The organism is Polyangium jinanense (assembly GCF_028435265.1).
GTDB classification, from domain to species: Bacteria; Myxococcota_A; Polyangia; order Polyangiales; family Polyangiaceae; genus Polyangium; species Polyangium jinanense.
The window spans coordinates 1-56955 of record NZ_JAGTJK010000063.1 but is presented as its reverse complement, the minus strand read 5'-3'; the positions used below and the strand labels follow the sequence as shown (position 1 = coordinate 56955).

The following is a 56955-nucleotide window of genomic DNA, read 5'->3' as shown; positions in this document are numbered from 1 at the left end:
GACTCGTTCGCTGCTCTGCGAGGTCGCGAAGCGAGCTCGCCTCGGGGGGTGAATCGGCCGGGCTTCGCCTGGCCGAGAGGGGGACGCGAGGCGTCCCCCTCGGGACTAACGACCCCGTCCGCCGGCCGCACCGAGCAGCGCGAGCGCGCGCTGGAGGTCGGCCGGCGTCACGAGGCCGACGACGTGCTCGCCCTCGTCGAGCACGAGCACCGCTTCCGCGTCCCCATTCACCAGCGCGTCGAGCGTGGCCGCGGCGTCGTCGCGCGTGTGCACGCGTGGCACGTCCGTCCGCATGGCCTTGCCCACGGTCGCGTCGGGCGCGCGGTGAAGCTCGGGTCGCGCGAGGTCCCACGCCGTCACCACGCCGAGCACGTGATCCGGATCGAGCTCGGCATGCTCGTGCTCGCCGTCGACCACGAGCGCGCCCGCGAGGTTCTGCCGGAAGAGCCGCCGCGCGACCTCGCCCGCGCGTTCGTCCGCGTGCGCCTCGCCGAGCCGGTGGTTCATCACCTCGGCCACGGGCAAACCTTCGAGGACCTGCCTCCACTGGCTACGCCCTTGCTCGCCCGCCGCGCCCATGTACACGAACACCGCGATGAGCACGAGCAGCACGTTGAACGAGAGCAAGCCGAAGAGGCCGAAGAGAACGGCCATGCCCTTGCCGATCGTCGCGGCCACGCTCGTCGCGCGCCGGGGGCCGAGCCGCGTGGACAAGAGGCCGCGGAGCACGCGGCCGCCGTCCATGGGGAAGGCCGGCAGGAGGTTGAACGCGCCGAGCACCAGGTTTGCGAGCGCAAGCGCGAGGAAGGCGACGCGCACTTCGGCGAGGAGCGGCAAGAGCGAGACGAGCCAGCAGACGACTGCGATGCCGAAGCTCGACAGCGGGCCGGCGAAGGCCATCCACGCCTCGCGCTCCGGCCGCACGTCGCGCTCCATCCGCGAGACGCCGCCGAGCATCATGAGCGTGATGGATCGGACGCGGACGCCGTTCGAAAGCGCGACGAGGCAGTGCGCGAGCTCGTGCAGCAGGATGGAGACGAAGAGCCCGATCGCGAGGATCACGCCCCACACGAGCGGCGGCAGGTGGAGCTCGCTTCGCGGGAGGCCCACGGCCTCGGCGATCGCCCTGAACTGGGAAGACGTGACGAACGCGACGTACGGGAGAAACAGGACGAGCGTGATGTGCAGCTTCACCGGGATGCCGCGAATGCGGAAGATCGTCCAGCCTCGGTCCAACATGGTGCTTCCTCCGGTGGCAGCGCGCGCGCCGGGCCGAGCTGCTCGCCCCGACAGGGGCAACACGCGTGCCCCGAGGTCGCTCGACGCGCGGCAAGCTTCGGGGCGGGTTACGCGGCCTCGTCGACCACGTCGCTGTCGATGTGGAAGCCTTCGCCATCGGGCGTGCTGATGAAGCGCAGCGCGCCCGATGCTTCGAGCGCGTCACAGAGCTCCTCGGCTTCGAGCTGCGAGATGCCGAATCGCTCGCAGAGCGCGTCGCGCATCGCCGTCTTGCCGGGAAGGTAGTCGGCGCCGACGAACGTGCCGAAGCGCGCGCGCAGCGCTCGCCCCGCGCTCGCAGGCCCGAGCACGAAGGTCTCCTCGGGCTCTTCCTGGTGTTGCATCGAAAGGCTCCCCCCGGGGTTCATGGAGACGCGCTGCCGAGGCACAAGGCCCCCTCCCGCGCGAGCGATCAACGGGGGTTCGTCGGAGCGGATCGGACGAGCGGGTGTTCGAGCTGCAGGGCGAGGTCCAGGCCGAGCCAGAGTCCACGGACGGCGCCGCTGAGGCCGTCCGCGGTCTCGAAGCGCGTGGGCCGGAGGATGGCGCCCGGGCTCAGGTGAAGGCCGAGCCAAGCCGGGCCGAACGCGCGCACGTCGACGCCGAGGAGGCCGCCCGCGCGGCCGGACCACGCGTCACGCGCGCTCGGGATGCCGTCCGTCGCACGCACGTCGCTGAGGTGCAAGAAGCCGAGCGCGGCGTCGGCGCCGAGCATCAGGCGGACCGACGAGGCGAGGTAGACGCGGTAGTCGACCGCGAGCCCGACCTCGAACCAGCGCGTCGAGCCAGCGCTCGTGGGGCCCGTGAGCCAGCGGGCGGTGGCGCGTTCGCTCACGCCGGCGCCGCGGAAGCCGAGCGAGGCGCCTGCGCCCCACAAGGTGCCGGACGAACCGGGCAGGAAGGCGAAGCTCGGCGCGGCCGACCAGACAATCGCAGGCGCGCGCCGCGCGGCGAGCTCGAGCTCCTTCGGCGTGGGCGTGCGCGGGGCCGGGGCCTTGCGCGGGCGGATGGGGCGCGCCTGCGCGCGGACGAGCTCGTTCGCGGCGATGGCCACGAGGCGCGCGGCGACGTCGGGGTTGAGGCCGCCGATCAGGATGAACCGTCGCCCGGCGGCGCGCTCGGCGAGCCTCGCTTCGATGAGGACCTCGGACGGACTCGGGAGATCGATCCAGACGTGGGCCACGTCGTCGCCGAGCGGGCCGCTCGGACCGGGCGCGAGCGTGCCCGTGTCGTCGAGCTCGATCTCCAGCAAGCGCCGCACGCGAGCTTCGCCGCCGAGCGCCTCGGCTGCGGCGCGCGCGAGCGAGAGGCGCACCTCGACGCGGCGCGGGGCCGTCGCGGCCGGAGCGGCGGCGGGCGTGGTCGTGGCGGGCGCAGGCCCTTCGGCGCGCGCGGCGCTCGGGCCGAGGGCGAACGTCACGAGGGCGGCGAGGGCCGCGCGCGGGGTAAGCGAGCGCCACGCGCGACGTGCTTCAGGGCGCGCTTGCGTCGCCGGCTCCCGCGTCCGGTGCAGCTTGGGGCTCCTCCTGCGCGGGCTCCTCGCCCGAGAGAATTCGCTCCACGTCCTCCTTGCACCGGCCATCGGGGTACTTGTTCAAATACTCCGTGCCCATGCGCTGCGCCTCATCCTTCCGACCGGCGCGGTGCTCGGCGCGCATCTGCTTGCAGAGGGCATCCTCTGCGAGGACACCTTTGAGGCTCCGCGCACGCTCGAAGTACTTTTGTGCTTGATCGGCCTGTCCCATCTTCTCGTACATGCCGCCGAGCGTGTAGGCCGCGATCTCCGCGTAAGGATCGTTCGGGAAGTGCTCGACGACGCGCTGGAGCGCGAGCAGCGCGGCGGAAGGATCTCCGCCTTTGGCGCGGGCGATGTCGCCGATCACCACGAGTTCCGCGGCGCTCCTCGACGATGCGATGGCGCCTTCGATGCCGCCGGGCTGCTGGCGCAGGAGCTCGAGGGCCTGGGCGAGCTCGCCTGCGTTGTACTTGGCGCGCCAATCGGGCGCGGCGATCGCGACCGCCTCCGTCTCGGCGCGCAGCGGCAGCGGCAGCGCGAGCGGACGCGAAGAGATGTCGATGTCGCGCGGCATCGGCGCGGTCGCGCGGCGCGGGCGCGGGACGGGGTTCGTCGGATCGTCGTGCGGGGCCTCGGCGAGCGCGATCATCGGCACGGCTTCGAGGCCGTCGCCACCCGAGAGCTCGCGCGAGCCGGCGGGCCAGGAGACGCGTGCCGATCCGCTCGCCACGCGCACGTCGATGTCCGCCTCGTTTCGCCGGACGAACACCACGCTGCCCGCGCGGGCGAAGAGGGTCGCGCTCTCGGCGACGAGCGCGATCTCCGAGGCCTTGGGCGCGCCGGCCGTGTCCATCGACGCCTCGCCGCGCAGGAGGCGCAGCGTGACGGCCTCGCCCTCGCCGCGCTCGACCTCCACGGTGGCGCCGGGCGAGAGGGTCAACGTGCCGCCGCCGGGCAGCGGATAACTCGCCTGCCGGGTGCCTGCGGCGAGCACGCTCGGCGACGTGTTGTTCTCGGCCGCGATCGCGCGGACCTCCGTCGGACCAAAGTCCTTGCTCGTGCTCGTCCCGACATAGAGACCCGTGCAGAAGGCGGCGACCGCTGCGGCAGCGACGGCGATCAGCGTGCCCGTCATGCGGGAGCGATCGGGCTCGCGGCGCCCGGGCAGATCGTGCTCGAGCCGCTCCCAGACGCGATCGATCCGCGCCGGATCAGCGTGGTCCCGCAGGTCTTGCGGGCGCAGGGGAGGCACCACGCGGCGGGTCATTGGTCAACCTCTTTGCTCACCGGTTCTTCCTTGCCGGTCGGGTCGACGAAGTGTTCGTCGAGGAAACGCTGCGCGCGCGTGATACGACGTTTCACGGTGGCAAGCGAGCACCGCGTGAGCCCCGCGACCGCTTCGAGCTCGTGCCCCTCGATGCAGCGGAGCGTCCAGGCGATGCGCTCGTCCGAGGGGAGCGTCCGCAGGAGCGCGTAGATCTGGGCGAGCTGCGCGCGCACGTGCGGCGAGGCCTCGGGGCTCGCGAGGGCGTCGAGGTCCACGGGCTCGCTCGCGCGACCGAGCCCGAGGAGGTTCAGGAGCTTGCCGCGGCGCATGCGCGAGCGCACCGCGTGCACGACGATCGATCCGAGCCAGCCGCGGAACGCCGAGCGATCCGTGAGATCCCGCAGGCGCTCGAAGGCGCGGAGGAATGCGTCGTGGACGATGTCCTCCACGTCGCGCGGCGAGCCCTCGATCCGCGTGGCGAGGTTGATCGCGAAGGCCGCGTGACGCCGGTAGAGGATCTCGAGGGCCTGCACGTCGCCCTCCGCGCCGAGGCCGACGAGCTGCGCGTCGGGCAGGTCGGCGAGCGCGGAGCGGCTGCCTTTGGGGACACGCGAGGTCTCGGGCGGACGCTTGGCCTCGGCGCGATCGTCGGGGGCCGGCGTCGCGGCCACCCCGTCGCCCTCGTTTGTGGGGCGGGGGGATGGCTCGACGAGCCGCAACCGACCGCGCTGAAGCCTGGGCGCCATTTTCGATAATCCTACGTGTCTAAGGACGCTCAGGGTGTGGCAGGTGGCTCACGGCGGCCACAAAGATTTTTTTGGGAGCTCGCGTGAGCCGTTCCGGTGACCTCAGGCGTCGAGGGAAGTGCCGCAGGTCGGACGTCTGCGGGAGCTCTTTAGCTAGTACGGAGGATCACAACATGATCAAGCACATCATCCTCGCCCTCTCGGTCTCCCTCCTCGCGGTCGCTTGCGGCGGCGGCACGCCGGAGCCGGCGGCGCCCGAGGGGGCCCCCGCGGACAAGCCGGCCGAGGGTGCTCCGGCGGACAAGCCGGCCGAGGGTGCCGCTCCGGCCGCTCCGGCGGACCAGGCTGCTCCGGCGCCCGCCGGTGGCGACCAGGCCGCCCCGAAGTGAAACGACTTACACCCCGGCGATCCGCTTTTTGCGGGTCGCCGGGGTGTCCTTTTTTGTGTGCCTGAAAGACGGCCGCGTGGACGCAGCGCGGGAAAGCCTCGTCGGGTAGGATCGAAGCTCGCTCGCTTCGATTTTCTTCGACAGGTGGATCCATGCAGAGCTCGCGGCGCTTCGTGCAGAGGTCGTTCGTCGGGGTGATGTTGCTCGGCGCGCTCGGCGCGCTCTTCCCCTTCGCCGGATGCGGCCGCACGAGCATCACGCCTGCGGAAGGGCAGAGCACCGGCGGCGACGGCGCGTGCGGCGACGGGACGTGTGATCCCGAGGAGACGTGCGCGAGCTGCGCCGAGGACTGCGGGTTCTGTGCGGGGTGCGGCGACGGCGCGTGCACCGGGATCGAGGCCTGCGAGAACTGCCCCGTCGACTGCGGCGTCTGCGCGAGCTGCGGCAACGGGACGTGCGGCGACGGGGAAAGCTGCGCGACGTGCGTGCTCGACTGCGGCGCGTGCCAGAGCTGCGGCAACAAGACGTGTGATCCGAGCGAGAGCTGCGCGACGTGCCCCCTCGATTGCGGCCTCTGCCAGACGTGCGGCAACGGCGCGTGTGATCCGAGCGAGACGTGCGCGTCGTGCCCCGGCGACTGCGGCGCGTGTTCGAGCTGCGGCGACGGGTTTTGCACGGCGCCCGAGGACTGCCTTTCCTGCGCCCCCGACTGCGACGCGTGCCCGAGCTGCGGCGACGGCGACTGCGACGCGGGCACCGAGAGCTGCTTCACGTGCCCCGGCGACTGCGGAAAGTGCCCGGGCTGCGGCGACGGGATCTGCACCGGGACCGAGACGTGCGCTTCGTGCCAGACGGACTGCGGCGTGTGCTCGGTGTGCCCGAACGGCAAGTGCGAGGCGTTCGAGACGTGCTCGATCTGCCCCCAGGACTGCGGGACGTGCCAGGCGAAGGGATGCCTCGAGGTGGTCAGTTGCGCCCTCGGGTGCATCGATCTCGGCGCAAATCCCCCGAAATTCAGCGTGACGTGCGTGGCGAACTGCGTGGCCCAGGGCTGCGCCGACGTGCAGTTCTTCGTGGATCAAGTGCTCACGTGCGCCGTCGACGTGCTTCCCGTCTGTGGCGGAGACTTCGGGTGCATCCAGACCGAATGTGGTGAGGAATTCGCGGCCTGCATCGGCGCGAAGTGCAACTGACGCCCGTCCCCGGGTGAACGACGGTCCTCCGCTGCCCAGGGCTTGCTCGATCGACGGGCAAGCCGTGTAGCATCGAAGCGTGGCCGAGAACGACGAGCGCCCCGACGAGCCGAAGGCCGAGGACAAACCCGCCCCGCAGGCAAGGCCCGCCATGATGTCCGTGGACGCGGGTTGGGACGTGGCAGACAAGGGCAAGCCCGCTGCGCCCCCGAAGCCCGCCCCGCCCGCGCAAGCCGCGCAGCCGCCGCAAGGCGTGTCCGCGCCGAAGCCCGCGCCGCCCGGCAAGATCGTGCCCGCGGGGGGGCCGCTGCCGCCGAAGCCCACGACAACCGTGGTGCGCGCAGCATCGGAGCCTGCCGTCGCGCCCGCGCCGCTGCCGCCGATGTCGCCGCCGCCGCTACCGCCGATGGCGCCGCCGCCGGTCCCCGGACGTCCCGCGCCGCCACGTCGCGCGACCACGGTGGCGACGGGAGCCGCGCCCGCCGCCGCGCCTGCGGCTGCGCCCGCCGCGCCCGCCGCGCCTGCTGCGTCACCCGCTGCAGCGCCCGCCGAGGCGGCTCCCAACGAGCCGATCACGCTGGGCGTCGAGCTCACGCGGCGCGCCGAGCGCATCACGAGCGCCGATCCGGTGGCCGCAGCGCGCGCCCTCGTCGAGCGGGGTCTCGTCGAGCAGCGCGTCGAGCACGATCGAATCGCGGCGCGGCGCTCGTTCGCGGCAGCACGCGCGATCACGCGTTCGCTTGGTCCGGTGCTGTCGCGGCTCCGGCACCTGTTCGAGCCCGAGGATCGGCTGGAGCGGATCTCGGTGGTCGACGACGAACTCGTGGTCGCCGAGAGCGACGCCGAGCGCGCGGATCTGCTCTTCGAGCGCGCGCGGGCCACGGCCGAGCTCGGGCGCTGGCCCGAGGCGCGCGCGGCCTACGGGAAGGCGCTCGAGCTCGTGCCCGCGCATCCGCACGCGCTGCGTGGCCTCGAGGCCGTGCTCCGTCGCGAGCTCGAGCGCGGCAAGGGGCGTGATCTCGCCGAGTCGCTCGCGAAGCACCTCGAACGCATGGCCGACGCATATGCCCCCGAGGCCGGTAAGCCCGATGGGGACGCGAGGCTCGCCGCGTGGCTCCACGTCGAGCGCGCGGCGGTGCTCGACGACATGCTCCAGCAACCGGCGCTCGCGACCGCGGCCCTCGAACGGGCCGTGAGCTTCGAGCCCGCGCCCGGGCCGGTTCGCGCGGCGCTCGCGCGGCATCACGTGCGCCACGACGATCCGCGCGCGTTCTGCGAATCGCTCTCCGCCGAGGCCGAGCACGAGCTCGACGACGATCGCGCCTCGCGGCTGCTCTACACGGCGGCGCGAATCCAGTATGAGCGGCTCAAGGATCCGCACGAGGCAATCGCGCTGCTCGGGCGCGCCACGGCGCGTGCGCCCGCGGGGACGCCGACCTCGCGGCGGATCCTCGCCGAGCTGAGCCGGCTGCAGGAGCAAGAAGGGGCGCTCGATCAGGCGTCGATCACGCGCAAGCGCGAGCTCGCGATGCTGACGGGGCAGGAGGCGATCGCGCACGCGCACGTGCGGCTGTCGGAGATTTACGACGCGCTCGGGCAAGCAGAGAACGCGGCCGTGCATGCCGAGCAGGCGCTCCTGCATGATCCCGTGGACGAGTCGACGCGGGAGCGGCTCGACCGCGCGCTGCAGCGCCTCGGCCGTCACGAGCGCCGCGTCGAGGTCTGGGCCGCCGAGGGCAACGCCGAGCGGCCCGCGCACCATCGCGTCGCCTCGCTCATGCGCGCGGCCGACATCTGCGAGCGGCACCTGCGCAAGCGCGAGGACGCCATCGTCTACCTGAAGGCCGCGTGGACCGTGAACCCCGGCGACGCCGCGGTCTTCGACGGGCTCACCGCGCTCCTCGAGAAGCCCGCGCGCGAGCCGGACGCGGGCGTGCGCGCGCGCATCGATCTCTACGCGCAGTCCGCGCAGGCCCAGGTCGAGGCGCCGCGCAAGATCGCGCTGCTCGAAAAACTCGTGAGCATCTGGGAGGACGAGCTCGGACAGCCCGAGCGCGCGATGGAGGTGCTCGACCAGATCCTCGCGCTCGATCCCGTGCGGCGTACCGCGTTCCTCGCGATGCAACGGAACGCGCAGCGCGCCAGCGATTACCGCAGGCTCTGGCAGGCGCTCGTGGCCGAGTCCGAGCTGACCGAGGATTCGGCGCTCAAGCGCAGGCTCCTGCTCCGCGCCGCGGACGTGGTCGGCGAGCGCGTGGGCGATCGGGATCGAGCGCTCGAGCTCGTGGATCGAGCGCTCGCCGTGAAGGCGACGGATCCGGACGCGCTGCGCGCGCGCTTCCGCCTGCTCACCCGCGCGGGCCGGAACGAGGAGGCGAAACAAGCGCTCCTCGGGCTCATTCGGAACGATCCCGCGGCGGCGTTCGGCCTCTGGATCGAGGTCGCGCGCTTCGACGAGCTTCGCCTGAAGCGCCCGCAGGACGCGGTGAAGGCGTACGAGGAAGCCGCGCGCCTACGCCCGGATCACCCGATGCCGGGGCTCGAAATCATGCGCCTGCTCCGCGCCACGGGGGATCATCGCCGCCTCGTCGCCTCGCTGAAGAAGCTCGCCGAGGGCGCCTCCGGGCCCATCGCACGCGCGAGCTTTCTGTTCCTCGCCGCCGAGGTCGAGGAGCTCTTGCTCGGCGATGATCAAGCCGCGCTCGCGACCCTCTCCGCCGCCGACGCGCTCTCCGCCTCTCCGGAGGGCGCCTTCGATCCAGCCGTCGTCGAGGCGATGGAGCGCATCCTCGTGCGGCGTCGCGCGACCGACGAGCTCGCCTCCCTCTACGCGGGTTGGCTCGCGCGCCACCCGCCTCCGTCCGTCGATTACGCGCTCCGCATCGCCTTCGCCGACGTGCTCTGCCGCAAGGATCGGCGCGAGGCCGTCGGGCTGCTCGAAGGGCTCATCGCCGTCGTGCCCGATCACGTCCCGGCGCTGCGCATGCTCGAACATCTGCACCGGAGCGCGCAGGCCGTCGCGCTCGCCGACGTGCTCCGCGGGCAGGCCGCCGCCGCGCGATCGGTCGTCGCGCGCACGGGCGCGCTCGCGCACCTCGTCACGCTGGAGGAGCGCATCCCGAGCGAAACGCTCCTCGACGCGCTCGGCCGTGTCGTCGCCGAGCGCCCGGCCGACAGCAGCGTGCACGACGCGATCATCCGCATCGCCGGTCGCCTCGTCGAAGGCGCCGTCTCGCCCGCCTCCACGGGCCCCGCGGGCGCGCTCCTCCTCGCGTCGATCACGGCCCGCAAATCCCTCGCGCGCGAGCCCGTCGCCCGCGGCTTCTTCCAGCTCGAAGAGGCGATCCTCATCGAGGGCAAGGCCCGCGGCGACGCCTCGCTCGCCCGCGCCTCGCTCGCTGGCTACCGCGACACGCTCACGCTCTTCCCCGACAGCTTGCTTGCCGCGCGGGGCCTCGATCGACTCGCCGGCGAGCTCGGCGATCGCTCGGCGCTCATCACGGCGAACCGCTCGCTCGCCCGCATCGTCGAGGGCGCTGCTCGCCGCGCTGGACACCTCGTCCGCGCCGCGCAGCTCACCGCCGAGGAGCCCGGCCTCATGGGCGAGGCGCTCGAGCTCTACGAGAACGCGCTTCGCGAGGATCCCGACTGCGACGCGGCTGCCCGCGCGCTCGCCCGCGGCCTCGCGCCCGATCCTGCGCGCCTCGCAGATCGCCTCGGCGCCGCCCTCGAACGCGCTGCCTCCTCCGCGCAGATCGTCCTCCTCGGCACCGAGATCGGCCGCGCCGTCCTTCGCCATCACGAGACCGGCGGCGCCTCGCCTGATCCGAGCATCGGCGTCGCGGCCATGCGCCGCGTCCTCGTCGAGACGCCCGACGACGTCCCCGCGCTCATGCTCACCGCGCGCCTCTACACCGCGCAGCGCCTCCCGGCCGAGGCTCGCGACGCCTGGCAACGCATCGTCTCGATCGCGGCCGTCCCCGAGGCGCGCACGGCTGCGTACTTCGAGCTCGCGGCCCTCTACGAAGGCCCGCTCGCCGACCTCCCGCGCGCCGAGCAGTGCGTGCAGGCCGTCCTCGCGATGGAACCCTCGCACGCCTTCGCGCTCGATCGCCTCTACCAGATCGCCGCCAAGCGCGGGGATCACGCGCTCGCCGTGCATGCGCTCACGCGCCTCGCCGACGCATCGCCCGACGCGCGCACCCGTGTCGACGTTTGCCTTCGCCTCGCCGAAGCGCAACGCGAGGCCGGCGATCGTGCCGGCATCGTGCGCGCGCTCTGCGACGCCGTCGCGCATGGCCCGACCGACATGCGCCCCTGGACCGCCCTCGCGCGCCTCTACCGCGTCGAGACGCCCGACGGCGCCGCCCAGTATGTCGCGGCGATCGGCCAGGTCCTCGAGATCGCCTCGGCGCGCCGCCTGCCCATCGATCCTCGATGGCTCACCACGATCGGCCTCCTCGAGGTCACCGTCCTCGTGCGCCCGCGCGACGGCGTCGCGCACCTCCAGCAGGCCGTCGGGCTCCCGAGCGCCGGCCCCGAGGCTCGCGCCGCGCTCGGCCGTGGCCTCGACGCGGCCAACCGCAACGGCGAGGCCGTCCAGGTCTTGCGTGACGTCCTCGCGACCGACATCGACGCCCTCGCGAAAACCGGCGAGCTCTCCGCGGCCCTCGCCGCGCTCGAATCTGCGCTTGCCAAGGATGGCCGCGCCGAAGAGCGCCTCACCGTCGAGGAGGCGCGCGCTTGCCTCGGCGACGTCAAACCCGAGCGCATCACGCGCCTCCGCGCGCGCCGCATGCCCCCGGACGCGCTCCACCCCGGCGTCTTCGCGGGCCCCGAGCTCCACCGCCTCCTCCTCGCCGAGGCGCAGAGCCCCATGCTCCTCGCTTCTGCGGCCATCGCCCCCATCGCGCACAAGGCCCTGCGCTTCGAGCTCTCGAGCCTCGGTGTCTCCTCGCGCGACCGCATCGGCTCGCGTGACAACAGCTTCACGTACCGCCTCGCCGATCGCATCGCCAAGAGCCTCGGCGTCGAGGGCTTCGAGCTCTACCTCTCGCAGACCTGGCAGGGCATGCCGCGCGTGTATCCCGGCGATCCTCCGGCCATCGTCGGCCCTGTCGCGTTCGCCGAGCTCCCCGAGCCCGAGCAAGCCTTTGCCCTCGGCCGCCTCTTCGTGCGCATCGCGCTCGGCCCCACCTGGCTCGACGAGCTCGCCCTCGAATCGTGCGACGCTCTCCTCATCGCGGCCCTGCGCACCGTTGATCCCGCCTTCGGCGCGCGTGAGATCGGCCCCGTGCGCGAGCAAGCCGCCCAGGCCTTCGGCGTGCACGTGCAGCGCGCCATCGGCCGCAGGCAACGCAAGCTCCTCGAAGAGATCCTTCCCTCGGCGGCGCCCGGCTACGACATCCGCCTCCTCGCGGCCGGCGTTCGTCGCAGCGAAAACCGCCTCGGTTATCTGCTCTCCGGCGACCTCGTCGCCGCGATCGATCACCTCTGCCGCATCGATCGGGACGTTGCGCGCGCGGCCGAGGATCCTCGCATCGTCGTGCTGCACCCGGTCACGGGCGACCTCCTCCGCTACGCGCTCAGCTCGCCCTCGTATGCCGAGCGCCGCCGCGCGGGCACGGTCTGGACGAACGCGTAACGTTCTCGATCAGCGCCGACGCCAGAGCTCCGACGCGTCGCCGTCCGAGCTCGGCGGCGGCGTGCTCGGCATGCTCGGCGTGCGCGGCTCGGCGGGCAGCGTCGAGATGCGCGCGGGCGTCACGCCGCTTGCCGGCGGGTTCGTCTTCGTCTCGGTCCTCCATGCCGACAGCAATTCTTGCTTCGACGAGGACGCGGGCGGCGGCGGCACCGACGACATGTCCCCGCGATCCCCGAACAGCGCGTTCTTCAGCGCCGATCGACCCATCGCGGGCGGCGTGAGCCTCCGCGCGAGCCCTTGCGCGCGCTCCGTGAGCTGCGTCGTTCGTTCGAGCTTGACGGCCATCTCGCACGTCGGCGCGCCTGCGAGCATGCACCGGTTCTCGTCGACGAGCACCGGCTGCTCCAGGTTCGCGCCGAGCCCGCGCACGACGCCTTTGATCAGCGCGCAGCCCTTCAGGTGCGACTGGTACACCAGGACCACCTCGCCATCGCGACCCCAGCGCGCGGTCACCGGTGAATGTGGCGCGAGGTCGCCGCTTCGTTGCGCCATCCGCTCGATGAGTTCTTCGCTGTGCACGAGCACGTCGAGCACCCGCCAGCGCGGATCGACGAGGTTGCCGTAGACCCTCAAGAGCTCCGACGCGAGCTTGTCGCCGAAGCTCTCGAGCACGAGGGCGGGCGACATCCCTGTCAGCCGCGACATGCTCGTCGCGAGCGCGTGCAGTTCTTCGCCCGGGTACGTCTGGGAGGGCAGGTACACCCGTTCGGCGACGCCGGCTTCGTTCCGGATCGTTCGCCAGAGCTCCTCGCCGAGCCGCTCGCGTACGTAATTTTGGAACCCGAGGAGAATGACGCCCAGCACCACGTCCCCCTGCCTCGCGCGTTACGGTCGCGCGAGGCCTGAATAGGTCAAGTATGCAAGATCAGCGCCGTAACCGTCTCGAACGTTCCTTGCAGTGTTCTTCCCGATCCCGGCTTCTTCGTCAGCTGCCCGTGGGGCGAAGGCCCACGTTTTTGCGCCCATTTCTGCAACCGATGGATTGCGACTTTGCAATGCAAGGGCGCGCTACTTGTCCCAGTTGACCTTGTCCCAGTTGCGCTTTTTGCTCTTTTTTGATGACTCGGTGCCCGTCGTCGGCGCGCCCGATCCGGCGTTCGCCTTCGTCGAGCTCGTGCTCGCGCCGGCCCCGGATTCGGTCGAGGGCTCGTCGTGCCCGCGGAACACCGCGATGCCGACGAACAGGAGGATCAAACACACGAGCGCCCCGATGAGCGCCGGGATCAGCGGGATTTTTCGCGGCTCCGAGGGCGCCGCGGGGGCCATCCCGATCAGGCTCTTCGCCATCGGCGGCGGCGTGTGCGCGGGCGATGCGGGCGCGGGCGTCGGCTCCGAGGCGCGCTGCGGCGGGGCCGCTGGCGCGCCCGTCGGCGTCGACGGGAGCGATGCGCGTGACGGGTTTGTCGCCGGCGGCGGCGTCGGCTCCGACAAACCCAGGCTCGCCACGCTCGCCATCACCGTCGGCCCGTACAGGATCGACGCGTTTGCCTGCGCGGCCGTCGCCGATCGTGGCCCCGTCCCAGTCGGGTTGCTCGGCGGCGACACCGACGTCACTGCACTCACTGCGGTCGGCGCCGAGATCGCGCCGGGCATCACGATACCGATCCCGGCCGCGGTCGGCGCGTCTGCACCCATCGGCGGCGGCGGCACCGTCGGTGCTTCGCCGAGATCGACGTTCGTCGGCGCGGCGGCGGGCGTCGTGATCAGCGCCGTCGGCAGCTCCCCTGCGGCGAGCTTTTCTAGCGCGTACGGCGGCGGCTCTCCGCGCAGAAGCGCGCGCACGTCGCGTTGCATCGTCGCGGCGTCCGGGTATCGCCGATCGGTCCGGAACGCGAGCGCGCGATCGACCACCATGCACACCTGCGGCGACACGTCCTTCACGAGCGTCGCGAGCGGCGGCGCTGGCTCCGTCGACATCTTCACGAGGATCTCGGCCTCGGTCGTTCCCTCGTGGATGCGCCGCTTCGCGAGCAGCCGGAACATCGTCGAGCCGAGCGCGAACAGGTCCGCGCGCCCGTCGATCTCGACGCCGCGGATCTGCTCGGGCGGCATGTACGGCAAGGTCCCGAGCATCGAGCCGATCTTCGTCTGCACCGCGTGCTGGGAGTTTCGGAGCCTCGCGATGCCGAAGTCGAGCACCTTCACGTGCCCGGTGTTCAGCACGAACACGTTGTCGAGCTTGATGTCGCGGTGAACGATGTTCTGCGCGTGCGCGGCGCCGAGCACCGACAGCACCTCGTCGACGTACTTGAGCATCTCGTCGACGGGAATCGAGCCGAGCCGCTTGAAGCGCGCGGCGAGCGACTCGCCTTCGAGCAGCTCCATCACGATGAAGGGCAGCCCGTCCTCGGTCGTGCCCATGTACAGCACCTCGACCGCGCCCGGGTGACGGAAGCTCGAAAGCACGCGCGCTTCCTGCTCGAAGCGGGCCCGCAAGTCCTTCTGCCGCGCCACCTCCGGGTGGAGGATCTTCACCGCGTCGCGCCGGCCGATCTGCTGCGCGCCGACGTACACGGCGGCCATCCCGCCGACGCCGATGAGGCTCTCGAGCCGCCACGTGTCGCGCAGCGTCGTCCCGATTCGCCGCTCCCAGAGCTCTCGATCCTCCATGCCAGCGCCTCCGATATGACCGTTTCCCGGCGACCTGGTCAAGCGGGGCTTTCGCGTGGGGGTGGTCTCCGCGCTTCCCGCTCGCGCCGAGCGCAGGGAGGCCCGCAAAGCTCCAGCCGCAACCGAAAAACCACGATCCTACGGCAGACGCCGCGAGAATCCAACCATTCGTGAACGGAACCGGGTAGGATACGTCCCAACCGGCTTGCTTGACGCTGGCTGAAATGCTTGGAGGTGTGGACGTGCGGATGCAATCGAATTCGCGGGGGCTCGTGGCGCTGGTGGCGCTCGCTGGGCTCGCCTTGATGGCACCTGTTGCAGGGTGTGGTGGGGACGAAAGTCCGATCACGCCGACCGGCTCGGGTGGGGCGGGCGGCACGGGCGGAGAGGGCGGAGGCGGCGGCGCCACGTGCGGCAACGGCGTCCTCGAGGGCAACGAGGCGTGCGACGACGGCAATAAGGCCGCCGGCGACGGCTGTGAACTCGATTGTTCCTTTACCTGCGACAACACGAACCCCGACACGGGCGACGCGAAATGCGACGACGGCAACCCCTGCAACGGCGCCGAGACCTGTAGCGACAAGCACACCTGCGATCCCGGGCCGAACGCGGCCGACGGCACGACCTGCGGCGCGAGCAAGATCTGCAATGCGGGCGTCTGCGTCGACGACATCTGCGGCGACGGCTTCGTCAGCCCGAGCGAGGAGTGCGACGACGGCAACACCGCGGACGGCGACGGCTGCGACACCTGCAAATTCAGTTGCGTATCGGACGACCCGACGCGCGACTGCTCGGGCCTCGACCCGTGCGTTGCCACCGCGTGCGACGAGGCCACGCATACCTGCGGCAATCCCGTCGGCGACGGCCAGGTCTGCGCGATGGCCTCCGTTTGCGTGAATGGCGCCTGCGCCCCCATCGTGTGCGGCGACGGCATCGTCCATCCCGGTGAAGAGTGCGACGACGGCAACGTCGTCGACGGTGACGGCTGCCAGGCCGATTGCACGCTTCCTTCGGCGTCGGTCTGCGGCAATGGCGTCCGCGAGACCGGCGAGCAATGCGACGACAGCAACACGAAAAACCTCGACGGCTGCGATTCCGCGTGCAAATTCGAGCAGGTCCAGCGCGCGACCTGGCTCAAGATGCAGTTCGCCGTCGACGCGGCCTTCTGCCCCGCGAACCACCTCGGCGGCGCCATCGCTGCCGCTGCGCAGGGGCAGCTCCAGACCTCGCTCGACCAGGGCGTCCAGAACGGCTCGATCAACATCCTGCTCAAGACGCTCGGCCTCGGCGACCTCAGCGGCACCGAAGACCCGGCGATCGAGATCGGCGTCATCAAGGGCAATCCCGTCATCCCGATGGGCGCCATGTACAATGGCACGGCTGATCTCGATTGGTGGTACACGATCGACCCGACCTCGATCAACGCGAATCGCGAACCGCTCGACAAGCTCACGGGTTTCATCAGCGCGAGCACACTCACTGCGGGCCCGGGCAACCTCACGATCGGCATCAATTTCGCGGGCGCGCCTGCGGCGCTCAAGATGAGCAGCGCGCGGCTCACGATGTCCGTCGGCGCTGTGAGCACACCCCTCGCGTCGACCGGCAATACGCCGGGCCACCTCGCCTCGGAAAACCTCGACCCGGCGCTCCAGACGTTTGCGAGCACGGGGCAACCGGACGACAGCGGCGCTGGCAAGCTCTGCGGCAACGTCAGCGCCACCTCGCTCGACCAGGTCCCGGTCCCGGCCGACCTCGCCGCGGGCGGATCCATCGCGTGCGGCCAGGGATATACGACGCAGAACTCCTTGCTCGACGTCATCGTCGGCGGATGCACCGTCTTCAACATCGTCACGGTCATCACCCCGAGCCAGCCTGATCAGACCGACCCGAACGCGCCGGTCGCGGGCGCTGGCGGACCCTACACGCTCACGACGAACGCCATGACGAAGCAGGTCAACGGCTGCCGCGACAAGGACAACCAGACCGTCGACTTCAATACCTGCCTCAACGCCGCGGCGTACTCGTCGTTCTTCAAGTTCGCGACCGGCCGCGTGATCGCGAAATAAGGAAGCTCCCCTCTTCCCCCCTTCCGCGGTTTCGACTAACCGACCTCCCATGGAGCTCGGGACCGCGGTTCGTCACGACGTCACTCGCCTCACGGAAGAGGATTTTTACCTCTTCGCCGAGGGCACGCACACCCGCCTCTACGACAAGCTCGGCGCCCATCCGATGGTCGTGGACGGCGCCGCGGGCACCTGCTTCGGCGTCTGGGCCCCGGACGCCGAGCGTGTCTCCGTCGTCGGCGATTTCAATGGCTGGGATCGTGATTCCCACCCCCTCGCGCGCCGTGGCGGCTCTGGCATCTGGGAAGGGTTCGTCCCGGGCGTCGGCAAGGGCACGGTCTACAAGTACTTCATCGCCTCCCGCTTCCACGGCTACGTCGTCGAGAAGGCCGATCCCTTCGGCTTTTTGCACGAGATCCCGCCGAAGACCGCGTCCATCGTCTGGGACCTCGCCTCGCTCGACAAGGAGCCCAAAAAGCCCCGCCAGAAGCGCACGAGCCCCGACAAACCCGTTTCGATCTACGAGGTCCACCTCGGCTCCTTCCGCCGCGCCGTCGAGGACGGGAACCGCCCGCTCACCTACCGCGAGCTCGCCGCCGAGCTGCCCGAGTATGCCGCGCGCATGGGCTTCACCCATGTCGAGCTCCTCCCCGTCATGGAGCACCCGTTCGGCGGCTCGTGGGGATATCAGATCACCGGCTATTACGCGCCCACCTCGCGTTTCGGCGTCCCCGATGATTTCCGGTACCTCGTCGATGCGCTCCACGACGCCGGCCTCGGCGTCATCCTCGACTGGGTCCCCTCGCATTTCCCCTCCGACGAGCACGGCCTCGGCTATTTCGACGGCACCTACCTTTTCGAGCACGCCGACCCGCGCAAGGGCTATCACCCCGACTGGAAGAGCCTCATCTTCAACTATGGCCGCAACGAGGTGATGAGCTTCCTCCTCTCGAACGCCCATTTCTGGCTCGATCGGTACCGCGCCGACAGCCTGCGCGTCGACGCCGTCGCCTCGATGCTCTACCTCGATTACTCCCGCAAGCACGGCGAGTGGATCCCGAATCGCTATGGCGGCCGCGAGAACCTCGAGGCGATCGATTTCCTTCGCCGCCTCAACGAATCGATATCCCGCGCCTTCCCGGACGTCCAGACCATCGCCGAGGAGTCTACCTCCTGGCCCATGGTCTCCCGCCCCGCGTACGTCGGCGGCCTCGGGTTCGGCTACAAATGGGACATGGGGTGGATGAACGACACGCTCAAGTACATGCAGAGCGACCCCGTCTATCGCAAGTTCGTCCACAACCAGCTCACGTTCCGCATGATGTATGCGTTCAGCGAGAGCTTCGTCCTGCCGCTCTCGCACGACGAGGTCGTCCACGGCAAGGGCTCGCTGCTCGGCAAGATGCCTGGTGACGAGTGGCAGAAATTCGCGAACCTGCGCATTCTCTTCGCGTACATGTGGGCCCAGCCGGGGAAAAAGTTGCTCTTCATGGGCGGCGAGATCGCCCAGCGGCGCGAGTGGAACCACGAATCGAGCCTCGACTGGCACCTGCTCGACGAGGGGCCCTACCATGCCGGCATGAAGCGGTTCGTCCAGGCGATGAACCGCCTCTACCGCGACTATCCCGCCCTGCACGAGCTCGACACGAGCCCCGAGGGCTTCCAGTGGATCGATTGCAACGACGCCGACAACAGCGTCGTCGTCTTCTACCGCCGTGCCCGCTCCACCGACGCCCTCGTCCTCGTCGCCCTGAACTTCACGCCCATGCCGCGCCAGCGTTATCGTGTCGGCCTGCCGCGCGGCGGCCGCTGGAAGGAGCTCGTCTCCAGCGACGCCCTGGAGTTCGGCGGCAGCGGCATGGGCGGCGGCGGCGACGTCGTCGCGGAAAACATCGAATGGCATAGCCGGAAAACCTCCGTCGAGATCACGCTCCCGCCGCTCGGCGCCGTCTTTTTCGTGCACGAGGGCCTCGCTGTCTCCGAGCGCCCGCTCGGCGCCGTCCACCTCGGCGAGGACCGCGCCCGCTTCCGCGTGTGGGCTCCGAACGCGGACAAGGTCGAGCTCGTCCTCCAGGGCAAACTCGAGCGCAGGATCCCCCTCGAACCCGAGGCGAGCGGCTATCACCAGGCCCTCGTCGACGGCGTCGCTCCCGGCGCGCGTTACCATTACGACCTTGGCGGCGGCAAGCTCCGCCCCGATCCAGCTTCACGCCTCCAGCCCGAAGGCGTCCACGGCCCGAGCGAGGTCGTGCGGAGTTTTTCCGACCACACCCCTGGCTGGACCGGCCGCCCGCTCGACGAATACGTCATTTACGAGCTCCACGTCGGCACCTTCACCCCCGAGGGCACGTTCGACGCCGCCATCTCGCGCCTCTCGCACCTCCGCGAGCTCGGCATCACGGCCGTCGAGCTCATGCCCGTCGCCGCGTTCCCCGGCGAGCGCAACTGGGGCTACGACGGCGCGTATCCCTTCGCCGTCCAGGCCTCCTACGGCGGCCCCGAGGGCCTGCGCCGCTTCGTCGACGCTTGCCATGCCGAGGGCATCGCCGTCATCCTCGACGTCGTCTACAACCACCTCGGCCCCGAGGGCACCTACCTCGCCGATTTCGGCCCCTACTTCGCCTCGTATTACCGAACGCGCTGGGGCGACGCCCTCAATTTCGACGGCCCGCATTCGGACGAGGTCCGCAAGTTCTTCATCGAGAGCGCGCTCCATTTCGTCACGCAGATGGGCATCGACGCCCTCCGCCTCGACGCCGTCAATGCGATCGTCGACAACTCGCCCCTCTCGTTCTTCGAGGAGCTCGGCGAGGCCGTCCATCGCCGCGCCTCCGAGCTCGGCCGCCTCGTCCACCTCATTGCCGAGAGCGACGACAACGACCCGCGCCTCGTCACGCCCTCGTCCCAGGGTGGCCACGGCCTCGATGGCCTCTGGAACGACGACGTCCATTACGCGCTCCTTGCCCTCCTCACGAACGAACGCATCGGCTACCTCCAGGACTTCGGCCTCGTCGAGCAGCTCGCCAAGACGTTTCGCGAGAACTTTGCGTTCGCCGGAGAATACTCCAAATACCGCCAGCGCCGCCGCGGCCGCCCGGCGGCGAGCGTCGACCCGCGGCGCCTCGTCACGTTTGTCCAGAACCACGACCAGGTCGGCAATCGCCCGCGTGGCGAGCGCCTCTCCGCGCGGGTCTCCTTCGACAAGCAGAAGCTCGCGGCCGCCGTCGTCCTGCTCTCGCCGTTCCTGCCCCTGCTCTTCATGGGCGAGGAATACGGCGAGATCGCGCCGTTCCCGTATTTCACGAGCCACGGCGATCCCACGCTCGTCGAGAATGTCCGCAAGGGCCGGGCTGCGGAGATGGCCAAGCTCGGATATTCCGAAAAACCGTTCGATCCGCAGGACGAGGCCACGTTCCGCCGCGCCAAGCTCGATTTCAAGCTTCGCACCACGGGGGATCACGGAAGGCTCCTCGCGTGGTACAAAGAGCTCATCCGGGCGCGGCGTGAGCTTTTCGCCTTCGCCGCGGAGGGCGGACGGCAGGCCGTCGCCTTCGAGGACGAGCGCCTCCTTTACGTGCGGCGCTGGAACCGTGACTCCGAGGTATTCGTGATTTACCATTTCGGCGACCACCCCGTCACCGTCACCTTGCCCGTGCCTTCGGGCACCTTCCGCCGCTCGCTCGCCTCGTCCGAGGCCCGCTTCGGCGGCAAGGGAGACGTCTCTGCGCCGGAGGAGATCACGTCGACCGGCCTCGTCCGCGTCACCCTCGGCCCGTCCGAGGCCGCGCTTTACGTGAGGGCTCGATGAAGGCTCCCGAGCGGTACGTCTGCGTCCACGGCCATTTTTATCAACCCCCGCGGGAAAACCCCTGGCTCGAAGCGATCGAGCAGCAGGACTCGGCCGCGCCCTGGCACGACTGGAACGCGCGCATCACGGCCGAGTGTTACGCGCCAAACGCCGCCGCGCGTGTCCTCGACGGCGAGGACCGCATCACGCGCATCGTCAACAACTACTCGCGCATCAGCTTCAATTTCGGCCCCACGCTCCTCGGCTGGATGGAGCACCACGCGAAGGAGACCTACCGGGCCATTCTCGCAGCGGACGAGGCGAGCGCGCGCCGCTTCGGTGGTCACGGCTCGGCCATGGCCCAGGCCTACAACCACCTCATCATGCCGCTCGCGAACCAGCGGGACAAACTCACGCAGGTTCGCTGGGGCATCGCCGATTTCGCAGCGCGGTTCCGCCGCAAACCCGAGGGCATGTGGCTCCCCGAGACGGCCGTCGACACCGAGACGCTCGAGGTCCTCGCGGCCGAAGGCATCGCCTTCACCGTCCTCGCGCCTCGCCAGGCCGCGCGTGTCCGCCGCATCGGCGGCAAGGAATGGATCGACGTCCGCGGCGGCCGCGTCGACCCCTCGATGGTCTATCGCGTCGAGCTCCCTTCCGGCCGCTCCATGGCCGTCTTCTTTTACGACGGCCCCGTCTCCCAGGCCGTCGCCTTCGAGCGCCTCCTCGCGAATGGCGAGCATTTCGCTGGACGGCTCGCCTCCGCCTTCGACAGCAAGCGCACCTTCCCGCAGATGGTCCACATCGCCACGGACGGCGAGACCTACGGCCACCACCACCGCTATGGCGAAATGGCCCTCGCCTGGGCCCTCGGCCACATCGAGGCGCATGGTTTGGCCAAATTGACCAATTACGGCGAGTTCCTGGAACGCCACCCGCCGACGCACGAGGCCGAGATCCTGGAGCGCACCTCCTGGAGCTGCGCCCACGGCGTCGAGCGCTGGCGCGCCGATTGCGGCTGCCGTTCCGGCTCCCCGCACGGATGGAACCAGTCCTGGCGCAAGCCCCTCCGTGATGCCCTCGACGCCCTCCGCGACGAGGTCGCGGGCCCCTTCGAGCGCGCGGCCGAGCGCCTCTTCCACGACCCCTGGGCCGCCCGTGACGCTTACATCGAGATCGTCCTCGAGCGCTCCCCGGCCACCCTCGCGCGCTTCTTCTCCGCGCACGCGACGCACGCGCTCTCGGCCGAAGAGCAAAGCGAGGCCCTCGCGCTCCTCGAGCTCCAGCGCAACGCGATGCTCATGTACACGAGCTGCGGCTGGTTCTTCGACGACCTCTCGGGCATCGAGACCGTGCAATGCCTCCAGTATGCCGGCCGTGTCGTCGAGCTCGGCGAGGCACTCTTCGGCAAGAGCCTCGAAGGCCCGTTTCTGGAAAAACTCGAAAAGGCCCGCTCGAACCTCCCCGAAATGGGCGACGGCCGCCGCGTCTGGGATCGCTTCGTCACCCGGGCGCGCGTCGATCTCCCGGCCGTCACCGCCCATTTCGCAACGAGCCTCGTCCAGGACGCCCCCCCGAGCACCTATTGTTACGACGTCCACGTCGAGGACCTCGAGACCCACGAGCGTAATGGCGCCAAGCTCCTCCTTGGCCGCACCCGCGTCACGAGCCGCCTCACGCTCGCCTCCGAATGCCACGACTTCAGCGTCCTCCACCTCGGCGATCACCGCGTCGCCGGAGGCGTCTTGCGTGATCCCGAGGGCGACGAGCACGTCGAGCGCCGCGCCGAGCTCGTCCGCACCTTCGAATCGGGCGACATGGAGGGCACGATGCGCCTTTTCTATCGCCGCTGCGACCGCACGATCGACTCGCTCGACTCCGTCTTCCGCGACGATCAGCGCCGCATCGTCGAGCGCCTCCTCGCCTCCACGCTCGCCGAGGTCGAGGCGGCCCAGCGCGCCCTTTTCGAGCGATATGCGCCGCTCCTCCGCCGCCTCGCCCCCTTACGCAGTCCCACGCCGCGCTCCTTGCTCGTCGCGGGCGAGCTCGTCCTCGGCGCCGACCTTTTGCGCGCCGCCGAGCGCACCCCGCCCGACGTCCTCTCCATGCGTCGCCTCCTCGCGCAGGCCAAGGAGCAAGACCTCCACGTCGACCGAGCCGCCGTGACCTTCACCCTCGGCCAGAGCCTCTCCGCGCTCGCCGAGCGCCTGCGCGAACGCGTTGTCGACGATCGGGGGCTCCGCTCCGGCGAGCGGAGCTCCGCCCCCGAACCCCCGCTGGATCCGCTCCTCCTCGCGGATCTCGACATGGCCGTCGAATTCGCGCATCGCGCCGGGTTTTCCGTCGACCTCTGGAAAACACAAAACGTGTTTTACCGACTCGCACATACCATCTACCCCGAGATGCGCACCCGCGCCGACGAGGGCGACGCCGCGGCGCATTCGATGTGCCTCGCGTTCCAGAGCCTCGCCGAGCGGCTCCGCGTCCGCTTGCCCGAGGGCGCCGCGCTGCCGCGCCTCCGCTCCCTGCGCGGGGAAGAAATCGAGGAGATCCCGTGAGCGCCCGCGGCGCGACGTCGAAATCGAAAAAAAAGCCGGCGAAAAAGGCCACGAGAACGCCCCTGAAGACGCGGGCTCGGATCTCGCGCGCCGAGCCCGACGACGCCGTCGAGCCGGTTTCCTGGTGGCAAGACTTCTACCGCGTCGTCCGCCGCATCCCCCGCGGCCGCGTCACCACCTATGGCGTGATCGCCGCCCTCGCCGGGCACCCGCGTTCCGCACGCCACGTCGGATTCGCCCTCGCCGCGCTGAAGGACCCCGACGGCGGCAGCACCGTCCCGTGGCAGCGGGTCCTCGGCAGCCGTCCTCGCAATCGCGCGGCCGTCACGATCAAGGACCCTGTCGGCGGCGCCCTCCAGCGCGCGCTCCTCGAATCCGAGGGCGTCACGTTCGATGCGCGCGGAAATGTCTCCCTCGATCGTTTCGGCTGGGCCGGCCCCGGCGCAAAAAAGCCCGCTGCCGCGCCTCGCAAACGCACGCGCGCCTGAGCCGCTCGTCCCCGGCCCGAATCTTGCGATCCTGCGTCGCCTGGATGCAGCCATTGCGTCCCCATCCCGCGTGGCCTCTGCGCCACCGCGACCTTCGATGCATCGAGGCAGGCACAACATGACCCACGCGAAACATCCTTCTCCTCTCTCCGTTGCGCTTTTCACGCGAATCCTGCGGGCCGCGGGGCTCACCGCGGGCGCGACCCTCGCCGTCGCGGCGGCTGCGTGTGGCGGCAACGTGGTCATCGATGCGGGCACAGGCGAAACGGGCGGCACGGGCGGCACGGGCGCTACGGGCGGCTCGGGCGGCGGCACCGGCGGCGTCCTCGGCAGCGCCGTCAGCGTCGTCAGCACCAGCGTCGGCGTCGGCGGGACGGGCGCGGGCGGCTCGCTCCCGTGTGAGAACCCGCCGCCCCCGGATGCCGAATATCGTCTCCTGTGCCTCGAAGGCTCCGTCGGCGGCAATTGCCCTCCACTCGCCGACGTCCAGGCCGAGCTCATGAAGCAGGTCCACGGCACCGACGAATGCGTCGGCTCGGGGACCTGCTGCTACGACCTCCCCGGCCTCGGCTGCCAAGAACTCGCGATCAGCGCCCAGTGCTGCTACTACGTGCCCATCGTCTTCGAGTCCTGCGAAGGCCGGCCCTTCGTCGTGGATGGCGAAGCGCGCACCGCCGACCCCGAAGCCCGCGCCGATTGGCTCCTGCAATCCGGGCAAGGTTTGGCCGAGCCACCCAATCTCTCGAACCTCGACCCCGCTACGCGCCGCGCCCTCGCCGACCATTTTACGCGCTCGGGCCTCTACGAGCACGCCTCCATCGCCTCCTTCGCGCGGTTCGTCCTGGAGCTGCTCGGCGCCGGCGCCCCGGCCTCGCTCGTCTCCGCCGCGCAAGAGGCCTTGGCCGACGAGGTACGGCACGCCAAACTCTGTTTCGGCCTCGCCAGCGCTTACGCAGGCGCGCCGGTGGGTCCGGGCACGCTCCCCATGCCCGAGGTCTCGATCCGGCGGACCCTTGCCGACATCGCGCTCGCCACGGTCCTCGAAGGCGCCGTCAACGAGACGCTCTCCGCGCTCGTCGCGGGCGAAGAGGCCCTGCGCGCGACCGATCCCGCGGTGAAGGCCACGCTCGTCTGGATCGCCGAGGACGAGGCCACGCACGCCGAGCTCGCGTGGCGCACGCTCGCGTGGGCGCTCGAAGCGGGCGGCCCCGAGGTCGCGCGCGCCCTCGAAAAGGCATTTTCCGTCGCCGTTTGCCCCGAGCCCGAGGACCTCGCCGCCCCCGGCGCGGACCCCGACAAACTCGCCGACCATGGCTGCCTCTCGGCCGCGGAAAAACGCGACGTCATGCGCCGCGCCATGGCCGACGTCATCCTTCCCGCCGCGCGCACGCTCCTCCGCGCGCCGCGCGCCCGCCGATCAGTGCGAGATGACGCGCACGAGCTGGACAATCTCGCGTAACGCCTCCGCGACGCCCTCCGTCTCCGGGTGGCGGACCAGCACATACCCTTCGCCCTCGTAACTCGCCGACCGCGGCTCGCCGACCTTGGGCCATTTCACGTCCGTGATCATCCCGCCGAGCTTGCGCTCCGCCTCCTCGATTCCCCACACCTCGCGCACCACGCCCGGCGCCTGCCCGCGCAGGAACGCCGCGCCCGTCGCGTACTTCCGCTCGCGCGGCGCCTCGAACGTATCGAACGTGATGAGCCGCGCGACCTGCTGATACATGTCGAAATCGTGGGCGCGCGCGTTCAGGTTCATGAGCTGCGCGCCGCCCGGTCGCGCGGCGACCTCGGAGAGCACGATCCGCCCGTCCTTTTGCCGGAACCACTCCATGTGGCAAATGCCCGTTTCCAGCCCGAGCACCGAAAGCGCCCGGAACCCGAGCTCCCTGATCGGAGCGAACTCAGGCCCGCTGATGTCGCGCGGCAGAAGCACGCACCACTGGATCCACGGGTTTTCCACGACCTCGATCGGATTCGGCAGGTACCGCGAGATCGAGTACCAGACGGGCTTGCCGCCGATCACCACCGCGTCGAACGTGTGCTCGGCCCCGCGCACGAACTCCTCGAGCAGCACGGGCGACGCCGGGGTCGGGGAGCTCTGCGCGAGCACGCGATCGAGCTCGGCCGCGTCCTTCACGACGAACGTGCTCGCCGAGCCCACGCCGGCCGGCGGCTTCGCGACCAGCGGAAAACCCACCTCGTTTGCGAAGCGCCGCGCCTCGGCCTCGTCCGGGGCGAGGTGGTGACGCGCGCAGGGCAATCCCGCCGCGCGGAGCACGTCTTTCATGCGCGGTTTGTCGCGGAAGTTCCGGATCACCTCCGCGCCCGGCCCCGGCAGCCTCAGCACGTCCCGCGCCTCGGCGACCGCGACCTGTACGAACTCGCTCACGGCGAGCAGCCGGTCGACGGGCGCGACGTTCGCGTCGATCCAGCGCGTCGCCGCCACGAGCTCCGCCGCGTCCTGCACGTTGCTCACGCGAAAATGCTTCACGACCCGTTCGAGGAGCACCGCCGGCAGGTTCTCCTCGACGTCCTGGCTCACGACCGCGAGCCCGAGCTCCGGCACGTCGAGCAGGGCGGCGATGAATCGGATGGCGCTCTCGTTGAAAAAAGGCGTGACGAAGACGGCGAATCGCATGGCGGGCGCCACCATACTCCGTTCGTCCCGGTCTTCAAGGCGTCGTGCGTGACGTCTGCGTGGCAGCGTCCGCCTCGCTCGCCGAGGTCGCCCCTCCGACCACGATAACCTCCGTGTCCCCCGCCTCCGGGGGCGCCTGTAATCGCGCGAGCAGCTCCTCGTAACGACGCCGGAAGGCTGGGCGATCCGGCGCGTTTCGTGCGGCTCGATACCGCGCATCGAGCGCCCGCTGGAAATCCCCGCGTGTGATCCACGACTCCGCGATCCGATCGAGCGCCGTCGCGTCCTCGGGGTCGAGCGCGAGCGCCGCCTCGTACGCCGCGTGCGCCGCGTCCTTCTCCCCGCGCGCCTCGCGGAGCCGCCCGATCGCCACGTGAATCCGCGGTCCATCCCGCCCGAGAAGCGCGAGCCTCCGCGCCGCGGCCTCGACCCGCGCGAGGTCCCCGGCCGCCGCCGCGCGCCGGATCCCCATTTCCTTTTCCGAGGCCGCGACCGCCCAGGCGCCCGCCGCCACGAGCCCCACCCCGACGAACGCCGCGCGCAACACCCACGCGCCAAGGCCCCGCGCTGCCGGGGCCGCTTGCGGCGCCGCGCTCGTTTGCCCCACGAGTACATTCCCGACCGTGCCGTCCCGAAGCTTCCAGATCGCGCCGTCGAGGATGAAGTGGTGCAAATTCACCGCTGCCGCCACGAGCAGCCCGAGCCCCGATTCGAACGGCAAGATCCCGAGCGCGCCTGGCGCGCAGACGATCGCGGGCAGCACCCAGATCGCCGATCCCGCCAGCACGGTTTTTCCGAGATACGAGAGCCCCGCCGGCGCCGCCTTCGCCACGCTGCCGGAGGCCCGCGCATAATGGAACGAGATCCACAAATATTGCACGCTGTGCGCGATCGCGACCCAGATGAACGCGAGTGCCGTCGCCCCGCCCGAAGCATACAGCGCCGGCCGCATGAGGCCGAGCAGCACGGGCAAAACGAACCACGCGGCCTGGCTCGCGACGAGCGCGAGCGCGGGCACGAGCCGCGCAATCCCGGCGATCTGCACGAGCGTCCGGATCACGAGCCCCGTCACCACCACGTACGAAGCCCCCACGACCGCGAGCGCGCCCAGGGCAAACCCTGCGGGAATCCCGAGCGGCGCGAATCGATAGGCGGCGCTCGCCGCTTGCAGAGGATCGGCTCCGCCGGCCGACGCGGAGCCGTGGATGTTCGCGAAGACGAGCACGAACGAGAGGACGAACGAGATCCAGACGAGCCGCCGGAGCGCGGGCGCCACCGTGATCCCCGCGCGGCGCAGGAACATCATCACGAGCCCGAAGTTCTGGGCCGTGTAATGCCAGGGGCTCCACGTGAGATAGAGCGTGATGAGCCACGTCCCGAGCCGCGGCGCGGCGAGCGACGCCGCGAAGGCCCCCCAAACCAGGAAACCGAGGGGGAAGGCATAAAGAAAATACCGCCGCCGCCCGGATTCTGTCCCATAGACCCGGAGCAGCGTCGCCCCGTAATGCGGGATCCCGGTCACGAGCACGACGAGCGGCAGCCACCCTTCGAGCGAGCCCATCGGCGCGCCGATCGCGGCGAGCGTGACGACGACGAGCCCGTACCCGATCCCGCATCCGAGCAGGAGATCGGGCCAGGGACCGAAGAGCCAGGGCCGGGGCGCCGCGACGGCGGTGGACATCGCGGCGCATGCTACCGCGACCGAACCGCTCGGGCCATCCTGCGAACGCTCTTCAGCTCCCCTCGACCGCGGCCTTCAGCGTGTCGACGAGTCGCTTCTGGTCCGCGCCCGCGGGCACGCCCTCCTTGGCGAACATCACCTTGCCGTCCTTGCCCACCATCACCACGCTCGTGATCTCGTTCTTCAGCTTGTAGGCCGAGCGCATCCCGCCGGTCCAATCGCAATAGACCGTCGTTCCCTGCTTCTTCGTCTCCTCGCGGACGGCGTCCTTCACGCTGCCGCGCGCGGGCCAGAAATCGTAAGGGCTCACGTCCGCGACGAGCAGGAGCGACACCTTCGACGCGTACGGCCCCGATTTCAGGAGCTTGACGAGGTCACGCCGGAATGCCTCGCTCTTCGGCGCCGACGTCCGATCGTCGTAGACGATGACGATCGGCTTTCCCTTCAGCGACTTGATCTCGACCGCCTTCCCGTCGGCGTCCTCGACACGCGCGTTCGGGGCGGCGCTTTGCTCCGAAAGCACGGCCAGGGCGGTTGCGCTCGGCAGCGTCGTCGCCGCAAGGAGGGTGATTCCGAAGGTGAGAAGGGTTCGTCGGGCAATAATCATTACCCATCAAACAAACCGCTTTTTTCGGATGCTGTCAAGCGCTCCACGATCGGCGGGGATCGGGAGAGTGCGCGCCGGCCGCCCCGGACATCAATTTTCCGTCAGGTAAAAAAACGCGATGCACATCTCGTCGTTCGTGCCCTGGCCCCAGGTCGTCGTCGTGTCGCGCCCGAACGTGTCGTACGTGCACGTGATGCGCATCATGTCGCCCCACGAGAGGTCGATGGGCTTCGTGTAATGGGCGAACCCCTGCCAGTGGAAATCCCAGTTGTTCACGCGGGCCAGGCATTTCTCCTCGCCATCCTGCAAAGCCGAGACGTGCATCCCCTTGCCGAGCTTGTGCATGTGCGGCCAGAGCCCCCACAAAGTGACGTTCATGGGCACGGGCATGCTCGCGCTCTGGTCGACGCTCGCCTGCTTCGGCGGCAAGAGCAGGTTCGTGGCCGCGATGCGCTGCACGGTAGCTTCCTTCGGGACGCTCTTTTCGAGCATGAGGTCGATCTGGGTGCGATCGGCGTGGCGCCCATTTTCGTTGTTGTAATGGATCTGCAAGATCGTCTTCCGCCCCGCGCGCATGCGGAGCCCCGTGCCCTCGGGAAAGCGGAGCGCCCCGCTTCCCGGGCCCGCGCCGACGAGCCACCGCGCGTCCGTCACGTGGATGTCGTCGATGCACGAATACCCGAACCCGGGCTCGCTCGCGTCGCGCGCCTCGGCCTCGGCCTCGGATTCCTTCGTGTCGATGGCGTAGAGCGTGAGGTGGTGCAGCATCGACGTGACGCCCGGACGAACGTGGAAGCCGGTGACGAACATGTCCTCCGTGAGCCCGGGATCGAGCACGAAGCACCGGTAATCATCGAGTTTCGCGGCATCTGGGGTATACGTGTCCTTCATGTCGATGGTCAGGTCGACCCGATCGAGCTCTGCGAGGGCCTTCGGCGCGGGGGGCGCGCCCACCGGCTTCTCGCCCTCGGGCGCGCCGGCGCGGGCCCAGGCCTCGATCGTGTCGATCTGCGCGTCCGTGAGCCAGCGGCCCTCGACGTACGTGTTGCATTCGCCGCTGTTGTCGAGGACGAACGGGGGCATGCTGCGCGACGCCGTGGCGATGCGGATCGCCTCGGCGGTGCGGCGCGCGTCCTCGTAATCGACGAGGGGAAACGGGGCAATGCCGTCCTTCTCGTGGCAACTCCGACAATGCTCGGCGAGGATGGGCGCCACGTCCTCGTGATACGTGGGTATCCGGAGCGGGGCGCTCGCGTCCCCCTCCTTGCTGCCGCACGCGACGAGCGAAAACATCAAAATCGTACCCAGGATCCACTGTGTCCGCATCATCGAGCCCTCCTTCGTGGGTCGGGGGCGACCTGTCGTGGTCGGGAGCGGCCGCTGCACGACGCGTTCCACGGCCCGGCGCGTCGCCTTCGTGTTCGGCGTCTCCCCCGGCGCGCCGATCTTCTGGTATTGTCCCCCTCGTGGACCGCTACCGAAGTTTACGTCTCTCCCTCCTCGTCGCGATCGGCGGAGCCGCGTGCTCGGCCTCGCCTCCGGCCTCGTCCGGCGCCGGTGAGGGCGCCGTCGTCGCCATCCCCACGTCGCCCGCGAGCGCGACGGCCGAGCCCCCGCCCGACGGCGAGCCCGAGCCGGAAAAGCCGAAGGGCATCGGCTGGGTGACCGAGAAAAACGGGAACATCCACCGCGCGACCCGCGTGACGTGCGACGCGACGATCGACATCCCCGCCTGCACGGGCACGGAGAAACACCAGTCCTGCAAGACGGACGCCGATTGCACGGAGCACCCGCACGGCAAGTGTACGAGCGGGGTCGGGCAGGTCGGGACGTATTGCGGCTGCACCTATTCGTGCGAGACCGACGACGACTGCGGCTCCGGAAAGGCCTGCATCTGCAAGGGCACGGGAGCCCTGCGCGCGCGCCACGCCGTCTGCGGGGACGCGTCCTGCGGCACCGACGCCGATTGCAAAGGGAGCACCTGCGGTTTGTCGACGTATTTCAATGGATGTTACGAGCAGGTCACGCTCGCTTGCCGCACCAAGGAGGACAAGTGCAAGAGCGACGCGGATTGCGGGATCTCCCCGCTCGGCTCGTCCTGCGTGGCGACCGGGCCGAGGGGCGCGAAGCCGACCTGGCAATGCGCGTCGATGTCCTGCGTGATCGGCCGTCCCCTCGTCGTGGAAGGCGAGGTCCGCGCAGCACGTCCCCGCGCCCGCGCAGACTGGCGAGCGCCGCTCGTCTTCGACGTGGAACACCTCGCCGCCCCGGCGCGCGAGGCGATCGCGGCGCACCACGCGGCCATCGCGGCCATGGAGCACGCCTCGATCGCGAGCTTCGCGCGGTTCTCGCTCCAGCTCCTCGCGCTCGGCGCGCCGGCGGAATTGCTCGCCGAGGCGCAAACCGCCGCCCGTGACGAGGTGGAGCACGCGCGGGTCGAATATGCCATCGCCTCCCGGATCGGCGGGCGAATCATCGGGCCGGACAAACTTCCGGACGCGACGGCGCGGCTCGCGACGGACGTCGTTTCGTTCGTGGAGTCGCTGGTCGTCGAGGGTTGCGTGGGCGAGACGCTCGGCGCGGCCGAGGGGCAGGAGGTGGCGCGCGCGGTGAAGGACGAAGGCCTCGGGGCCGCGCTCGCGCAGATCGCGGAGGAAGAGGCGCGGCACGCGGCGCTCGCGTGGAAAACGTTGCAATGGGCGCTCGACGCGTTCGGCGACGAGGCGCGTGAGGCCGCGGCGCGGGCGTTCGAGCGGGCCCGAGCGATGCATGAAAAGGATCCGCCGAAGATGCCGGTGGAAAACGAGGAATTCGGCGTACTCGGGGCGCGGACGCTGGGCGCGCTCCGGCGGCAGGCGCTCTGCGAGGTCGTCGCGCCGTGTGTTCAGAAGCTCGGGCTCGTCGCCTGGTCTTGAGGTTCGGCCCTTCGCAAGGCAGACTCCGCGCGTGGGAAGCAAAGGACGACCGTACCGCACCGTGACCGTGGAGGGCTTCGAGATCCTCATCGGCCGCGGCGCCGAGGACAACGACTACCTGACGTTCGACGTCGCGGCGCCGCACGACGTATGGCTGCACGTCGCAGGCGGGACGCCGGGGAGCCACGTCATCGTGCGCAACCCCGATCGCGTCGAGGTCCCCCGCTCGGTCGTCGAGGTCGCCGCCGCCGCGGCCGCCTGGTATTCGAAAGCGCGGGGTGCCCCGAAGGTCGAGGTGCATTTCTGCCGCGCGTCCGAGGTCTCGAAGCCCCGTGGCGCCCCCGCGGGGCTCGTCGAGATTTCGCGATACAAGAGCGTGAAGGTCAAGCCCACGGCGCCGGCCGGCGCGACGGATTGACAGGTCACGCTGACGTTCCGGCCGCGTGAACGCGAATCTTTTGCGTGATGTGGCCTCTGCCAGGTAGGACGTGCTACGCCTCGGGCGCCACGCGGCCGACCTCGATGGCCCGGCTCTCCCCGATCGACCGAAGGAATGGAAAGACTTCTCATGACGCCCCCCACGCTTCCGATTCTCGAGTTCATCCTGAAGAACTACAAGAACTTCAATGCGCGCGCGACGCGTGACGCGTTGATTGCCTACGTTCGACACATCGAGAGCGGCGGGAAGATGTTCTGGGCCCTCGCGGGAGCCATGTCGTCGGCGCAGCTCGGCATCACGCTCGCGCCTGCCATCCGCGCGGGGCTCATTCATGGCTTGTCCGTGACGGGGGCGAACCTCGAAGAGTCGCTCTTCCGGCTCGTCGCGCACGCGAGCTACAAGGATTTCCCCGACTATCGTTACTTCACGAAAGAGGACGACACGAAGATCCTCGAGGACCGCATGCGACGTGTCACCGACACGAGCATCCCCGAGGACGAGGCGTTCCGCGCCGTCGAGAAGTACCTCGTGCCCATGTGGAAAAACGCGAGCACGGCCGGCGAGCGGCGCTTCTGGCACGAATACTTCTACGACCTCATCCAGCGCCTCGAGCCTTCGCTTCACGAAGGCGACCCGGACGCGTGCTGGCTGCTCGCCGCCGCGCGCAAGAATCTCCCGATCGTGGTTCCCGGCTACGAGGATTCGACGTTCGGCAACATCTTCGCCTCCCACGTCAAGTTCGGCGAGTGCAGCGCGAGCATCGTCAAGTCCGGCATCGAGTACATGGCCGCGTTTTATGACCAGTATCGTGAGCTCTCGTCAGGATCGGGCGTGGGCTTCTTCCAGATCGGCGGCGGCATCGCCGGGGACTTCCCCATCTGCGTCGTGCCGTCGATCAAGTACGACCTCGAGCAGCCCGTGAAACCCTGGGCGTATTTCTGCCAGATCTCGGATTCGACGACGTCGTACGGCTCGTACTCGGGGGCGACGCCGAACGAGAAGATCACCTGGGACAAGCTCACGAAGGAGACGCCCATGTTCGTGATCGAATCCGACGCGACCATCGTGGCGCCCCTCCTCCTCAGCGCGTTGCTCGAATACAAGCAACACCCGGAGGCGGCGAACGTGCTCTTGTCGAAGCTCTCGTAGGAGGGAGCCATGGCCGAAGCGATCCTTTCGGCATGGGGGCGACTCGCCTTGCCGGGCGTCGAGCTCCTCGGGGAGAACCTCGAATCGCTCTCGCGCGGCACCACGCTGTCCAGGGGCATGGGTCGCTCGTACGGCGACTCGTCGCTGCCCGCCCGTGGTACCGACAGGGTCGTGTCCACGCGGCTCGCGAACCGGATCCTCGCGTTCGACGCGCGGACGGGCGTCGTGCGCGCCGAGGCGGGCATGAGCCTCGTCGAGCTCAATCGATTGTTCGTTCCGCGCGGCTTTTTCCCGCCCGTCACGCCTGGTACCAAGTTCGTCACGCTCGGCGGGATGGTCGCGAGCGACGTGCATGGAAAGAATCATCATCGCGAAGGCTGCTTCGGCGCGCACGTACGCTCCCTGCGCATGCGCCTCGCCGACGACAGCATCGTCACGTGTTCGCCCACGGAGCACGCTGATCTCTTCCACGCGACCATCGGCGGAATGGGCCTGCTCGGGCATATCCTCGAGGTCGAGTTCACGCTGCACCGCATTCCGAGTCCGTGGATTTTCATGGAAAGCGAGCGCGTGCGCGACATCGACGAGTTCCTCGCCGCCCTCGGACGCGCCGCGCCCCGGTGGCCCATGACCATGGGCTGGATCGATTGCCTCCATCGGGGGCGATCGATGGGCCGTGGGATCCTCATGGCAGGCCGATGGGCCGAGCCGCACGAGGCCCCCAAGGCGCCGCCGCGCGCGGCCGCCGAGTTGACGTTCCCGGTCGAGCTCCCCAACTGGGCGCTCAACCCGGCGACGGCGAGCCTCTTCAACATGGCTTATTATTGGCGACACACGCAGCAACGAGTGGAGACGATCGTCGCGCCGGAGCCGTTCTTCTATCCGCTCGACGCAATTCTGGATTGGAACCGCGTGTATGGTCCGCGGGGTTTTACCCAGTACCAGTGCGTCCTGCCGCGCGCGGCCGGGCCGGCTGCCGTGCGTGAATTCATGGAGCTCTTGACGCGGCTCGGCGGTGCGTCGCCGCTTTGCGTGATCAAGGACTGCGGGCCCGAAGGCGAGGGGCTGCTCTCGTTCCCGCTCGAAGGGACGTCGATCGCCGTGGACATGGCGATCTCGCCGGACATCCAGCGAATCGTCGATCGCCTGAACGAGTTCGTCATCGCGGCGGGCGGGCGGATCTACCTGACGAAGGATCGTTTCACACGGCCAGAGCATTTTCGCGCGATGGAGCCGCGGCTCGAACGTTTCCTCGCGGCGCGAGAGAAATGGGACCCTCACAGGCGGCTGCGGAGCGCGCAGTCCGTGCGGCTTTTTGGAGATCGGGCATGAAGGCGGTCGTTCTCGGTGGCACGGCAGGCATGGGACGCGCGGTCGCGCGAAGGCTCGCGGAGCGGGGAGACGAGGTCTTCCTGATGGGACGCGACGCGGGCGACCTCGCCCGGAGCGCGGCCGATCTCGAAGCGCGGCAAGCAAAAAACGCCCGCGTGGGGTACGCCCTATGCGACCTCGAAAAACCCGAGGGCTTCGCCGCTGCGCTCGACGAAGCCGACCGAGCGCTCGGCGGGTTCGATACGGTCGTCGTCACGGCGGGGATGTTCGCGACCCAGGAGGCGCTGGAGGCGGACGTCGAGCTCACGCGCCGTGTCCTCACGGTGAACTACACGAATACCGTCGTCTTCTGCGAGCACGCGCGCAAACGACTCCTCGAACGCGGGGGCGGGCGGCTCACCGTCTTTTCGTCGGTGGCGGGCGATCGGGGACGCAAGCCGGTCGCGCTTTATGGATCGAGCAAGGCCGGCCTCTCGCATTATCTCGAGGCGCTCGACCACAAGTTTCACGCGAAGGGGCTCTCCGTCCTTTGCGTCAAGCCCGGATTCGTCAAGACCGGCATGACGGCGGGGCTCAAGCCGCCGCCGTTCGCCGGTGAGCCGGACGAGGTCGCGAAGGATGTCGTGCGAGCGATGGTCGCGCGCAAGCCGCTCCTCTACACGCCCGCGATCTGGGCGCTCGTCATGCTCGTGATTCGATGTCTGCCGCGCTTCGTGATGCGCCGGATCGGCTTCTGAATCGCGCCCTCAGCGCCCGGAGAGGAACGGGAGCTTCTGGAAAAGGGCCTCGGGCATCCGCCGCACCACGGGCATGATCAGGCCCCACCTCGCGGGCACGTAGGCCTCGGGCGTTCCGTCGTCCATCGCGCGCACGATGTCCTTCGCCACCGCGGCGGGCTTGCCGAAAAGAGCGGTCTTTTCGTGATCCCGCGTCATCGGCGTATCGACCGGGCCGAGCTTGAGCGTCGTCACCGTCACGCCCGAACCATAGAGGCGCGTGCGCAGCCCTTGCAGATAAACGTTGAGCGCACCTTTGGCCGCGCCGTAGGTGTAGTTCCGGGGGCGCCCGCGATCTCCGGCGACCGAGGTGATGACGCCGAGTCGACCTTTCCGGGCGGCCTCCATGTGATTCGCGAGCGGGATGAGCAGGGAGACGACGCTGGTGAAGTTCGTACGGACAATCGCCTCCGCTTCGTCGAAGGAACGCTCGCTGGCGAGCTGATCGCCGAGGTCTCCGTGCGCGATGAGCGCAGCGTCGATGTTGCCGAGCGCCGTGATCGCGTCCGTGATGACGCGCTCGTTCGCGCCGAGCTCACCGAAGTCGCTGGTCGCCACGGAGACCGTCGCGCCCGTGCATCGCGCGGCCACCGCGGCGAGCTTTTCGGGGTTGCGACCAACCAGGTGGAGGCGATCGCCGCGAACCGCGTGAATTTGCGCGACCTCCGCTGCAATTGCGGACGTGGCACCGAGGATCAAGACACGTTGCATGGAAAATCCGGGCGTATGCGCGAGCCGCGCTTGCTTTGGGCGGCGATGCTAGCCTCCCCGTCTCCCTCGTTCAAGGCCTCGCCGGGTGAAGGCAAGGCCGGTGATGCCGCGATGCAGCACGATCTGCCTGCGACTTGAGGTGCGGCACGACACAACTTCATCGTGCTACTCTCCCGCCCGCTCGTCCCGTAAGCGGACCACTCCCCTCTGGATTTCCTCTCGCCCACCCCTATCGAACATCATGGCGCACGAAAAGCGTGACAATGCACCCGGCTCGGCACACCTCCCTCCGCGCGGCGCGCGGGAGCCGAGCACACGTATCATCCCCCGCTCCGCCCCGCAGGCCACGGACGCCGAGAGCCTGGATGGCTGGGGTTTTGCCGATACTCGTTTCGTCGTGAAGCCGAACGGCAACGTCGTTCTCACCGGCGGCCGTTACAACATCAGCAACGTCGATCTCCCCTCGCTGCTGCCGTGGATCTCGGCCACGCTCGCCGCGCCTCTCTCCTATGGCAACCGGAACGAGCCGCATTACCCTCCGCCGGTCCCCGACGCCAGGGAGGCGACCGATCTCGTCGCCGCGCTGCGCGTCTTCCTCAAAGAAGATCAGATATCGAGCGATCCGCTCGTCCGCCTGCGCCGAGGCCACGGGCACACGGGCGCCGAGATCTGGGCCATCCGTTACGAGCGTCTGGAGCGCGTGCCGGATCTCGTCGTGTTTCCCACGTCGCATGACGAAGTCGTGAAAATCACCGAGGCAGCCAAGCAACACGGCGCGTGCCTCATTCCTTTCGGCGGCGGCACGAACGTCACGGATGCCTTGCGCCTCTCGGTCCACGAAGAGCGGTTCGTCATCGCGGTCGATATGCGGCGCATGAACAAGATCCTCTGGATCGATCCCGTCAACCGCATGGCCTGCATCGAGGCCGGCGCGACGGGCCGGCATATCGTCGCCGAGCTCGAGAAGTACGGGCTCACCATGGGACACGAGCCCGACAGCCTCGAGTTCTCGACGCTGGGCGGATGGATCGCGACCAACGCGAGCGGCATGAAGAAAAACCGCTATGGCAACATCGAAGATCTCGTCCTCGACATGCAGATCGTCACCGCGCGCGGCGTCGTCGAGCGGCCGCAGGTGGCGCCACGCGAGAGCATCGGCGCCAATCCGAAGAACTTCATGTTCGGGAGTGAAGGCAACTACGGCATCGTCACCACCGCCGTCGTGAAGCTCTTCGCCATGCCCGAGGTGCAGCGCTACGGGAGCGTCATCTTCCCCAACCTCGAGCGTGGGCTCGCGTTCCTCTATGACTTGCAGCGCGCCGGCGCCGTGCCCGCGAGCGTGCGCGTGATGGACAATACGCAATTTCATTTCGGCCAGGCGCTCAAGCCGAAGAAATCCGGATTGCTCGCGCATGCCAAGAGCCATGCGGAGAAGATCCTGGTGACACGGCTCAAGGGCTTCGATCCGAACCAGCTCGCCGTGGCCACCATCGTGTTCGAAGGGACGAAAGAAGAGGTCGAGTTCCAGGAGAAGACGCTCTACCGCATCGCTCGACAGCACGGCGGCCTGAAGGCCGGCGCGGCGAACGGCGAGCGTGGGTATCAGCTCACGTTCGGCATCGCGTACATCCGGGATCTCACATTCGAGCATTGGGCCATCGCCGAGAGCTTCGAGACGAGCGTCCCGTGGAGCCGCGCGCTGGAGCTGTACGACCGCGTCCACAAGCGCATCCTGCGCGAGCACGAGCAGCGGCGCTTGCCGGGCAAACCCTTCTTCACCGGCCGGATCACGCAGGTTTATCCGACGGGCGTCTGCATCTACTTCTACCTCGGCTTTTATGCCAAAGGGGTCGAAGATCCCGTACGTCAATATGCCGAGCTGGAGCACGCCGCGCGCGAGGAGATCCTGGCCGCTGGGGGCTCTCTGTCCCACCACCACGGCATCGGCAAGATCCGGCAGGATTTCGTGAAGGACATCTACTCGGAGGGCGCGCGCACGTTCATGCGGGACGTGAAGCAGGCCGTCGACCCGGACAACCTCTTCGGCGCGGCGAACCACGGCGTGCTCGGCCAGGTACGGCTCGAGCGCGACGAAGGGTAATCGAGGAGGTGCCGCGATGAACGAAACGGGCCGAGGAGTTCTCGCCAACCGCCACCGCTGGATCGACGGCGCTCGTGGCTCTCAGCTTCCGCCCTCGTCCGCCCCACGGAAGCCGTATTTCCGCAAGAGCGTCCTGAGGTGGCTGCGGTCCATCTTCACCCGGCGCGACGCCTCGGAGATGTTGTCGTTCGTCGCGCGGAGCAGCGCCCGCACATAACGCCGCTCCCATTGATCCGAGGCCTTTTGTTTGCACACGCGGAAAGGCACTTCGAGGTCGATGTCGTCGTCCCGCTCCTTCATCCCGGGGCCCGACTCGACCTCGTTTCCGAGCGCCAGGACGGCCGGATCATTGAGGAGCACGGCGCGCTCGATCGCGGCGCGTAGCTCGCGCACGTTGCCGGGCCACGATTGCCGGCGGAGCGACTCCAGAAGCTCGTCCGGGATGGGTTGGTCGGGGACGAGCTCGGCGTGGAAATGGCGCGCGAGGCGCTCGATGTCGCCGGTGCGCTCGCGCAGCGGCGGGACGTGGATACGAACCACGTTGAGCCGGTAGAAGAGGTCGGCGCGAAACGTGTTGCGGTTGACCTCGGTGCGCAGGTCGCGGTTCGTCGCGGCGATCACGCGGACGTCGAGCTTGACGCGCTGGTTACTGCCGACGCGCTTCACGCTGCGCTCCTCCAGGGCGCGGAGCAGTTTGGGCTGCATGTCGAGCGGCAATTCGCCGATCTCGTCGATGAAAATGGTGCCGCCCTTCGCCTGCTCGAACGCGCCCGCGCGGTCGTTCTGCGCGCCCGTGAACGAGCCTTTGACATGCCCGAAGAGCTCACTCTCGATGAGCGTGGGCGCGATGGCCGCGCAATCGAGGACGACGAACGGGCCCGACGCGCGCGGGCTCGCCTCGTGAATGGCCGCCGCGAGGACGCCCTTTCCCGTGCCGGTCTCGCCTTCGAGGAGGACGGTGCTTTCCGATTGCGCGACGCGTGGCAAGGCCGCGAAAATGCGGCGCATGGCGGCGCTCGCCCCGAGGAGCGGGCCGAAGCCGTCCTCGGGGCTCAGCGCTTCGCAGATGTCCTCGTTCACCTGATCGACGAGCAGCGTCGTGCGGCCGACGCGCACGCGGGCGCCGGGCTCGACGTAGCCCGAGAGGACACGCATGCCGGAGACCCAGGTGCCGTTCGAGGAGCCGAGGTCCTTCAAGAGATACCCCTCGGACGTCGCCGAGAGGCTGAAATGGTGGCGGGAGACGGTGGGATCGGGGAGCACGAGGTCGTTTCCCTGGGCCGTGCCGACGGAGACCTCGCTCATCTGGGCGCGCAGCGAGGTGCCGGCGCCGGGGCCCTCGATCACGGTGAGCGAGAATCCGTCGAGGCGCAGCTCCTTGGGCCGGGAATGAAGGGGCAACGTGCTTTTCGCCGACATGGCCGCACAGCCTACCACGGCGAAGGCCCTGCGTGCGCATCCCGTGGTATCCTCGGCCCGAGGGTGCAATCATGCAAACAGGGAAGGCGGCGCGGATCGCCCTGCTGGTGTGGGCCTCGGGCCTCGTGGCCTTCGGTTGCCAGTTCGTCGCGGGGATCGCGGGGCTTTCGGCGACGGACGAACCCGGCGAGACCTGCGACGAGGAGGCGTGCGGCTTTTATGCCTGCAATGCGGAGGGGACGGATTGCAACACGAATTGCAACCGGATGATGGGGGGGTGCAAGGACGACGCCGTTTGCATCGCGCCGATGAACCAGCCCGGGACTTGCGAGGGATGCGGATGGGCGGCCCTGCCCGGAGTTTGTCCGAGCGCCGAATGCGATTCGTGCGCCGGGAACGTGTGCTTGCGCGTGTGCGATCAGCCGAACGAGTGCATGCAGGCCGACATGGACGCCGGGACCTTGACCTTGCCCCTCGATACGAAGCCGTCACCCATCCGGCTCGAATGCAAGGACCAATGCAACGACGTCCTCGTGAACTGCATGGGTGGCTCTCCCTGCGAGGTCGTCTGCGAGGAGGGAGGTTGTCACAACTTGACCGTGAAATGCGGCCCCGACGGCCAATGCAGCCTCGTCTGCAAGGGCCAGAGCTGCGTGGGCGCGACCGTGATCTGCGGCGACAACCGCTGCACGGCCACGTGTGATACCGCCGTGGAGATCGATCAGGTCTGCGGCGGCTCGTGTGATTGCAAGTCGGAGACGTGCCTCTGACCGTCAGAAGGTGCCGCGGAGCCCGAGCACGCCGGGCCCGACGAGGGGCGTGACGGAGACGGCGTGCGGGGGCGCGTTCTCACGTTTCGGCGCGAGCGCGACGCCCGCGATGCCCACGCCGAGGCCGAGGACGGCCACGCCAAACCCGATGTTCGAAACGTTCGCCAGGGTGTTCGCGGTGGCGAGTGCATCGGCTTGTCCGGGGCATGACGAGCCATTGCAATTCGGCAAGATCTCGCTCGCCTTGGCCAATGTGACGATCCCCGTCACCGCCCCCACGAGGAGCGCCGCGCCGCCGCCGCCGAATCCGGTGACCATGAGGATGGCGGAGGCGCTCGGGCTAGTCGGCGCGGGTATGGAACGCTCCGCGGGCGGCGGCTTCGGCTGCGAAATGGGGGGCAAGGGTTCGGGCGGCGGGGGCTTCGGCGCCTCGGGCGGCGGCTCCGGCGCGTCCTCGAGGGCGGGGATCACGACGGGAATCTCGCCCGGCTGCGAGGGGACGACGACCTCGCCGGTCCAGGCCCGTTTGCCCGGAGCAACCACCGTGACAGTGTGTTTGCCCGGGTCGATTGGCAAGGGGACGTTCAGCGCGGCGACGTCGATGGGTTTGTCGTCGAGCTTCATGCCGAGTCCGGCGGGCGGAGCTTCCATGCGCAGGACCACGTAGGCGAGCTTCTTCTTGAGCTCGACGACGTGGTCGCGCGCGAATTGCTCGCGGTCCTTTTGCCCTTTGCCGCGGGCGAGCGAGACGGCCGACGTGAATTCGGCCCAGGCCGTCGCGATTTTTCCTTCCTTCTCGTGGCAGACGGCGAGGTTCAGCAGCGTGCCGAGCTTCGGGTCGAGGCGCTGGCTCTCGGCGAGCTTCATGCAAGCCTCGGCATAACGCTGCTCGTCGAGGAGCTTGCGGCCCTGCTGGAAGAGCGCCTCGGCGACGGCGATGGATGGGCCTTCTGGCGATTGTGCACGCGCGGCGGAGGCGGTCACGGCAAGCGCGAGCGAAAAGGCAATCGCAGAGCGCCTCATTCGCGCTCCCCGAGGATCGGATCGAGGTTCGGCGTCTTCGACGGCGGTTTGGTCTTTGCAGGTTTGGCCGGGCGTGGTTGCGGGGCCACTGAGGCCGAGGTCGTCGTCGTGGGCGCGGGCGCGGGGCTGATTTCGGGCGGCGCGGGGGAAGGCGCGGCGGTCGGGATTCGCTCGGGCTCGGGCGATTCGACCTGCATGCCGGAGCTCGCGCCGGGCCCGAAAGGTTCGTCGCTCGGGGCAGGGCTCCGCGCCATGAGCGAGGCCGTCCCGCCGATTGCCGCAATGCCGAGCGCGGCGAAGAGCCACCGCGCGGACGGACCATTTTTTCGGTTTACGCTCGACGAATCGAGGGCGGACATGCGCTCGGTGGACGAAGGCTCGGAGCGCGCGTGCGGCGTCTCCGCAGGAGCCGATCGACCCGCCTGCGCCGTGGCGCGGAGGCCCTCGCTTTCGAGCGGGGCGCGGGCGCTCTCGACACTCGACGGCAAGGGGGGACGGGGCACGAGCTCGAGCAGAGCGGCCTGCGCGACGAGGGCCGCGACCGCCTCGCCCGCCGACGCGGGGCGATTGCGCGGCCGCTTTTCGAGCATGGCGAGGACGGGCGCGTCGAGCGCGGGCGGGAGGTCCGGACAAACGCTCGCCATGGCCGGCGGCGGCTCGGTGTCGTGCTTGAGGACGACGTCCATCGCGGAGTCGCCCGCGAACGGCACCACGCCCGTGAGCATTTCGTGGATCATGACGCCGAGCGAATAGATGTCGGACCGAGCGTCGACCTTTTTGCCGCGCGCTTGCTCGGGGGACATGTAGAGCGGGGTGCCGAGCAGGACGCCCGAGCCGGTCTTGTGGGCGACGTCGTCGTCCATGAGCTTCGCGATGCCGAAATCGAGCAATTTGGGGAAATGGGAGCCGTCGCGCTCGGCGGCGAGGAAGACGTTCTCCGGCTTGAGGTCGCGGTGCGTGATGCCCGCCTCGTGCGCGGCGTCGAGTGCGGAGGCGACGCCCTGGGCGATCTGGAGGGCTGTCGGGATCGGCAGGCGGCGCTTCTGCTGGATGAGCGCGGCGAGGGTCTGGCCCTCGACATACTCCATCACGAAGTAATGCCGTCCGCCGGGGAGCGTGTTGAAAGAAAAGATGTCGATGATGTTGCGGTGGCGGATCTTGTTCACCGCGCGCGCCTCGGCAATGAATCGGGAGACGGCCTCCGGGTCCGAGGCGAAGCGCCGGTTCAGGACCTTGACGGCGACCTTCTTGCCGATGAGCGGGTGCTCGCCGGCATAGACGTCGCCGAACGTGCCGCCGCCGATCTTGCGGTCGATGCGGTACTCGCCGACCATCGTGCCGGGCTCGAGCGTGTCGTCCGTCGGAAAAAAATCGGGCGATACGAGCGCCGCGCCATGCGCCGGGCATACGGGCACGTCGTCCTCGTAGCCCTCGCGGCACTCCGGACACATTCGCATACGAGGCCGGAGCTTACCGTTCCCAGGCGTTCCTTGGCTACACCTTCGACGAGGCGATCAGGCCCACGAAGGGACGCTTGCCGAGCCCGGCGAACGCGCCATGATGCGCGAACTTTCCAGGCAGGGATGCTTGGAGGACCAACGGCAGGGGAGGGGTACGTGACGAAGAAAGGCCATCCTTTCGCGGTCTTGGGCGCGTGTGTTCTGGCGGTGCTCTGCGGGTGCAGTGACGACGTCGCCGAAAACCCGGAGGGCGTAAAGGACGGGGCCCGGGCGACGGCGGAAATCACGCCCTCGACGGGCCAGACCGTCACGGGGACGGCCGTGTTCACCGAGGAGAATGGGCTCGTGCGGCTCAACCTCCACTTGAATGGCCTCGTCCCCGGCGTCCACGCGGTGCACATCCACGAAATGCCCGACTGCGGGATGGACGGAAACAATGCCATGGGGCACTGGAACCCGACGAACGAGGCGCACGGGGAGTGGGGAAGGCCGCCGTTTCATCGGGGCGATATCGGCAACGTGAAGGCGGACATGATGGGACAGGCGTCGTTCGCCCTCCGAACGGATCTCTGGACCCTCGGGGACGAGTCCACGACGGACGTCGTGAATCACGCATTCATGGTGCACGCAGATCCGGACGATTTCATCTCGCAGCCGTCGGGCAATGCGGGCGCCCGGATCGGCTGCGGCGTGATCAAGCTGAATCCGTAGCAGCGGCCGGCTCGCGCTCGGACGTGGGCTCGGGCTCGCTCGCGAGCAGCTCCAGCACGGGGGGCTCGGGGACGAGGACGAGCGCAGGGGCCGGCGCGGCGAGCTCCGGGGGCGCGGGGGCCTGGGCGGCGGCCTCGGGCTTGGGTTTGTGCGTGAAGTAAAGCGCCATTCCCGTGAAGAGGCAGCCGCCCACGAAATTGCCGGCCGTGACCGGGAGCTGGTTCTTGAGCCACCAGTCCGCGAACGTCACCTTCGCGCCGAGCATCATGCCGGCCGGAATGACGAACATGTTCACGACCGAATGCTCATAGCCATGCGCGAAAAACACGAAAACCGGTAGCCAAGCGGCGGCGATCTTGCCGACGGTCGACGTGGACGTCATGGCCATGACGACGCCTAGACAAACCATCCAGTTGCAGAGGATGCTCCGGACGAACACGCCGAGGAGGCCGGCGAGGCCGTACTGGGGGAACTGGGTTTTCGCCTGGGCGATGGCGACGATCTTGTTCGCGACGGCGTCGGGCGGGACGCTGCCCGCCATCGTGAGCGAGATCGAGAGCAGCCACGCATAAAAGAGGCTGCCCACGAGGTTCGCGGAGAATACGACGCCGAAGTTGCGGAGGACCTGCCAGAGGGTCACGCGCTTGTCGAGCATCGCCATGGGCAGAAGCGCGAAGTTGCCCGTGACGAGCTCGAACCCGAGCAGGACGATCATCACGAAGCCGACGGGAAAGACGAGCGCGCCGGCGACCGGGAGGGTGGTCTGGACGGTCGTGGTGACGGCCAGGCTCGTGGCGAAGCCGAGGAGCGCGCCCGAGAGGAAGCCGCGGATCACGAGGTCCCGGAGCGACGCCGCGGCCTTGGCCGCGCCCGCGTCGAGCATGGTGGAGACGACCTTCGACGGAGCGACGTAGTCCATGAACGGAGCCATCATCACCCGCGCGCGCCGCCCTTGGGAAGCCCCTCGCCGGAGGATCGCAGGAACCCACCAAGAAACGGCGTGTCGCTCCGTCTATCTGCGGTCCGCGATCCCGGCCATCCGTCCGGGGGCGCGGGTGTGATACAACAAACCAGGCATCGAGGTGCACATGAACCCGAAGCGGTGGAGCTCGCGTGTGATTCTGGGGGTGTCGTTACTCGTCACGGGGGCCGCGGGCGCCGAGGACACGCCGGCGCCGGCGCCGGCACCGAAGGCGGAAGGGGCGGCGGCGGCCGATCCGGCGGCGGATGCGGAGGCGTTCCTGAAGACGTGGAACGAGAGCGGCAAGCCGCTTTGCGAGAAGAACGAGCCGGGTTGCGCGGCGGCCGGGCAGGCGCTGGTGAAGGCGGCGGCAGCGTTCGAGGCGGCGCACAAGCGAGACAAGGCGATCGCCGTGCGGAAGATGATCCTCGACCCGAAGAACCGGCTCGATTACACGGATTACGGCAAGGAGGCGGCGTTCCTCGTCGCCACGAACCTGCAGTCGATCGGTGAATTCGCCGAGGCCGCGAATTACCACGAGGCGGCCGCCCGCAAGTTCCCGCAAATGGCGCAGGCGCCGGCCGCGCTGGCCGAGGCCGTGATGCTGCGGAGCGGGCTGAAGGACCAGAAGGCGGCCGCCCTGGACGTCGAGCTTTTCGCGAAGAATTACGGGGCGAAGCAGCCGGAGGAGTCGGCGCGGCTCGCGGTCGTGATGGCGGATTTCCTGGTCGGCGAGGAGAAATGGCTCGACGCGCGCGGGTGGCTCCAGAAATGGATGGCGGCGGTGGACAAGGGGGGTGGACTGCAGGATCGGATCCACGCGCACACGCTGCTCGGGCGCTCGATGGCGAAGCTCGACGACAAGAAGGGCGCGGCGAAGGAGTTCGAGGTCGTGCGCGCGGCGTGGAAGAATCCCGAGGCCAGCTTGAAGGAGCTCGCGGCGCAGGGGGGCAGCGACCAGGACCAGGCGCGGCGGGTCGGGCGGGCGGTGACGGACGTGGGCGAGGCGTTGTTCTTCTTCGCCGAGGAAAAACGGGTCGAGGCCGATGCGATCCGGTATCCCGAATACAAGGGGCCCGCGGACCGTGAATCGGTGATGAAGCACATCAACACGAAGGTCGTGGATTGGGTGAAGAAGAAGCGGCCGGCGATCGAGGAGGTGGAGAAGGCCTACGGGCAGGTGGTGACGCTGAATCCCGCGCCGCCGCCGAAGTGGGTGATTGCCTCGGCGTCGCGCGTGGGGATGTTGTGGGGCAAGTTCGTCGCGGAGTTCCGCGCGGCGCCGATCCCCAAGGAATGGCGGGGGAACGGCACGATCCCCGGGACGACCCTCACGTACGAGGAGCTGCGGAAAGCTTATTACGAGAAGCTCGACGAGGCGAGCGAGCCGCAGAAGCTGCAGGCGAAGAAGGCCTTCGAGGTTTGCGTGAATTACTCGGCGAAGTATCAATACTTCGATCAGTACGCGCGGAATTGCAGCGTGTGGCTCGCGAAGAACTACCCGAAGGAGCACGTGCTCGTGGAGGAGCTCGTTCCGCGCCACGCAGGCGCGAGCTCCGTGCTCCAGCCGTCGCCGGTCGCGAAGGCCGCGCCTTCTCGTTAGAAGAGCCGAAGAGCGACGAGGGCGCGCGCCGGGCCATCCCGACGCGCGCCCGGCCGTGCTAGGGAGAGCGCATGACCCCCGACGAACCCTACCTCATGCCCTCCCACGTGAGGCTGCTCGTCTCGGACCCGGCGCGCTCGACGGCGTTTTACGAGTCGCTCGGTTTCCACTGCGTGAATCGCGACGGCGTGTTCGTGCACCTGCGCTGGGCCCGGTACGCCGACGTGTTCCTGGTCGGGATGCCGAGCGGCGTCGAGCTGCCGGGGCAACGCGGGCTCGGGGTGATCCTGTGTTTCTACGCGAGCGACGAGGTGTCGCTCGACGATCTGCGCGCCCGGGCCGAGGCCTCCGGCGCTGCGGTGGACGGGCCGCGCAACCAGCCGTGGTTCACGCGTGAGCTCGTGGTGACGGATCCGGAAGGGTACAAGCTCGCATTCGTGACGCCGAGCGAGCGCGTGGAGGCGTAGCGCTCACTGGCACGCGAGCCGGCAGCGCGACGCGGCCGAGAGGCACTGCGCCTGGCAGGATTGCCAGCGGCCGTACTCGCTGCTCAGCGTCGGCTCGCTGCCGCAGCCGCGATTGCATTGTTTCTGCGTGGCGGAGCAACGGTCGACGCAGGCCGTGCCATTGTCCGGGAGCGCGGGTTTGTCCGAGGTGGCAGGCGCTTTGCGGGGCTGGGTCGCGGGCGCGGCGCGGGCCTTTGCGGGCGCGGGGGTGTCGGCAGGATTGGCGTCGTCGGAGGTAGGGGGCGAGCCGCCGGGGGCGTCCGCGGGGCGCGAGGAGCGGCCGATCGAGGGCGGACGGCCGATCATGGGGCGCATGCCGCATTGCTCGTAGGCGCTCTTGAAGAGGTCGGTGCTCGGCTCTTCGTTGGGTCCGAGAGGCAAGTCGCAGCCACGCGCGAGGTTGCCGAGGCTGCGACGTACGGCGTCGGCCGCGAGGCGCGAAGGGCCACTTTCGCGGAGAGGTCGTTCGCCCTTGGCCTGCGCGTCGGTGCCGGCGAGGAGCGGCGCCGGGCCGGACGAGTTCGCGCCAGCGCGGCCGACGAGGAAAGCGCCGACGGAGGCGACGACGATGACGGCGCCGGCGATGGCGAAGAGCAAGGTGAAGCGGCGGCCGTCGACGGGGCGGGCAGGCTCGTGCGAAGCCGTGCCGGGCCAGACGGGCGCGTACGGATCCCGAAGGAGCGGGGCGTCAGGGCCGCGGGGAGGCTCGACGACGGTGGGAGTGGGCGCGGGAGCGGGAGCGGCAGCGGGCGCGGAGGCGGCTTCGGGCGCGGGCGCGGGAGCGGTCTCGGGTGCGGGCGCGGGAGCGGTCTCGGGTGCGGGAGCGGCAGCGGGCGCGGCAGCGGGCTCGGCAGCGGGCGCGGCAGCGGCCTCGGGCGTGAGCGGCGCGAGCGGAGGCGGCGGCGGGAAGGCGGGTGCTACGCCGGCGCGCTGGATCGGCGCGGGCCACTCCATGAGCGGTCGCGCTTGCTTCAGCGCTTCGACGAGACGATCGAGCGAGCCTTGTCGCTCGAAGTGCCGGATGACCTCACGCGCAACGTCCTGGATGCCGCGACCCTCGCCGGGCAGGCCGGTCGCGCCGAGGCCCTCGGCGAGCTCGCGTAGATCCTTGGCGCTGAAACAAAGCGTGATGCATCGGCGCACCTCGGCCGGGTCGTAGCTCGGCCGTTCCCCTTGGTCGCTCACGCCGGGAGCTTACCCCGGCCCGCGGCCCGTGGGCACCGGAAGCGCTCCCCCGCCCGTTCGAAACGAAACGATCGGGGTTCGGGGCGCAGCTCGGCTCGTCCGAGCGTAGCCCCGAGCGTTGAAAGGACTCGGCACGCGCCGTGAAGGGGTCGGGGAAGGACATGAAGCAAGTTGTGCCCGCGCCCGCCCGGATCGAGCAGAAAGCGTACTACGCGGAGCCCACCGAGGCCGTACTCGTAGCCCTTGGGAGCTCCGAAAACGGGCTGCTCTCCACGGAGGCCACACGAAGGCTCACGGAGCATGGACCCAACGTGCTGCCGAGGGCCGCCCGGGAAGGCCCGCTCGCGCTTTTGTTCCGGCAGATCAAGAGCCCGCTCATCTACGTGCTCATCGCGGCGGCGGCGCTCGCCTTCGCGCTCGGGAAGTACACGGACGGCGCGGTGGTGCTCGGCGTGGTCGTGCTGAACACGCTGATCGGCTTCATCCAGGAGTACCGCGCAGGTCAGGAGATCGAGGCGCTCTCGGCCCTCGTGCCCGAGCTCGCGACGGTGCTGCGCGACGGCGGAAAGATCACCGTGCCCGCGGAAGAGCTCGTGCCCGGCGACGTCGTGCTGCTCGCGGCCGGTGACAAGGCAGCCGCAGACATGCGGCTCCTGCACGTGAAGAACCTCGCGGCCGACGAGGCGCCGCTGACGGGGGAGTCGGTGCCGGTGCGCAAGCACGTCGAGCCAGCGCCGAAGGACGCCGCCGTGGCCGATCGGAAGAGCATGGTCCACGGCGGCACGTTGATCACGACGGGCACGGGGCAAGCCGTGGTGGTGGCGACGGGCGCGCAGACGGAGATCGGGAAGATCTCATCACTGCTGCGCGAAGCCACGGAGCTCGAGACGCCCCTCACGCGCTCGCTCGCGCGCGTGGCGCAGGTGCTGACGGTGGCGATCGCGATCGTGGCGGCGCTCTTGGTGGCCGTCGCGCTCGTGCGCGGCTACCCCTTCCTCGAAGCGATCCTCGCGGGGATCACGCTGGCGGTGGCGGCGATCCCGGAGGGCCTGCCGGCGATCATCACGATCTCGCTGGCGATCGGCGTGCGACGGATGGCAGCGCGGCGCGCGGTGGTGCGGAAGCTGCCGGCCGTCGAGACGCTGGGACAAGCGGGCGTCGTGTGTACGGACAAGACGGGCACGCTGACGCGGAGCGAGATGACGGTGTCCGCGATCTGGACGCCGTCGGACGCGTACGAGCTGTCGGGCGTGGGGTACGATCCGAAAGGCGAGCTCAGGCGCGACGGGAAGCCTTTGGGCGCGACGCCGGACGACGTGCGCGCGCTGCTCCGCGCCGCGGCGCTGTGCAACGACGCGCGGCTCGTGCAGCGTGAGGGCGGAGGCTTCGGGATCACGGGGGATCCGACGGAAGCGGCGCTCGTCGTGGCCGCGCAGAAGCTCGGGATGACGGGCGACGCGCTGCACGAGGAGGCGCCGCGGCGCGACGCGATCCCGTTCGAGTCGGAGCACAAGTACATGGCGACGCTGCACGCGTCGGCCGCGGGCGAGCAAGAGATCTTGATGAAGGGCGCGCCGGAGGTGGTGCTCGGCCGCGCGAGTCGGCTCGCCGGCGGAGCAGAGCTCGATCGACAGGTCGTGCTCACGCACGTGGAGGCGATGGCGTCGCGCGGGATGCGCGTGCTCGCGGTGGCGTCACGCAAGCCGGAGCAGCCGCTCGTGGGGCTCGGCGAGGCGGAGGTGGCGTGTGGGTTCGAGCTGCTCGGGCTCGTGGGGATGATCGATCCGCCGAGGCCGGAGGCGATCGAGGCGGTGAAGGCGTGTCAACACGCGGGGATCACGGTCAAGATGATCACGGGCGATCACCCCGTGACGGCGAAGGCAATCGCGATCGAGCTCGGGCTCATCGGACCTGCGGACGAGGTCGTCACGGGCCGCGAGCTCTCGGCGATGTCGCACGCGGATCTCGCGAAGGCGGCGCGGACGCAGAACGTGTTCGCGCGCGTGGCGCCGGAGCACAAGCTCAGGCTCGTGGAGGCGCTGCAAGCCGCGCGGCAGGTCGTGGCGATGACGGGCGACGGCGTGAACGACGCGCCGGCGTTGAAGCAGGCGAACATCGGCGTCGCGATGGGGATCACGGGGACGGCCGTGGCCAAGCAAGCGGCCGACATCGTGCTCACGGACGACAACTTCGCGAGCATCCGCGCGGCCGTGGAGGAGGGCCGGCGTGTCTACGACAACCTGATCAAGGCGCTCGCGTTCGTGCTGCCGACGAACATCGGCGAGGCGCTCGTGCTGCTCATCGCGGTGCTGTTTTTCCCGCTCGAAGGCGGGCGGCCGCTCCTGCCGATGGCGCCCGTGCAGATCCTCTGGATCAACCTCGTCGCCACGGTGACCTTGTCGCTCCCGCTCGCGTTCGAGGCCAAGGAGCCGAACCTGATGGCGCGGCCGCCGCGCCGCACCGACGAGCCCATCCTCGGGCGGTTCGTGCTCGCGCGGACGGTGGTCGTGGCGCTCCTCATGACGGCCGGTGCGGTGGGGCTCTTCTTGATGGAGTACCGAGACAAGCTCGACGCCGGACTGCCGCCGGACTTCGCGCTGCGCGAGGCGCAGACGATGGCCGTGACCACGATGGTCCTGTTCCAGGTGTTCTACCTCCTGAACTGCCGCTCGCTTCACGGCTCGTCCCTGGAAATCGGGCTGTTTTCGAATCCGCTCGTGTACGTCGGGATCGGAGCGCTCCTCTTGCTCCAGCTCGGGTTCGTGTACCTGCCGTTCATGCACACGCTCTTCGATTCGGCCCCGCTCGGCGCTTCGGAGTGGGCGAAATCCACGGCCGCCGCCCTCGTGGTCCTGCCGGTCATCGGCCTGGAGAAGTGGTGGCAACGGAGGAGGTCGCTGCGCCGTACCGGGCGCACCCCGGGCGGCCCGAGCTTCCGGGTCTTCCGCCCGCGGCCCCACCCCTCTTGAGGCGGCGAATACGCGAAAAATGCACCCGGCGCCGCTTTCCTCGGAGCGGGCAAGGCTATACCCTCGCCGCGTCGGAGAAAAACCTCCCTCGCCAGACCTCCGCGGAGCTCGATGGAGACCGAGAGACCAAACGTCAGTGCGCCACGCGCGCCCGCGTGTCCGCTCGTGGGCCGGGACGAAGAGCTTTCCCTGCTCGCCGAGAGCCTCGCCGCCGTCGAAGAGCGGCGCGACACGCGCATCGTGACGATCGTCGGACCCGCAGGCATCGGCAAGACGCGGCTCGTCGCGGAGTTCGTCGCGTCGCGCAAGAACGAGGTCCGCGCGTTCGAAGGCAGCGCGCGCGACGGTTCGGTGTCGTTCTCGCCCTTCGCGCGGCTCATCCGCTCGCGCTTCGGCCTCGTGCGCGGCATGGACCCGGACGAGGCGCGCAGGGCCATCCGGCTGCAACTCGAAGGCGTGCTCGAGCCGCGGCGCGTGAGCGACGCCGTGACATTCCTCGGGCAGCTCCTCGGCCTGACCGAGGAAGAGAGCCCGTTGACGCGCGCCGTGAGCGACGACCCGCACGAAGCCGAGCTCGTGCGCCGCGCCGTGGTGAAGGCGTTCCTCGAAGCGGACGCGCAGAAGGGTCCGCTCATCCTGGTGCTCGAAGATCTGCACGAGGCGCACGAGGACGCGCTCTCGCTGCTTCGCTACCTGCTCGAATACCTGACGGGCCCGATCCTCGTGATCTGCACGGGCCGCGATGATCTCGTCTACCGGCAGGAGGACTGGGCGCGCGTGGGCGAGCGAAGGCACACGCTGCTCTCGCTCGGTCCGCTCGGCGACGCGGACAGCGCGCGTGTGTCGAGCGCGATGCTCGCGGTCTTTGCGTTCGGCGGTGAGGTGCCCGCGCCGCTCATCGAGACGGCGTGTGCGTTCGCGCGAGGGAACCCGGGGCTCCTCGCGCAGATGGTGGAGATTTACGCGGCCGAGGGCGTGATCGCCGAGGCCACGACGGAAGAGGGCGAGACCCGGCTCGTGCTCCACCCGGAGCGGCTCAGGGCGGCGCGGCTGCCGGCGACGGTCGAGGACGCGGTCGAGGCGCGCGTGGCCTCGCTCGACGAGGAAGAGCGCACCGTGCTCGAGCAGGCGGCGGCGATGGGCGCCGTGTTCTGGAGCGGCGCGTTCGTGGCGCTCGCGCGCACGGGGCTCGAAGCGCCGGACCTCTGGGTCGAGGAGGAGACGGGCGACGTCGCGCGGATCGGGCGCATGCTCGACGGCCTCTGCAAGAACGGGTGGATCGTGCGCCGCGCCGGGACGATTTTTCCGGGCTCGGTGGAGTACGCCTGGGCGCGGAGCGAGGAGCGCGAGGCGATCGCGTCGGAGACGAGCACCGACGCGAAGAGCCTCTCCAACCGCGTCATCGCCGACTGGATGGAGCATCAGCCCGGCGTGCGCACGAGCGAGGAGCGGATCGCGTCGCTCGCGCGGCACCGCGAGCAAGCGGGCGAGTCGATCCAGGCGGGCCTCGCGTACCTGGAGGCGGCGGCCGTGGCGCGGCGCAGGTACGCGAACGGCAAATCGTGCGAGTACTACCAGCGAGGCCTGGAGCTGCTCGGCGACTCGCACGATGGCGCGCGGATCGACGCGCTGCACGCGTACGGCGACGTGCTCCAGTCGATGGGCTACATCGACGACGCGATGGCCGCGTTCCGCGGGATGCTGACGCTCGCGTACCGGCTCGACATGAAGAAGAAGGGCGGCGCCGCGCACAACCGCATCGGCCGGCTCTTCCGCGACATGGGTTCACTCGACGAGGGCGAGCGGCATCTGACGACGGCGATGTCGCTCTTCGAAGCCTCGGGCGACGAGCGCGGCGTGGCCTCGACGATCGACGACCTCGGCAAGATCGCCTGGCTCAAAGGTGAGTACGAGTCGGCGCTCACGAGCTTCCGCGACGGCCTCACGCGTCGGCAGAAGCTCGGCGACAGGCGATCGATCGCGCTGTCGCTCAACAACGTGGGCCTCGCGCTGCAGGACTCGGGGCAGTTCAAGGAGGCGCTCGAGGCGTTCGAGCAGTCGCTCGCGATCCGGCGCGAGGTCGGCGACCTCGTCGGCGTGGTGACGACGCTGAACAACCTCGGGACGATCGCCGAGGAGCGCAGGAATTTTCAGAAGGCGCTCGTGATGTTCGAGGAGGCCCTCGAGGTGGCGCAGCAGATCGGCGATCGGAACAAGATCGCGCTCGTGCTGACGAACATCGGGACGACGTACTACCGGAGCGGCGAGCCCGAGAAGGCGATCGGCGTGCTCGTGCGCGCCGAGGGCCTGTGCGACGAGCTCGGCGATCGGCTGAAGCTCGCGGAGACGCTCCGCGCGCTCGGCAAGGCGTACCTGATGCAAGGCGACCTCGGCAAGGCGCGCGACTGCATCGGCCGCGCGGTCGACCTCTTCGCCTCCGTGCGCAGCAAGGTGCACCTCGCGGCGGCGCTCAGGACGCTCGGCGAGATCACGGCGGCCGGCGGCTGGGGCCACGCGCATACGACGAGCGCGCGTGAGTACTTCGACCGCGCCGTGGCCATCTTCGAGCAGAGCGGCAACGAGGTGGAGCTCGCGCGGACGTTCAAGACCTACGCGCGTTTCCTGCGGAAGAACCCGGAGCTCGCCGGCAACGAAGAGGTGCAGAAGGAGGCGAGCACGATGGATGCGCGCGCCGATGCGATCTTCGGTCGGCTGCAGATGACGAGCGCGAGCAAGTCGGAGCTGCCGCCCTCGCCGGAGGCCGAGATCGAGGTGGGGTGACGGGAGCCACGCCTCCGTGGTACCCGGCATCCATGTCGACCCTCGCCGCCTCGCTTCCTCCCCGCAACGTCAGCGACTCGATCACGACGATGACCGAGTACGTGCTCCCGACGCACGCGAACGCGCTCGGGAACGTGTTCGGCGGGCAGATCCTCGCGTGGATCGATCTCTGCGCCGCGATCTGCGCGCAGCGTCACGCCGGCCGGCTCGCGGTGACCGCCGAGTTCGACGACGTCTCGTTCGAGGCGCCCATCAAGGTCGGGCAAGTCGTGCTGCTTCGCGCCCGCGTGACGGCGGCGTTTCGGACCTCCGTCGAGATCCTCGTCGACGTCGAAGGCGAGGATGCGCCCTCGGGCAAGCGCTGGCGGTGCGCGCACGCGTTCGTGACCTTCGTGGCGATGCAGGAGGTCGACGGCACGCTCAAGCCTGCGCTCGTCCCGGCGCTCGTCTGCGAGACCGAGGAGGATCGGGCGCTCGCGCTGGAGGCGAACGATCGGAGGAATGAGCGTCTGGCGCGGCGGAAGCGCGCGCGCTGAGGATCAGCTCGACGACTTGGGGTGAGTAACGGGGCTCGAACCCGCGACAGCTGGTACCACAAACCAGCGCTCTACCAACTGAGCTATACCCACCGTGGTACGACCCCTGAGGGGCAACACCGGGCGCGCACTGTACACGGTTCGCCCTAGCGTGCAACGATTTTGTTTCAGATCCCTCGCCAGCGCTCGGCGGCCGTCGTCCGGGCTTGCGTGACCTCACCCGTGTGCCGGAAGGAGGCGGGCGGCGCGTTGCTCGACCTCGGCTCGGCCGAGACGGCAGACGCCGCGCTGATCAGCGTCTCCGCAAGCGAGCTCGACAGCGCCGAGAGGTCGTAGCCGCCTTCCAGGAAAAACGCGAGCCGGCCCTCGGCGTTCCGCTGCGCCGCGCGCGCGATCAGCGTCGCCATCGTCGCGTAGCCCTGATCCGACACGCACATGTCCGCGAGCGGATCCCGCTGGTGCGCGTCGAAGCCCGCCGACACGAGGATGAGCTCCGGCTCGAACGCCTCGAGCACCGGATCGACGATCTGCCGGAACGCCTCGGCGTACACCCGATCCCCCGCGCCCTGCGAGAGCGGCACGTTCACCGTGTAGCCCTCCGCGTCGCCGCCGCCCTTCTCGTGCACCGCGCCCGTGCCCGGATAGTACGGGAACTGGTGCAGCGAGATGTAGAGCACGCGCGGATCGGTCCAGAAGATGTCCTGCGTGCCGTTGCCGTGATGCACGTCCCAGTCGAGGATCGCCACGCGCTCGAGCCCCTTCGCGAGCGCGCTCGCGGCCGCGACCGCGACGTTGTTCAAGAGGCAGAAGCCCATGCCGCGGCTACGCGTCGCGTGATGACCCGGCGGGCGCAAAAGCGCGAGGCCGGGAGAACGCGCCTCGCCTGGCTTCTGGCTCGACGGATCGAGCAGCGCGTCGACGAGCGTGATGCCGGCGCCTGCCGCGCGCCGCGCTGCGGCGACGGACGAGGGCGCGAGGTACGTGTCCGGATCGAGCGAGGCGTGATGGCCGGCGAGCTTCGCGAGGCTCGCGAGGTAGGCCTCGTCGTGCACGCGCGCGAGCTCCTCTTCCGTTGCGTCACGTGTCTCGACGGGCGTGATGCCGAGGCCTTCACGAGCACAACGATCGAGTGCCGCGCGCGCCGCGTGCAGGCGCTCGGGGCGCTCGGGGTGGTAGCCGCGCGAGCGGTGGTCGTCGAAGAGCGCGTCACCGACGACGAGGATCTGCGAGGCGGGGTTCGTTGCGATCATGGGACTCCGGCAGGGACGGTTGAGGACTCGCCCGGGCGGATGGTAACGTCCTTACCCCGTCGCCCGCAAAGGAGGGCGGCCTTTCATGCGCGCAAAAATCATTACCGTTTTCACGGTGGTCGTGCTGGTGGTGGGGGTGCTCGCGTTTGCCTTGACCCGGGCCTCCTTGAACCCTGGGTCGCCCCGGGCCGACGCGGCCCGAGCGCTGGTCGCCGCCGAGGCGGTTCTTCGGGTCCAGGCCGGGGAGGTCGAGCGGTGGCTCGCGTCCCAGGCTGCGGATCCGAAGGTGCGTGAGCCCTTCAGCGCAGGCACGGGCCAGGCCAGGAGCGACGGAGCCACCAGTGTGGCGAACGGTATCAAGACCGCCACCAGCAAAGCGCCTGCGATCGCTGGGCTCGGGCCCTCGCTCGTGGCGATCGTGGATGCGAAGGGCACGGCGCTCGGCCGGGACGGCTCGCCCTTCCTGCGTGGGGATGATCTGGGCGGGATTTACCCAGCGCTCCGGGCCGGGCTCGCCGAGGGGCGGGCGGGCTCGGATGTGTGGGTGACGCCGGCGCGGAACGAGCAATTGCTCGTGTCGTGGGCCCCCATCCGGGGCGAGAACGGGCAGGTGCTCGGCGGGCTCGTGCTCGGGACGGCGCTCGGCGACGCTCGCTTGACGGACGTGGCGAATCAAACGAGCGGGGCCACGCTCTGGTTCGAGGTGAAGGACAAGGACGGCTATCGAATCGTCGCGCAATCGAAGGGCGGCGCGCCGGACCTCGCCTCGGCGATCGACACGAAGCAGCTCGAAGCGGGCGCGGCGTCGGCGCTCGCGACGGGGCAGGCGGTCGACGTCACGGCCTTGCCGCCCGATTTCGGCGTGAAGGTGGGCCCGCTCGGCGGGTATGGCGACGGCAAGCGGGCGCTGCTCGTGGCGGTGGCGCGGGCGAATGCGCCGGCGGCGACGACGTTACTGTTTCCGTTTCTCGGGGCCATTGCGCTCGGCATCGTGCTCGTGGCCATGGCGGGGCATGTCCTCGGGCAATCGATCATGCGGCCCATCGAGGAGATCGAGGAGGGGCTGCTCGCGATCATGAATGGTCGGACGGACCTGCGTTTCCAGATCGAGCATCCGGAGCTCGGTGGTCTCGCCTCGCGGCTGAACAGCCTTCTGAGCCAGCTCCTCGGCATGCCGGAGGACGAAACCGGCGCGCCGCCGCCGGCCATGGCGGTGCGGGGGAAGGAGCCCGAAGAGGCGCTCGCGGTGGACGAGTCGCTCGCGAAACAGCAGGCGTCGGGCGGCGAGGCGACGGCGCTCGGCGCGGAGGACGAGGCCGCGTATCACGCGCGCATCTTCGACGATTACATCCGCGCGAAGAAGAGCGTGGGGGATCCGGTCGATCACATCACGCGGGACGCGTTCGTCGCGCGGATCGTGGCGAGCGAGAAGCAGATGGCGCAGAAGCACGGGAAACCCGTGCGGTACAAGGTCGAGGTGCGCGGCAAGGAGGTCGTCTTGCTCGCGGTGCCGCTCGGGTAAAGCGACCTTGCTGCGTGACGTTCGGGCGGAGCTATCCGAGGGCGCCTTGCGAGTCTGCCGTGCGAGGCTGCGCCGAGCGCCCTGAGGGCTGCGGAGCCTTGCACGGCCTCCCTGCTTGTATCAACCCCACCCTGTAGTAGGCAGCAAGCTGGGAGAGGGTCGCCGTACACTGCTTGAGGCTTTGTCCTCGTACCTGAGATCGGCGCCCTCGACCGGTGTTCTTGGCTCGGACGGTATCATGGGGTCCCCCTCCAGGGGGCATCCCCGCATCTACAAGCGCGAGCATGGACACCGGCTCCGAGGCTCCC

The 56955-nt window shown here is 69.4% G+C and carries 40 protein-coding genes and 1 tRNA gene; 22 read left to right on the top strand and 19 right to left on the bottom strand.

Annotated features, from left to right (window positions below):
* Positions 1-105 precede the first annotated feature (105 nt).
* The 5 genes from KEG38_RS48140 to KEG38_RS48120 all read right to left on the bottom strand — a co-directional run bounded on the left by KEG38_RS48140 (position 106) and on the right by KEG38_RS48120 (position 4807).
* On the bottom strand, positions 106-1239 hold the full coding sequence (locus KEG38_RS48140) for a site-2 protease family protein (protein WP_272427697.1): 1134 nt from the start codon (positions 1237-1239) through the stop codon (positions 106-108).
* Positions 1240-1346: 107 nt separating this feature from the next.
* On the bottom strand, positions 1347-1622 hold the full coding sequence (locus KEG38_RS48135) for a hypothetical protein (protein WP_272427696.1): 276 nt from the start codon (positions 1620-1622) through the stop codon (positions 1347-1349).
* A 68-nt stretch (positions 1623-1690) separates the two neighbouring features.
* The gene (locus KEG38_RS48130) at positions 1691-2698 is read right to left on the bottom strand and encodes a hypothetical protein (RefSeq protein WP_272427695.1); all 1008 of its coding nucleotides are present in this window, start codon (positions 2696-2698) and stop codon (positions 1691-1693) included.
* A gap of 52 nt (positions 2699-2750) precedes the next feature.
* Entirely contained in the window at positions 2751-4061 is a 1311-nt protein-coding gene (locus KEG38_RS48125; protein WP_272427694.1) for a FecR domain-containing protein, read from the bottom strand.
* The gene (locus tag KEG38_RS48120) at positions 4058-4807 is read right to left on the bottom strand and encodes an RNA polymerase sigma factor (protein ID WP_272427693.1); all 750 of its coding nucleotides are present in this window, start codon (positions 4805-4807) and stop codon (positions 4058-4060) included. Before KEG38_RS48120 ends, KEG38_RS48125 begins: the two co-directional genes overlap by 4 nt.
* Positions 4808-4980: 173 nt before the next feature.
* Between KEG38_RS48120 and KEG38_RS48115 the strand changes: the two genes are divergently transcribed.
* The 3 genes from KEG38_RS48115 (at position 4981) to KEG38_RS48105 (ending at position 12033) form a co-directional block, all read left to right on the top strand.
* Positions 4981-5196 (top strand): hypothetical protein, encoded by a 216-nt coding sequence (locus KEG38_RS48115; protein ID WP_272427692.1) that lies wholly within the window; start codon positions 4981-4983, stop codon positions 5194-5196.
* A gap of 152 nt (positions 5197-5348) precedes the next feature.
* Complete coding sequence (locus KEG38_RS48110) at positions 5349-6389, top strand: hypothetical protein (RefSeq protein WP_272427691.1); 1041 nt, start codon at positions 5349-5351, stop codon at positions 6387-6389.
* A 79-nt stretch (positions 6390-6468) separates the two neighbouring features.
* Complete coding sequence (locus tag KEG38_RS48105; protein WP_272427690.1) at positions 6469-12033, top strand: tetratricopeptide repeat protein; 5565 nt, start codon at positions 6469-6471, stop codon at positions 12031-12033.
* Between the two features lie 9 nt (positions 12034-12042).
* Here KEG38_RS48105 and KEG38_RS48100 read toward each other — a convergent pair whose 3' ends face one another.
* Both KEG38_RS48100 and KEG38_RS48095 read right to left on the bottom strand, forming a co-directional pair.
* Positions 12043-12900 carry a heme NO-binding domain-containing protein gene (locus KEG38_RS48100; protein WP_272427689.1) on the bottom strand — a complete coding sequence of 286 codons (858 nt, stop codon included), beginning with the start codon at positions 12898-12900 and terminating at the stop codon, positions 12043-12045.
* Between the two features lie 201 nt (positions 12901-13101).
* Positions 13102-14703 (bottom strand): serine/threonine protein kinase, encoded by a 1602-nt coding sequence (locus KEG38_RS48095; RefSeq protein WP_272427688.1) that lies wholly within the window; start codon positions 14701-14703, stop codon positions 13102-13104.
* Between the two features lie 248 nt (positions 14704-14951).
* Between KEG38_RS48095 and KEG38_RS48090 the strand changes: the two genes are divergently transcribed.
* From KEG38_RS48090 to KEG38_RS48070, 5 genes are all read left to right on the top strand, one after another.
* The gene (locus KEG38_RS48090) at positions 14952-16769 is read left to right on the top strand and encodes a DUF4215 domain-containing protein (protein ID WP_272427687.1); all 1818 of its coding nucleotides are present in this window, start codon (positions 14952-14954) and stop codon (positions 16767-16769) included.
* A 49-nt stretch (positions 16770-16818) separates the two neighbouring features.
* Complete coding sequence (gene glgB / locus KEG38_RS56445; RefSeq protein WP_272427686.1) at positions 16819-20574, top strand: 1,4-alpha-glucan branching protein GlgB; 3756 nt, start codon at positions 16819-16821, stop codon at positions 20572-20574.
* Entirely contained in the window at positions 20571-23111 is a 2541-nt protein-coding gene (locus KEG38_RS48080) for a DUF3536 domain-containing protein (RefSeq protein ID WP_272427685.1), read from the top strand. The genes glgB and KEG38_RS48080 overlap by 4 nt, the downstream gene beginning before the upstream one ends.
* Positions 23108-23599 (top strand): MGMT family protein, encoded by a 492-nt coding sequence (locus tag KEG38_RS48075; protein ID WP_272427684.1) that lies wholly within the window; start codon positions 23108-23110, stop codon positions 23597-23599. The genes KEG38_RS48080 and KEG38_RS48075 overlap by 4 nt, the downstream gene beginning before the upstream one ends.
* 118 nt (positions 23600-23717) lie before the next feature.
* Complete coding sequence (locus tag KEG38_RS48070; protein ID WP_272427683.1) at positions 23718-25058, top strand: prolipoprotein diacylglyceryl transferase; 1341 nt, start codon at positions 23718-23720, stop codon at positions 25056-25058.
* On the opposite strand, the gene KEG38_RS48065 is transcribed toward KEG38_RS48070, so the two are convergent.
* The 4 genes from KEG38_RS48065 to KEG38_RS48050 form a co-directional block, all read right to left on the bottom strand.
* Positions 25017-26240, bottom strand: a complete 1224-nt coding sequence (locus tag KEG38_RS48065) for an ATP-grasp domain-containing protein (RefSeq protein ID WP_272427682.1) — start codon at positions 26238-26240, stop codon at positions 25017-25019. The genes KEG38_RS48070 and KEG38_RS48065 overlap by 42 nt on opposite strands.
* A 34-nt stretch (positions 26241-26274) precedes the next feature.
* On the bottom strand, positions 26275-27921 hold the full coding sequence (locus KEG38_RS48060; RefSeq protein WP_272427681.1) for a tetratricopeptide repeat protein: 1647 nt from the start codon (positions 27919-27921) through the stop codon (positions 26275-26277).
* 52 nt (positions 27922-27973) lie between these two features.
* Positions 27974-28528, bottom strand: a complete 555-nt coding sequence (locus tag KEG38_RS48055; protein WP_272427680.1) for a YtfJ family protein — start codon at positions 28526-28528, stop codon at positions 27974-27976.
* 90 nt (positions 28529-28618) lie between these two features.
* A complete protein-coding gene (locus KEG38_RS48050; RefSeq protein ID WP_272427679.1) occupies positions 28619-29857 on the bottom strand; it encodes a monooxygenase in 1239 nt (412 codons plus the stop codon).
* A 137-nt stretch (positions 29858-29994) separates the two neighbouring features.
* Here KEG38_RS48050 and KEG38_RS55880 point away from each other — a divergent pair, with 137 nt between their 5' ends.
* The 5 genes from KEG38_RS55880 to KEG38_RS48025 all read left to right on the top strand — a co-directional run bounded on the left by KEG38_RS55880 (position 29995) and on the right by KEG38_RS48025 (position 35100).
* Positions 29995-31443, top strand: coding sequence for a ferritin-like domain-containing protein (locus KEG38_RS55880; protein WP_272427678.1), 1449 nt, complete (start codon positions 29995-29997; stop codon positions 31441-31443).
* 31 nt (positions 31444-31474) lie between these two features.
* Positions 31475-31861 (top strand): NFACT RNA binding domain-containing protein, encoded by a 387-nt coding sequence (locus KEG38_RS48040; RefSeq protein ID WP_272427677.1) that lies wholly within the window; start codon positions 31475-31477, stop codon positions 31859-31861.
* 150 nt (positions 31862-32011) lie between these two features.
* Positions 32012-33031: a deoxyhypusine synthase family protein gene (locus KEG38_RS48035; protein ID WP_272427676.1), complete on the top strand. Its 1020-nt coding sequence runs from the start codon at positions 32012-32014 to the stop codon at positions 33029-33031.
* Between the two features lie 9 nt (positions 33032-33040).
* The gene (locus KEG38_RS48030) at positions 33041-34363 is read left to right on the top strand and encodes an FAD-binding oxidoreductase (RefSeq protein ID WP_272427675.1); all 1323 of its coding nucleotides are present in this window, start codon (positions 33041-33043) and stop codon (positions 34361-34363) included.
* Positions 34360-35100: an SDR family NAD(P)-dependent oxidoreductase gene (locus KEG38_RS48025; RefSeq protein ID WP_272427674.1), complete on the top strand. Its 741-nt coding sequence runs from the start codon at positions 34360-34362 to the stop codon at positions 35098-35100. Before KEG38_RS48030 ends, KEG38_RS48025 begins: the two co-directional genes overlap by 4 nt.
* A 9-nt stretch (positions 35101-35109) precedes the next feature.
* On the opposite strand, the gene KEG38_RS48020 is transcribed toward KEG38_RS48025, so the two are convergent.
* Positions 35110-35850, bottom strand: a complete 741-nt coding sequence (locus tag KEG38_RS48020) for an SDR family NAD(P)-dependent oxidoreductase (RefSeq protein WP_272427673.1) — start codon at positions 35848-35850, stop codon at positions 35110-35112.
* A gap of 241 nt (positions 35851-36091) precedes the next feature.
* On the opposite strand from KEG38_RS48020, the gene KEG38_RS48015 reads away from it, so the two are divergent.
* Positions 36092-37951, top strand: coding sequence for an FAD-binding oxidoreductase (locus KEG38_RS48015; RefSeq protein WP_272427672.1), 1860 nt, complete (start codon positions 36092-36094; stop codon positions 37949-37951).
* Positions 37952-38032: 81 nt separating this feature from the next.
* Here the strand turns inward: KEG38_RS48015 and KEG38_RS48010 are convergent, their stop codons facing one another.
* A complete protein-coding gene (locus KEG38_RS48010; protein WP_272427671.1) occupies positions 38033-39370 on the bottom strand; it encodes a sigma 54-interacting transcriptional regulator in 1338 nt (445 codons plus the stop codon).
* A gap of 71 nt (positions 39371-39441) precedes the next feature.
* Between KEG38_RS48010 and KEG38_RS48005 the strand changes: the two genes are divergently transcribed.
* The gene (locus KEG38_RS48005; RefSeq protein ID WP_272427670.1) at positions 39442-40140 is read left to right on the top strand and encodes a hypothetical protein; all 699 of its coding nucleotides are present in this window, start codon (positions 39442-39444) and stop codon (positions 40138-40140) included.
* A 3-nt stretch (positions 40141-40143) separates the two neighbouring features.
* Here KEG38_RS48005 and KEG38_RS48000 read toward each other — a convergent pair whose 3' ends face one another.
* Together KEG38_RS48000 and KEG38_RS47995 are read right to left on the bottom strand one after the other, a co-directional pair.
* Positions 40144-41163, bottom strand: coding sequence for a tetratricopeptide repeat protein (locus KEG38_RS48000; RefSeq protein ID WP_272427669.1), 1020 nt, complete (start codon positions 41161-41163; stop codon positions 40144-40146).
* Complete coding sequence (locus KEG38_RS47995) at positions 41160-42620, bottom strand: serine/threonine-protein kinase (protein WP_272427668.1); 1461 nt, start codon at positions 42618-42620, stop codon at positions 41160-41162. The genes KEG38_RS48000 and KEG38_RS47995 overlap by 4 nt, the downstream gene beginning before the upstream one ends.
* Before the next feature lie 159 nt (positions 42621-42779).
* Here KEG38_RS47995 and KEG38_RS47990 point away from each other — a divergent pair, with 159 nt between their 5' ends.
* A complete protein-coding gene (locus KEG38_RS47990; RefSeq protein ID WP_272427667.1) occupies positions 42780-43334 on the top strand; it encodes a superoxide dismutase family protein in 555 nt (184 codons plus the stop codon).
* Here the strand turns inward: KEG38_RS47990 and KEG38_RS47985 are convergent.
* Positions 43318-44253, bottom strand: a complete 936-nt coding sequence (locus KEG38_RS47985) for a formate/nitrite transporter family protein (protein ID WP_272427666.1) — start codon at positions 44251-44253, stop codon at positions 43318-43320. The two genes, KEG38_RS47990 and KEG38_RS47985, sit on opposite strands and share 17 nt — an antisense overlap.
* Positions 44254-44422: 169 nt before the next feature.
* Between KEG38_RS47985 and KEG38_RS47980 the strand changes: the two genes are divergently transcribed.
* Together KEG38_RS47980 and KEG38_RS47975 are read left to right on the top strand one after the other, a co-directional pair.
* Entirely contained in the window at positions 44423-45898 is a 1476-nt protein-coding gene (locus KEG38_RS47980) for a tetratricopeptide repeat protein (RefSeq protein WP_272427665.1), read from the top strand.
* A gap of 71 nt (positions 45899-45969) precedes the next feature.
* A complete protein-coding gene (locus KEG38_RS47975; protein WP_272427664.1) occupies positions 45970-46365 on the top strand; it encodes a VOC family protein in 396 nt (131 codons plus the stop codon).
* Positions 46366-46368: 3 nt separating this feature from the next.
* On the opposite strand, the gene KEG38_RS47970 is transcribed toward KEG38_RS47975, so the two are convergent.
* Positions 46369-47589 carry a hypothetical protein gene (locus tag KEG38_RS47970; RefSeq protein ID WP_272427663.1) on the bottom strand — a complete coding sequence of 407 codons (1221 nt, stop codon included), beginning with the start codon at positions 47587-47589 and terminating at the stop codon, positions 46369-46371.
* Positions 47590-47750: 161 nt separating this feature from the next.
* Here KEG38_RS47970 and KEG38_RS47965 point away from each other — a divergent pair, with 161 nt between their 5' ends.
* The 3 genes from KEG38_RS47965 to KEG38_RS47955 all read left to right on the top strand — a co-directional run bounded on the left by KEG38_RS47965 (position 47751) and on the right by KEG38_RS47955 (position 53875).
* A complete protein-coding gene (locus tag KEG38_RS47965) occupies positions 47751-50558 on the top strand; it encodes a cation-translocating P-type ATPase (protein ID WP_272427662.1) in 2808 nt (935 codons plus the stop codon).
* A 111-nt stretch (positions 50559-50669) separates the two neighbouring features.
* Positions 50670-53339, top strand: a complete 2670-nt coding sequence (locus KEG38_RS47960) for an ATP-binding protein (protein WP_272427661.1) — start codon at positions 50670-50672, stop codon at positions 53337-53339.
* 32 nt (positions 53340-53371) lie between these two features.
* Positions 53372-53875 (top strand): acyl-CoA thioesterase, encoded by a 504-nt coding sequence (locus KEG38_RS47955; RefSeq protein WP_272427660.1) that lies wholly within the window; start codon positions 53372-53374, stop codon positions 53873-53875.
* 17 nt (positions 53876-53892) lie between these two features.
* Here the strand turns inward: KEG38_RS47955 and KEG38_RS47950 are convergent.
* Positions 53893-53968 (bottom strand) — tRNA-His (locus KEG38_RS47950).
* Between the two features lie 74 nt (positions 53969-54042).
* Positions 54043-55125: a histone deacetylase family protein gene (locus KEG38_RS47945; protein WP_272427659.1), complete on the bottom strand. Its 1083-nt coding sequence runs from the start codon at positions 55123-55125 to the stop codon at positions 54043-54045.
* Positions 55126-55210: 85 nt separating this feature from the next.
* On the opposite strand from KEG38_RS47945, the gene KEG38_RS47940 reads away from it, so the two are divergent.
* Complete coding sequence (locus KEG38_RS47940) at positions 55211-56647, top strand: HAMP domain-containing protein (protein WP_272427658.1); 1437 nt, start codon at positions 55211-55213, stop codon at positions 56645-56647.
* Positions 56648-56955 lie beyond the last annotated feature (308 nt).

Bases quoted from the DNA above. Each gene is read 5' to 3' on its own strand.
- KEG38_RS48140 (WP_272427697.1), bottom strand. From the start codon at position 1,239: ATGTTGGACCGAGGCTGGACGATCTTCCGCATTCGCGGCATCCCGGTG.
- KEG38_RS48135 (WP_272427696.1), bottom strand. From the start codon at position 1,622: ATGCAACACCAGGAAGAGCCCGAGGAGACCTTCGTGCTCGGGCCTGCG.
- KEG38_RS48125 (WP_272427694.1), bottom strand. From the start codon at position 4,061: ATGACCCGCCGCGTGGTGCCTCCCCTGCGCCCGCAAGACCTGCGGGAC.
- KEG38_RS48120 (WP_272427693.1), bottom strand. From the start codon at position 4,807: ATGGCGCCCAGGCTTCAGCGCGGTCGGTTGCGGCTCGTCGAGCCATCC.
- KEG38_RS48115 (WP_272427692.1), top strand. From the start codon at position 4,981: ATGATCAAGCACATCATCCTCGCCCTCTCGGTCTCCCTCCTCGCGGTC.
- KEG38_RS48110 (WP_272427691.1), top strand. From the start codon at position 5,349: ATGCAGAGCTCGCGGCGCTTCGTGCAGAGGTCGTTCGTCGGGGTGATG.
- KEG38_RS48095 (WP_272427688.1), bottom strand. From the start codon at position 14,703: ATGGAGGATCGAGAGCTCTGGGAGCGGCGAATCGGGACGACGCTGCGC.
- KEG38_RS48090 (WP_272427687.1), top strand. From the start codon at position 14,952: ATGCAATCGAATTCGCGGGGGCTCGTGGCGCTGGTGGCGCTCGCTGGG.
- glgB (WP_272427686.1), top strand. From the start codon at position 16,819: ATGGAGCTCGGGACCGCGGTTCGTCACGACGTCACTCGCCTCACGGAA.
- KEG38_RS48080 (WP_272427685.1), top strand. From the start codon at position 20,571: ATGAAGGCTCCCGAGCGGTACGTCTGCGTCCACGGCCATTTTTATCAA.
- KEG38_RS48070 (WP_272427683.1), top strand. From the start codon at position 23,718: ATGACCCACGCGAAACATCCTTCTCCTCTCTCCGTTGCGCTTTTCACG.
- KEG38_RS48065 (WP_272427682.1), bottom strand. From the start codon at position 26,240: ATGCGATTCGCCGTCTTCGTCACGCCTTTTTTCAACGAGAGCGCCATC.
- KEG38_RS48060 (WP_272427681.1), bottom strand. From the start codon at position 27,921: ATGTCCACCGCCGTCGCGGCGCCCCGGCCCTGGCTCTTCGGTCCCTGG.
- KEG38_RS48055 (WP_272427680.1), bottom strand. From the start codon at position 28,528: ATGATTATTGCCCGACGAACCCTTCTCACCTTCGGAATCACCCTCCTT.
- KEG38_RS48050 (WP_272427679.1), bottom strand. From the start codon at position 29,857: ATGATGCGGACACAGTGGATCCTGGGTACGATTTTGATGTTTTCGCTC.
- KEG38_RS48035 (WP_272427676.1), top strand. From the start codon at position 32,012: ATGACGCCCCCCACGCTTCCGATTCTCGAGTTCATCCTGAAGAACTAC.
- KEG38_RS48030 (WP_272427675.1), top strand. From the start codon at position 33,041: ATGGCCGAAGCGATCCTTTCGGCATGGGGGCGACTCGCCTTGCCGGGC.
- KEG38_RS48025 (WP_272427674.1), top strand. From the start codon at position 34,360: ATGAAGGCGGTCGTTCTCGGTGGCACGGCAGGCATGGGACGCGCGGTC.
- KEG38_RS48020 (WP_272427673.1), bottom strand. From the start codon at position 35,850: ATGCAACGTGTCTTGATCCTCGGTGCCACGTCCGCAATTGCAGCGGAG.
- KEG38_RS48015 (WP_272427672.1), top strand. From the start codon at position 36,092: ATGGCGCACGAAAAGCGTGACAATGCACCCGGCTCGGCACACCTCCCT.
- KEG38_RS48010 (WP_272427671.1), bottom strand. From the start codon at position 39,370: ATGTCGGCGAAAAGCACGTTGCCCCTTCATTCCCGGCCCAAGGAGCTG.
- KEG38_RS48005 (WP_272427670.1), top strand. From the start codon at position 39,442: ATGCAAACAGGGAAGGCGGCGCGGATCGCCCTGCTGGTGTGGGCCTCG.
- KEG38_RS48000 (WP_272427669.1), bottom strand. From the start codon at position 41,163: ATGAGGCGCTCTGCGATTGCCTTTTCGCTCGCGCTTGCCGTGACCGCC.
- KEG38_RS47995 (WP_272427668.1), bottom strand. From the start codon at position 42,620: ATGCGAATGTGTCCGGAGTGCCGCGAGGGCTACGAGGACGACGTGCCC.
- KEG38_RS47985 (WP_272427666.1), bottom strand. From the start codon at position 44,253: ATGGACTACGTCGCTCCGTCGAAGGTCGTCTCCACCATGCTCGACGCG.
- KEG38_RS47980 (WP_272427665.1), top strand. From the start codon at position 44,423: ATGAACCCGAAGCGGTGGAGCTCGCGTGTGATTCTGGGGGTGTCGTTA.
- KEG38_RS47975 (WP_272427664.1), top strand. From the start codon at position 45,970: ATGACCCCCGACGAACCCTACCTCATGCCCTCCCACGTGAGGCTGCTC.
- KEG38_RS47965 (WP_272427662.1), top strand. From the start codon at position 47,751: ATGAAGCAAGTTGTGCCCGCGCCCGCCCGGATCGAGCAGAAAGCGTAC.
- KEG38_RS47960 (WP_272427661.1), top strand. From the start codon at position 50,670: ATGGAGACCGAGAGACCAAACGTCAGTGCGCCACGCGCGCCCGCGTGT.
- KEG38_RS47955 (WP_272427660.1), top strand. From the start codon at position 53,372: ATGTCGACCCTCGCCGCCTCGCTTCCTCCCCGCAACGTCAGCGACTCG.
- KEG38_RS47945 (WP_272427659.1), bottom strand. From the start codon at position 55,125: ATGATCGCAACGAACCCCGCCTCGCAGATCCTCGTCGTCGGTGACGCG.
- KEG38_RS47940 (WP_272427658.1), top strand. From the start codon at position 55,211: ATGCGCGCAAAAATCATTACCGTTTTCACGGTGGTCGTGCTGGTGGTG.